We start from the raw sequence: 57,671 nt of genomic DNA on the forward strand, positions 1-57,671 counted from the left end.
GGAACATTAATCGTTATGATTCTTTCGTTTAACCAAAAAAAATAACCCTTCCAAGTTTAAAACTACGGATGGGTTACTTATACCTTTAAGTCAGTACCCCAAAAAGGGACCAACTATCGATTTATTGGACCATTTAATAGGCGAATATTAGATGGTCCTTTTCTTATTAGTATATGGTGGCTCAGGCTCTTTTTCAAGTTTTTAAGAGTAGTTTAAATGATTTTGTTCGTATGCGAAGTTGTTCTATCTATCTTGTATACCGATTCGCATAATGAGAGGCCACAAACGCATTTGGTTTTATTTTAGGCTCCACTCCTATGGATTCTATGCGTGCTACCATCTCTTGTACAAATTCCCTTGTTTTGTTTCGTTTGCCTGCTCCAATATCGATATGACCTTCCATAGTAAAGGAGGATCCTTCATAGATGTACGGAAGAACAATATCAATCAAATATTTTTTCTTTTCTTCAGTGAACATGGAGACAATTTCTTCTGTATAGGAAAGCTCCAAAGAAATCCGCTCATGTAGATGAAGCATTTTCCTAGGTATAATGATTTTTCGGATGCAGGCCCATACCCCATGACTCTCATTCAAAATCACGATTCCGGTGATAAATACGGTAGTTGTTTTATGAACTTGCGAATCGGTGCCTACAATAAGTCGGTAATTTCCTTTAGGATCTCCCCTCATGAAGTCAACAATATGATGGAATACGTCTTCAAATGACATATTTTTTTCTTGCAGATTTTGAAAAGGATTGTACTGAATTGGATTACCCATCTGTCACCGCTTCTTTCCTTATTGGAATAGAATTGCTTATGATATTATATTTAAATATATTTAACGCGTGCGGGAGAAATGACTCTGGTATTGTTTGCGATTTGTAAAGATATTTACATTTGAAGTAGTCCAGGCATAATTTTGCACTAGTTTCCTATGGGGAATTAAAAAAGATGCTGACCTCAGGAGATCAGCATCTGTATATTATTTTGATTTTGTTGCCATATACCGTTCATATCCGTTCGAACGCAGTTCACATGCAGGGCACTCACCGCAGCCATCACCTTTAATCCCGTTATAGCAAGTCAGAGTTTTGGTACGGACATATTCTAATCTGCCAAGTTCATCTGCTAGTTTCCAAGTGTCTGCTTTGTCTAACCACATCAAAGGCGTATGAATCACTAAATGTTCATCCATCGCTAAGTTCAATGTAACATTTAATGATTTCACAAAATCATCTCTGCAGTCTGGGTAGCCACTAAAGTCGGTTTCACATACACCTGTAATGATATGTTTCGCACCAATTTGATTGGCTAAAACGCCAGCAAACGAAATGAATAGTAAATTACGTCCGGGAACAAAAGTGGAAGGTAACTCTCCATCTTCACCAGCTTTTACTTCGATATCGTCACGAGTAAGAGCATTTGGCGCTAATTGATTCAATAAAGACATATCTAAAATATGATGTTTGACACCTAAATCATTGGCAATTTCTTTCGCACAATCAATTTCTGTTGCATGTCGTTGATTGTAGTTAAAGGTTACTGCCTCAACCTCTTTAAATGTTTTTAGAGCCCAAAATAAACAAGTGGTACTATCTTGACCACCACTAAATACAACAATCGCCTTTTCATCTTTCAACATAATATTTCACCCTTAATTTGCAAATTCTGTTTTCGTTAATTTCGTAAACTGAAGAACAAGTACTCCTAAGAATTGCATGATAATTTTAATAATAATTTGACCTAAAATCGCCATCCAAACTGCATCCCAAGGAACAAATCCAGCTCCAATTGGTGATAATCCTAAGATTACAAATACAGTAGAATCCAAAATACCACCCACAATCCCACTATAAAGAATACGCATGCTAATGGATGATTTTATGCGTGAATAAATTTCCGTATCCGTTGTCTCAGAAATAGCAAAACTTACGGCGCTAGCAAAAACAATCCATAGTGTATCACCAAGCAAGTAACTTGAAATCGCAGAAAGTAATAAGGCAAGGCCTATAAATAGATAGGTTGTTTTCTTTCCATATTTATTTTGAACCAAATCCCGCAAGATAAAAGTTGCCCCAATCAAAAATGACCCATAAGGAATAATAAACACACCTAGTTGTAAAGGTGCAAAGCTAGCTGTAATCACATTTGCCAGAACAATTGCACAAAGATAGAAAAATACTGTCATTAAAAAAACTCCTTTAAATAGTGATTTCTTTCATTTACTAAAAGAATCAAACAAGTTATGTAACAAACAGATCACTATTTAAAAATACATATGTACATCTCCTCTCTTATTTCTAAAAACAAGAAGGATTCTAGCAAAATAAAAAACTATATCGCTAAAAATATAGTTTATCCCTAGTTTTTTATAGAGGGTTGATCTAGAACCTCTCTTACCATTAGTAAAAGTTTATTCAATTCATTAGCAATAGTAACACACTTTTGGGCATTTGTTTAATTTATTTTTTATTAATATCTGCAAAACTTAATCCGAAACTGGTACTGTCATAATTCTAATTAAACTATTTTACTATTCATACTTTTTCAGCGGTTTAAGCAACACCCTACATCAATAAATCTACACAGATGTAAGTCAAAATTTGTCCAATTTATATACCGTTCTAAAAATAATTAAAAGGTCAATTGAATATAGTGGAATTGAATATCAAAACAATGGAGGGATACACAATTGGAAAAAATATTAAATTACATTAACGGTGTATGGTCTGAAGGCTCTACTGGTAAATTTATCCCTGTTGTAAATCCAGCAAATGGACAGGTTTTGGCTGAAGTTACTCAATCTACTATTGAAGATGTGGAAAAAGCAGTCAAAGCTGCGAAAAGTTCTCAAAAACTTTGGCGTTTAGTTCCTGCTCCTGAACGGGCAGAAATTTTATATAAAGTAGCTCATCTATTAAGAGAAAGAAAAGAAGTGATTGCTCAAATCCTAACAAGTGAGATGGGAAAAGTCATCGATGAAGGTCGTGGCGAAGTCCAAGAAGCAATCGATATGGCTTACTATATGGCGGGAGAAGGGCGTCGTCTATTTGGTGACACAATCCCATCTGAATTACGAAACAAATTTGCGATGAGTGTTCGTGTTCCAATTGGTGTTGTAGGGATTATTACACCATGGAATTTCCCAATTGCCATTGCTTCATGGAAGTCACTTCCTGCACTTGTTTCAGGTAATGCAGTTGTTTGGAAACCTGCAACAGAAACGCCAATGGTTGCACAAGAATTTGTCAAAATCTATGAAGAAGCAGGGCTACCCAAAGGACTGATTAATTTAGTGAATGGTTCAGGTAGCGTAGTTGGCAACGCAATGGTCGACCACCCAGAAATTGATCTCATTTCATTTACAGGCTCCAACGAAGTAGGAAAGCAAATTAACGGACGAGCTGGTGCATTATTAAAGAGAACTTCACTTGAAATGGGTGGCAAAAATGCGATTACGGTGTTGGCAGATGCTGACCTTGATTTAGCAGTAGAAGGCATCCTTTGGGGCGCATTTGGTACAGCAGGCCAGAGATGTACAGCTACAAGTCGAGTAATCGTTCAACAAGAAGTGAAAGAGCAACTGGAATACAAACTAATTAGTCGCATTCAAGAATTGAAAATGGGCGATGGCTTGGATGAGTCCGTAAAAGTAGGCCCAGTGATTAACCGTTCATCACTTGAGAAAATCGATGAATATGTGAAAATCGGCCAAGATGAAGGTGCAAAACTACTCATTGGCGGAAAAATTGTAACTGAAAATAATTTGAACAAAGGAAACTTCTATGCCCCAACAATCTTCACCAATGTAACACCTGATATGAGAATCGCAAAAGAGGAAATTTTTGGCCCAGTTGTTTCGGTAATTACTGTCAATAGTTTAGAAGAAGCAATTGAAGTGAATAACAGTGTGGAATTTGGACTCTCTAGTGCAATTTATACAAAAGACGTAAACAAGGCATTTGCAGCAATGAGAGATTTAGATACAGGTCTAGTCTATATTAATGCTGGTACAAGTGGAGCTGAAATTCATCTGCCATTTGGGGGCACAAAAGGGACAGGGAATGGCCACCGAGATTCAGGTGTAGCAGCACTTGATGTTTACACTGAATGGAAAGCAGTTTATGTAGATTTTAGCGGGAAATTACAAAGGGCTCAAATTGATAATAATTAAACTATCAAGTTAATAGAATATACTAATAAACCTGTAATTGTGAAAAAATGATTGCAGGTTATCTACATATGATAGGGGTGCAGGAATTGAAAAAACTTACCGTAGTAGGATCTGGTGTAATGGGACGGGGAATCGCCTATACAGCTGCAATTAGCGGTTTTCGAGTTGTGCTAAATGATATCAATCAAGAAAATTTGGACAAGGCAAAGGATTACATTGAATCAGAATTGAAAAAAAGTGCCGAACGTAACTTTATAACAAATACTCAGGTTACACAGGCTATCGAAAATTTAGCGTATACAACGGATTTAGAACATGCTGCAAAAGATGCGGCTATTGTGATTGAAGCCGTATTTGAGCTAATAGATCTAAAAATTGAAATCTTTAAGAAGTTGGACCAAATCTGTCCTGAAAATACAATTCTAGCAACCAACACTTCCACAATGAGTCCTACAGAAATTGGCGCGCAAACTTCAAGACCTGAGAAATGTATTGCAATGCATTTCTTTAATCCAGTTCACAAAATGAAGTTAATCGAAATTATTAGAGGGCTTGAGACATCCGATGAAACAGTCGCTATCACAAAAGAAATAGGAAAACAGCTAGGAAAAGAAACAGTAGAAGTAAACGAATTTCCGGGCTTTGTAACAAGCCGGATGAATTGTTTAATTGGTAATGAAGCGATGAATATGCTGATGGAAGGGGTAGCCTCAGCTAAAGATATCGATCAAGCCTTAAAACTTGGATTAAATCATCCAATGGGACCTTTAGAATTAGCGGATTTAGTTGGTTTAGATACAAGACTTCGTAATATGGAATATTTGTACCAAACATTAGGCGAAAAATATAGACCATGTCCATTATTAATCAAATATGTAAAAGCAGGAAGACTTGGTCGAAAGTCAGGTGCGGGGTTCTATCAATACGAGTAAAAACTTTGTAGCAATGGAGGTGTATTAATATGCACTGCGAAAAACAAATAACAGCAAAAGAAGCAGTCGATAAGATTCAAAAAGGTGATCGGCTATTAGTGGGTGGATTTGGTATTTGTGGCACGCCATTTACAATCATCGATACCATCACAGAATCAGACCATGCAAGAGATTTAACCATCATTAGCAACAACCTAGGAGAAGCGGGGAAAGGGCTCGGAAAGCTTTTAATCTCAAAACATATCAAAAAAGCAATTGGTTCCTATTTCACCACAAACAGAGATGCAGTAAAAGCTTGGAATAAAGGAGAGTTAGAAATTGAACTCGTTCCTCAAGGCACATTAGCTGAAGCGATTCGGGCAGGGGGTGCGGGGATTGCTGGTTTTTACACAAGGACAGGCGTTGGAACAGAGCTTGCAGTAGGAAAAGAAGAAAGAGATTTTGATGGGGAGAAATTTCTTTTCGTGAGAGGAATCCGAGCAAATGTGGCTTTAATCAAAGCCGATAAAGCTGATACGATGGGGAATCTTATCTATTCAAAAACTGCGCGTAATTTCAACCCAATGATGGCAACAGCAGCAGACATTGTCATTGCTGAAGTCGACGAAATTGTGAAAGCTGGCACATTGGATCCGGAGCAAATTGTCACGCCGCATGCCTATGTTGATTTCATCGTTTTAAATGATCGCTATGAAAAAGTAGGTGGTGAATATATTGAACGAAGTAGATAACAAGCAATCCTTACATCGAATTCGAATCGCAAAGCGCATTGCAAAAGAGCTGCACCCAGGTGCTGTAACGAATCTTGGTGTGGGAATTCCATCTTTAATCCAAAACTATTTAAAAAAAGATAACGCAGTATTCTTACAATCGGAAAACGGTTTACTTGGGATGGGACCAACCCCTCCTAAAGAAGACATTGATATGAATCTCATTAGTGCGAGCAAGCAACCCATTACATTAGAAGTCGGTGCTTCCATTTTCTCAAGTTCTGACTCCTTTGCAATGATTCGAGGTGGACATGTAGATATCGCTGTCATGGGTGCTCTTCAAATTAGCGAGAAAGGCGAGATCGCAAACTGGGCTGTACCAGGTAAGGACATTCTCGGCGTTGGAGGTGCAATGGATTTAGTAGCCAGTGCTAAAAAAATCATCATAGCCATGACCCATGTGTCAAAAAATGGAGCTTCCAAAATTATTCGAAAATTAACCTATCCACAAAGTGGTATTCGAACTGCGGATTTAATTGTTACGGAAAAAGCTGTCTTTAAAAATGAAAACGGAATATTGGTGCTAACCGAAATTGCAAAAGACACTACGTTAGAAGAAATTAAAGTGATAACGGATGCCAATTATATCATCTCAGGAGATCTACAAACGATGAAAGTTGAATAATTATTAATTTACAATTTGGAGGTCAATTATAGATGAATTTTTCAAATATTGTAGTTGAACAAGAAAATGGAATCGGCTTCATCAAAATCAATCGACCTGAACAACGGAATGCTTTAAATCGAGATACATTACTAGAAATTGAAAAAGCACTGGATGAGTGGAAATCCAATCAAGATATAAAAGTCATACTTTTCACTGGTACAGGCGAAAAATCTTTTGCTGCTGGAGCAGATATTCGCGAGTTAAATCAGCGAAAGATGTTGGATGCACTTCAGCCAAATATGACAACCACTTATCGTAAAATTGAAGATTATGACAAGCCAACCATTGCAGCCATCAATGGTTTTGCTTTGGGTGGAGGACTGGAGCTTGCTCTTGCTTGCGATATTCGAGTAGCATCACAAAATGCGAAAATGGGGCTTCCTGAAGTTGGGCTTGGCATTATTCCAGGTGCAGGAGGAACACAGCGATTAACTCGAACAATTGGTAAAGGGAAAGCGATGGAGCTTGTCCTAACAGGTGACATAATCACAGCAGAACAAGCTGTCAACATAGGACTAGTAAGTTGTGTTGTACCTCTAGAAGAACTTATAGAAAAAGCAATTGAATATGCCAATAAGATCAAGATTAAAGGACCACTTGCATTGCGATTAGCCAAAGCTGCAGTAAATCGTGGTGCGGATATTGAAATCGAAACAGCACTTTATCTAGAAAAACTTTCCCAAACCATTCTCATGGGGTCAGAGGACAAAAGGGAAGGGACGCAAGCATTTCTCGAAAAAAGAAAACCAAATTTCGAAGGAAAATAAGGGGGCTTACGTAAATTGGACTTTTCATTATCCGAAGATCTTCAGTTATTAAAAAAAGCAGTACATGATTTTGTACAAGAAGAAGTAGAAAAAGTAGCGATGGAAATAGAAGAGAAGGACGAAATTCCAGCGCATATTGTGGAGCAATCTAAGGCAATGGGTTTATTTGGCTTAAGTATTCCAGAAGAATATGGTGGTCTTGGACTTGATATGGTCGGCAAATGTGCGATTTATGAAGAATTAGGTAAAACACATAATGGCTATACAACACTAATCGGTGCACATACCGGAATCGGTACAGTTGGCATTGTCGAACTAGGAACGAAAAAGCAAAAAGAAAAGTACTTACCGAAAATGGCAAGCGGTGAATGGATTGGCGCGTTCGCATTAACAGAACCAGGTGCAGGTTCGAATGCAGCTAATTTAAAAACAAGAGCAGAAAAAGTTGGTGACAAATATATTATCAATGGCTCAAAACACTATATCACCAATGCAGTTTGTGGCAATATCTTCACCGTAATGGCAGTGACAGATCCTAGTAAAGGCGCTAAAGGAATCACATCATTTATCGTTGAAAAAAATTTTCCAGGTTTTATTGTAGGAAAAGTTGAGAAAAAAATGGGGCTTCGTGGTTCACATTCAGCAGAACTTTTCTTTGAAAACTTAGAAGTGCCAGCGGAAAATGTACTTGGTGAGGAAGGAAAAGGCTATGTCAATGCATTAAAAATCCTTGCAAACGGTCGTGCAGGACTAGCTGCTCGAAACCTTGGATCTTGTGAAAAATTACTAGAACATAGCATGGATTATGCAATGCAACGAGTTCAATTTAATAAGCCGATCTTCGAACAACAAGCCGTTTCGCATATGCTTGCAGATATGGCAATGGAAATTGAACTACTACGTTCCATCACATACCGTGTTGCCTGGATGGCAGATCAAGGAAAACGTGTTGTGAAAGAAGCAGCAATGGCTAAACTATACGGTTCAGAGGTGTACAACCGCATAGCTGATCTAGCTGTTCAAATTCATGCAGGAATTGGTTATATGAAAGACTATCCAATCGAGCGTTTTTACCGAGATGCAAGAATTACGAAAATCTATGAAGGTACAAGTCAAATTCAGAAAAACATCATTGCAGCGGAATTAAAACGAGAATTCTTATAGATAACTGATGGAATAAAATTCTGTTCATTTTTAACGGGGGTGTACAAATGACATATGCAGTAATCATTGATGGTGTTCGAACTGCGATCGGTCGTATGGGTGGAACATTGAAAGACGTTGAGGTTGATTTTCTATCTGAAAAAGTAATGCGTGAAGCAATCAAAAGAAGTAATATCGATCCTTCTGAAGTTGAAGAAGTGGTATGGGGCCATGCCAAGCAAAGCGCAGATGTGCCAAACTTAGCGAGGCTTGCTGCATTGAGAGCGGACCTACCAATCACCGTTGCAGGATATACAGTTCATCGCCAGTGCGGTTCTGGACTTCAAGCAATCAATAACGCGGCACAGCAAATAATGTGTGGCATTTCAGATGTAATTTTAGCTGGTGGGGCAGAGAGTATGAGTAACGCACCGTATTATTTACGAAAAGCGCGGTATGGCTACGGAGCAGGTAACGCAGAACTAGTCGACTCCAACACAGAAAGTCAACCACGTGCACAACCAATAGAAGTGTACGGGAATCTAACAATGGGCTTAACAGCTGAAAATCTAGCCTATAAATACAAGATTAGTCGTGAAGAACAAGATGAATTTTCTCTAGAGAGTCAACAAAAAGCAGCAGTTGCTATAGAACAAGGAAAATTCAAAAATGAAATCGTCCCGTATGAAATCAAAACAAGAAAAGAATTAACTTACTTTGATTGTGATGAACACCCTCGTTTAACAAGCATAGAAAAACTGTCATCATTAAAACCTGTATTTAAAACGAATGGTACTGTAACAGCTGGCAATTCAAGCGGCCGAAATGACGGCGCTGCAGCACTTGTTATAATGTCAGAAGAAATAGCATTGCAAAGAGGATTAGCACCTAGGCTTCGTATTGTTGCGCAAGCATCTGTCGGAGTAGCGCCAGAAATAATGGGAATTGGTCCTGTACCTGCAACTTTGAAGGCTTTAAAAATAGCAGGACTTACGCTTGATGATATGGATGTAATTGAGTTAAATGAAGCATTTGCGGCACAAACACTTGCCGTTGTGAAAGAGTTGAAGATTAACCCTAAAAAACTTAATGTAAATGGTGGTGCTATCGCATTAGGACACCCAATCGGCGGTACAGGTGCTATTTTAACTGTGAAAATTATGAATGAACTGGAAAGAATAGGTGGAAAATATGGGTTAATCACAGCATGTATTGGTGGCGGTCAAGGCATTGCAACAATTGTAGAAAATCTACGAGTTTAGTAAGTTTTAGGAGGATTCACGATGAGCAAACCAAGAGTTTTACAGATTCTCTCCATGTATCATCCAGCTGGGGAAGAGATTCTACAAAAGGGTGCAGAAGTTGTCCGAACAGACCAATATGATATTGATCATCTATGTCAACTCGCAAAAGACGTAGAAGGTATTGTTCTTAGAGCACCTGCTAAAATAACGAAAGAAATTATTAATGCGAACCCCAACTTAAAAGTAATCTCAGGTGCAGGAGTAGGATTAGATAATATCGATGTGTCGCATGCCACCAAAAAAGGAATCCCTGTATTACACGCTCCTGCGGTAAATAAAATATCGACTGCGGAGCATACTGTTATGCTTTTGATGGCGTTAGCAAAATCCGTCATTCCTTTCCATGAGCAAATGAAAAAGGGAAATTATAATTCGAGAATGGAAATTCCGTCCATTGAATTAAAAGGGAAAAAAGTAGGTCTTATTGGGTTTGGAAACATCGCAAAAGAAGTAGCTAAAACACTTAGTTTAGGCTTTGGTATGGAAGTGACAGCTTGGGTAAGAGAATATAAACCAGAAAAACATCAAGATGCAGATCAAATGGGTGTAAAAATTAATACGAACATGGAAGAAGTGTTTCGTCAAAGTGATTTTATATCCATCCATATTCCTTTAAATGAGCATACGAAGTATTCGATTAACCAAAGTTTATTCTCATTAATGAAACCAACTTCCTTTCTCATTAATACAGCAAGAGGCGCAATTGTTAACCAAGAGGACTTATATCACTATTTAAAAAATGGTAAAATTAGGGGAGCAGGGCTTGATGTTTTTGATCCGGAGCCTCTAAATGAGGATCATCCGCTTTTAGGCTTACCAAATGTCATTTTGACACCACATGTTGGTGGGACAACGATTGAAAGTAACTTGATCATGTCAACAACAGTAGCTGAAAATGTCATAAACAGATTAACAGGTAAACGCCCTCGATATATTGCAAACCCAGAAGTACTAAATTAAGTAAAAGGAATAGGGGAATGACGATGGATCAATATTCAATTGCTTTAATCCCTGGAGATGGGATAGGCGTAGATGTTGTAAGAGAAGGAAAAAAAGTGTTAGATACGGTTTGTAATCTTCATGGTGGAATTTCTTTATCATATAAAGAATTCGATTGGAGTTGCGAGTACTATGCAAAAAATGGTCGCATGATGCCTGAAGATGGTTTGGATCAATTAAAAGATCTTGATTCCATCTTCTTAGGAGCAGTAGGATATCCAGGTGTACCAGATCATGTATCACTATGGGGATTACTTTTACCAATCAGAAGACAATTCCAACAATATATTAATTTACGTCCAGTAAAACTTCTAAAAGGGATACAATCCCCACTCGCAGGGAAAACACAAGAAGATCTTGATTTTATCGTGATTCGTGAAAATAACGAAGGTGAGTATTCCAACATTGGCGGTCGTATTTATGAAGGAACTGATTTAGATATGGCTATTCAAAATGCCGTCTTTACTAAAAAAGGTACAGAAAGAGTTTTACGTTATGCATTTGAATTGGCTCGACAAAAAGGAAAAAGAAAACATGTTACGGCTGCGACAAAATCAAATGGAATCAATCATACAATGCCGTTTTGGGATGAATATGTACAAAAAATCAATCAAGAATATCCTGATATAACAAGCAATACTGTTCATATCGATGCACTTGCAGCCTTTTTCGTTAGTAAACCAGAAACGATGGATATCGTAGTTGCATCAAATCTATTTGGTGATATTTTAACAGATTTAGGTGCAGCAATAGTAGGGGGACTTGGAATCGCTCCATCTGCTAATATTAACCCTGAAAAGAACTATCCATCCATGTTCGAGCCAGTACACGGCTCTGCACCTGACATTGCAGGAAAAGGTATCGCTAATCCACTTGCTTCGATTTGGTGCACCAGTATGATGCTTGATCATCTTGGACATCCAGAATCTGCAAAAGCCATCATTGATGTGATGGAAGAAGTTTTACTAGAAAAAGTAGTCACTCCAGACCTTGGTGGCAATGCAACAACCGAACAAGTTGGCGATGCGATTTGTCAAAAATTAAAAACAAAACTTGGGTAAGAGATATGTATAAAAGCGGCGTAGAGTTATAAACTCTAGCCGCTTTTTTGATTGAATTAATAGATAAACAGAATGACTTATTTTACGTAAGAATCATCATGCCATTACATCATCATGCTTTTCTGTATCTTGTTGTACTTTTTGCTTATCTGGGAATAGAAGACTGAAAATGATTCCAAAGAGTGTTGCAAAAACAAATGTTGAAAATCGTGAACTTATAATTTCTTCTAGTGGCGTGGATATCCAGATTATAGTACTGATGAAGCCTGCAAAAATGGTCGCAATTACCCCGATGCCAGAATAGCGTTTCCATATAAAGGTTAGGATAATGGCTGGTGATAGGGTACAGCCAACCCCTGCCCATGCCCAGCTGACAACTAAGTACACGAGTGATTTTGATGTTAAAGCAATAAGCAAACCAACAAGTCCTGCGAAGATAATTGTAATTCTTGAAATCCTCACTAGTTGTTTTTCAGATAGCTTTTTACCCATTGCTTTTGCCACAATATCTTCACTTACAGAACTCGTCATCACAAGTAGTTGTGAATCGGCAGTTGAAATAATCGCAGCCAAAATCCCTGAAAGTAATAGTCCTGCAACCCATGGAGGTAGTAAATCAAGCGCCATATATGGTAGTATCGTTTCTACGTCTGCAAATTGATGATCTTGATACAGTGTAATTGCAGTGATGCCAATTAAAAATGCCCCTGCATATGCTAATATTGTCCATACAATGGCAACGATTGTACCTGTATTCGCTTCTTTTTTATTCTTTAAAGCCATAAAACGAGAACTTAACTGTGGTTGGCCACCAAGAAAACCAAAGAACCATGCAAAGTTATTAAATAATAGAAGACCTAATGCAAATCCAGTTACCCCACCTGTCCATGAATTAATATGGGAGCCAGAAGTACTTAAAGAATGGCTAATGGAAAGGTCGCCTGTGTAAATATTATATAGGGCAACGATTGGAAGAATGACGAGTGTAGCAAGCATCATTAAACTTTGAATCATATCCGTCCAAGCTACACTGACAAACCCACCTGCATAAGAGAGAAGTATAACAATCGTAATACTAATTAGCATCCCCACGGTTGTATGAATTCCGAAAACTGTAAAGAGTGTTTTACCAGCACCAGCAATTTGTGCACCAAAATAGAACATCATAAAACTAAAAATTAGTATAGTAGAAATCCATAAAATCACTTTACCATGGCTTGGAAACCTTTTGGCTAAGTAGCCTGGAAGTGTCATGACTTGGTATTTCTCTGCATCTTCCATAAATCGCTTTGCTAAAAATAACCATGAAAAACAAATACCTAACGCGATCCCAATAGCTACCCATATGCCAGATAAACCTGTAGAGTATACAAAACCAGTATATCCGAGTAATAACCATGCAGATTCACCGGTTGCTCGTTCAGAAAAGGCAAGTACCCATCCAGGGATTTGTTTACCGCCTAGTAGAAAATCAGAGTGACCCATATCCCTCCTACTAAAGTAATAGCCAATGACAAGCATAAATACGCAATACACTATAAATTCGACAAGCACGACAGTATTCAAATAATCATTCCCTTCTTTTGGAAAGTGAAATGTTTATAGATAAATATATTGTCCGATTTGCTTTTCTATTGCTTGTTCAAATATTCGATTTGCAACAATCAAATCAAAGAGCGCCATACCAGTAGATTTAAAAACAGTTGGGCGGTGCGCTGAAAACGAAGGCTTAACTTTTTGCGTAATTACTTTTGAAAATGGAATGATTTGTGATGTTTCTAACCATTGATGCAAAAGCGGATCAATGATATCGCCACTTTCTTTTATTGCATCAAGAGTATCGACGTATAAGACATCTAAATTTTCATAGATGGCTTCAGAAAATTCTCTCATTTGAGGCTGATAGGAGCCAATTCCAATTATACATTTTCCATTAAATGCATCTTTTGTATTATCTAAAACGGGATTATTCGATGTGGTTGATGTAATAATAATATCAGATTGTTCGATTAATTGAGACGGAGTATCTACAACGTAAATGGTGATGTCTTGTGAAATGTGCTTCGCTAAATTCCCTATAAATGAAGGAAGTTTCTCAGAAGTTCGATTCCACAAATAAACCTCTTTTATATTTTTCACTGCACATGCAGCAATTAATTGATAAAAACCTTGAAAACCTGTACCAATTAAACCAACAGATGTAGCATCCTCGTTCGCTAAATACTTGATTGCTACGCCTCCAATTGCTCCCGTTCTCATACCTGTTAAAACTGTCCCGTTGATGATGCCTTTTAATGCACCACTTTGACGATCATGTAACATCATAACGCCTTGGGTGACAGGATACTCTCGGTTATTCGGGTTCACATTGATGATTTTAATACCACTTGAATCTTTTGCAAAACAAGGCATAAGAAGCATTGAATTGTTATGATCTTGAATTTGATTCCGCATGGGCATGTTAAAATCATTTAGTTCACAAAGTTCATACGCTTCCTCTATTGCTTGGATGACTTCTTGCATGGAAATAGACTTAGAAATATCGGTATCATTTAAAATCAGCAAATTAGAACCCCCTAAAATTTTTAAATTGGTTAAACAATTGCATCCTCTAACACCAAATCATTTTCTGCAAAGCGTTCAAATCGAAGCGGGGTTAAATCGATATTTTCATATTTTCCTAAGTGAATCAATTCAGCTAATCCTTGTCCGACAGCGGGTGCTTGCTGCATGCCATGACCACTAAATCCTAACGCCATATAGTACCCTTGCATCAAAGGATGACGGCCTATAATCGCATTATGATCAGCGGTATTAAAGCTATATAGACCTGCCCATGACGAAGTGATTTTCGCTCTTTCAAAATTTCTTACCCGATGAGCTAAGACAGGCCACATTTCATCGTAGAATAGAGATTTTTGAACTGTAAAATCAATTCCAGGTGGCACACTTTCTGAGAATCCACTCAAAATTTTATTGCCTTCATGACGGAAGTAAACCCCAGTTGGATCGACAGTCAATGGTAAATCTTTAATTAATGGTACAGCAGTATCGAATTGGAAAATTTGACGTTTCAAAGGATGAATAGGAAGTGGAATCCCAATTTTTTCGCTTAAATATACACCCCATGCGCCAGCACAATTGATGACAATTTTTGAATAATATTCATCGCCATTTACTAATCGAACACCTGTTACACAATTTAGAGATGTTAGAATTGTATCAACTTCTTCTGAAATATACTCCACACCTAATTTTTGTGCATTTTTTTTAAATCCTTGCATGACAGAATAGGGGTCAAGATACCCATCCTCATGACAATATATCCCACCTTCAAGATCTTGTATATTTAATTCTGGGATAATGTGAAGTAAATCATTTGCTGAAAGCAATTCCGATGGGACGTCCAACTGATTTTGCAGTACTTTTTGTTTCTCAAAAGCAGGAAGCATTTCATCAGTCCCTAAGAAAAGATAGCCCCTTTGACGAAAATCAATTTCAAACGGCTCACCATCAATCGCCATTGTCTCCGGAAAGCTTTTGTAAAACTGTAAACTATAGCGACTAACTTGAATGTTAATAGCTGTAGTGTAGAGTTGGCGAATCCCTCCAGCGCTTCTCGAAGTGGAAGAATATTCGTAAATAGGATCTTTCTCAAAAACAATAATTCTACCTTCAAACCCAATTTTTCGAAGTGAATAGGCTGTACTTGAGCCCATTACACCACCACCAACAATGATGATCTCTGCATTTTTCATATAATCCCTCCGCTCGTCTTATTAGCTAGAAAATATGCAACTTCTATAAATATATGAGCTTAAACAAAAGTAAATTAATAAAACATAAAAAGAAATTGGCTACAAAGATTTCGCAATGAAAGATAAGAAAAATAGGAACGGCAAGGTAGTATGACTGAAACCGATGCAGAATATCAATTTTCGCAGATAAGGATTAAACAGGTTCAAATTTGATATTCAAAAAGTAAAGTGGAAAGCGCCTATCAAAAAAGCAACGACTGTTCCATAAAAACACCACTTGAAAAAGACATTTTTAGAGCTAAAACGTCATATACTATCTTTGGCATAAAAGATTCAAGAATCTGATACAAATACATACCGAACTAAAATAAAAAAGACGCCAATCCATTAATAGTAGGATTGACGTAACCATCCGTTTTGAATAATCATATAATTTATGCTATTGAGATTAATATTCTAAGTATTCTCAGAAATTATGAATGTATGTTATTGGATTGTTATATAGAGAAAAATTATTTTTTCTGTAGTTAATCTTCTAAGTCGTTTATTTTATTTTTAACTTCATCAAACACTTTCAAGCTGATGTCTTCAATGGCTTTTTGAATTTCGGAATTAAATGAGAGGATGGCCTCTTCGATAATAAAGTCTAATTCATCCTGAACTTTAATTATAGGCACTGGTTCTTGTTTAGCTTCTACTTTTTCTTGTATTTCAACTTCTTGATCATAAATGCTTGGATCTTTCGCTAAACTCATTAACATCTGAAAGATCGCGCCACCGTTCGTCACGCCATTAATTCGATCGGCTCTTTTTAGAATCTCCCATGTTTGTGCATCAAAGTTTTTATAAATAACGCCAGGCATTGTGCCTTTCGGATGTTTTACAATTTCCCTGATTAATTCGCGTTGAACAGCGGATAGTCCTCTAACATTGCCCATCATGTACTCCTCCTTTTAGTCTTGTATTACAATATATGCAAATGTTCCTTGGGATTTATCTAACAAAATAGAAATTTGTAAAATAGAAGATGAGTTTGTCTGAGATTCGAGATTCATTATAATAATATAGGTTTTATTTACGATATTAATTTGACATGATATGATCAATTAAAATTGGTGGACTTAATACCTGAGAATAGGGGTGTTTGAGATGTCAAAGTATGAACAAAAGTATTCTTATTTAGATACACCTAATGAGGCAGAAATACCAGAAGAATTACAGCAAGAGTTTGATACAGCACTTGAGGGACAAATGGAACAGCAAGGCTTCATCAATCATTTGTTTAAAATATTGCCATTAAATGCTAAGCAATTTAAAGGATTCTTAGAATTCAAGCAATCCTTATTTAATCCAGAAACTTGCTATTTAAGTAATATCGATAAAGAAATGATTGGGCTTGTCGTATCATCCACAAATAGCTGCAATTATTGCTTAACCACCCATAGCGATGCATTGCGCGGATTGACAAAAAATCCTGAATGGGTAGATAAGCTAACCTATAATTACCGCTCTGCTAAGCTTTCTGAGAAGCAACGAGCACTTTGCGATTACGCATACAGAGCGACGAAAAACGTAGCTGAACTTACTACAGAAGAAGTAGACCGTTTAAGAGCAGTTGGATTTAATGATCATGAAATTTTAGAAGCCGCTTTTGTAGCCGGATTCTTCAATTATACAAATCGTTGGGTAAGTACAATCGGAGCTATCCCAAATCCTCAGCATTATTCGAATAATAGATAAAAGCAGAGAAATTGGAGAAAAATTTATAAAGCAACGAAAAGAATAACTGTAAAATGGAATTAGTCATACCTATCTTTGATACATCAAAGTGAACCGTATCATAAGATAGGGAAGTTTAAAGTTAAATTAAACAAAGGCATATTCAATATGGAAAATTGAATATGCCTCTTTTTTAATTTAATAATTCAAACCAATCAATTTATTTTTAGGTTTATCCGCGTTGATAACTTTTAAATCCAAATAAATATTTGCCGAATGCCTCGATACCATCTTCGTAAAGGGACGTTATATGTGTACCAATCGTTATTAAGTCTCTCATCATCATTTCAATGGGATTTCCTCTTTTTAATGCAGATGCTCCAAGCGAAAGAGTTGCTTCAACAGAAATATCCACGCAATTTCGAATTATCTGAACCCTAAGAGCGTGGTAAATAGATGGATCGTATTGCCCTTCATCTTCATTTAACATGTTAATGTATTCATTCATCATCGCTTCAGAAGCCTTATGCATAAGTGTTAACTTTGCAAGAATACGTTGACTTCTGCTCGTTTTATGTTCTTCAATTCCAGAAGTACGAATTCTATTCGAAGTGCGAACTTTAAATTCATGAAGTACTCTTTGTGCAGCACCTATACACATAGAAGCAAACCCAAAATAGAAAGCAGCATAAAACGGTGCATTATAAAATAAATAATCTTCGTCTACTTCTAGATTAAAAGGCTTTCTATTTTGTACTATTTTCGAGAAGCGAATAACCATATCGTCTGGAACAAATACGTTTTCTATACTTACTGTATTACTACCTGATCCCCTTAAGCCCAATGAATTCCAATCTTTTGATATGTTAAGTTCCGATATTCTCATACATAAGCCTATCGATTCAGGTTCTTCTTCATTATCAAATTGATACCTAGCACCTACTGAAATCCATCCAGAATAATTGACACCACTTACGTAATTCCATGTACCAGATAATATAAATCCACCGTCACACTTTTCTACCTTGCCAACTGGAGCAAAAACATCGGCAATAAGTCCTCCGTCATAAATAATTTCATCCATTCGATGTTTTGGTAAAAAAGCTACCCATGCGTTATGCACTGAAAAGAAGTATGATAACCAAGCAGCAGATAAATTGTAATAGCCTATTGTTTTAACCATATCAGCGAACGTTTTAAAATCGATCTGAGGACCACCATATTCTTTCGGCAAAATTAATTTATTAATTCCTTCTTCTATTATTGCATTAATAACGTTAGGAGAAACAGTAGCATTTTCATCAGCTGTATAAGCTTCCTCTTCAGCAATTTGCCCAATTTTTTTTGCACTTTCCATTAACTGGTTGTAATTTTGCTTATTTTTCTTCGCAATTACCACTTATTATCCCTACTTCCAAATTCGTTATGGTTCCAACTAGTTTCATCCATCAACTCCTATTTGATTTCGAAACCTCCATTTTGTAAAGAGGTGAATTGGGTGATTACATCTTAAAACAAGTGAATGTAATTATTATTAATATTGAAGCCAATATAAGTGGAATTATGTAAATGTTATTATAGAATAAACTCAAATTCTAAGTAAAGATTATCGCGAGTTGGCATCAATCCTAAAATTCCGCATAAAGAAAATTGGATAATCTACTGGGAAAATAGCACTTACATTTTTAAGCAAATACATTTATTACTAATGGTTTTTCTTATTAAAGACTTGCTCATGATCAATATTGAAATATCTATAAACATCAATAGTTGATGCTTTTGCAGGGCTGCCCTTATATATTTTTCCTTCTTCAGTGTTCTTAATTACTAATGCTCCTGAAGAAATAAAACAATCCTTTCCAACAGTTATTTCATCATTAAATGTACTATTTATTCCAATAAAGCAATTTTCTCCAATTTCACAGTTTCCTGCAATAACTGCATGTGAAGAAATAAAACAATTATCTTTAATAATAGAGCGATGTCCAATATGGTTTCCACTCCACAAAATAACGTTATTCCCCACAGTAACATGATGCTGTAATACGTTGTTTTCAAAGATAAAACAATTTTCACCGATTGTTACGTTTTTCCAAACAAAAGCCTTAGAGCTAATATAAGATACTAACTCATATCCCTTATTTTTCGTTTCATAATAAAATCTCATCCTCAATCTATTAAAATTAGTATAAGGAATTGCAACAAAGGCTTTATATTTAGTTGCTGGATAAATTAGATGTACTTCGCCAAAAGGAACCACCGGTAAATCATAAAGCTTGTCCCTATTTATATATTCTTTATCAGCCGTAAAAGCTACTATTTCATATGGTGAATCGTAAGTAAAATATTCATATGCAATTTCTGCAAGCTCTCCTGCACCTACAATTATTAACTTTTCTCCACTCTTAATCGGTTTATCCATAGTATCCACTCACCTTATCTTTTAAATTTTTTATCCTCCAATTTTCCTAAATAAAGATATGAATAAAAATTCGTTAATATGTTAAAAAACTTATTCACACCTATTCATTTTATTGATTTCGTTTTTTTAGTTCCTAAAAATCCAAATTTAGACTACTACGGAGAAGCGTGTCATTAGTAAAAAAGTTATTTTATATAGAATCAAAAAGAATCAATTCTATATTTGTTGTGGAAATAAATAAAGCACCAATTAATATTGATATGCATTTCAAATTAAGTGATCTATGAGTATATATATTTTAAGCTTACAAATCTAACTTTTTTAGCAAATATTTAAGTAGATTTACGTCGTCTTGTTATTTAGTAAATAAATTGGAATAGATAGCTGCAGAACAAAAACTGCATCCTACAAGTTAGAATTACTTTTTATATTTAGGTATTTAATTTTTAGTTCAATGTTATAGAAAGAATCCCCCTTAGTCTTTTCAAATTTCCTGTATAAGGTACTATCATTTACAGCAAATTAGACCATATTCTAAAAATAATGATTTTAATTATAATTAATGATTTAGTATAAGTTTCGGCATAATTTCAATCCACATTAATTTATTGTTGATTAGTATTTTTTATATTCTAGCTCAGTATACTATTAAGAATTTCCATGTTTAATGAAGTTGAAATGATAAAGATTTTGAAAACTCTTGAATCCCAAATTTTAAGTTTAATAAATTCATTCATCTGAGAAATTGCATCAACATACCATCATTCATATAGAAAGAGAGTGTAGCAAATGTCGAGAATTAAAAAAAAGAAACATCAAAGACTTCAACAAATAGCACGGAAATTAATCGTTAGAACAAACCCAAAATCAGTAATTTCTGAACAATTTAGGACATTACGCACAAATATTAAATTTTCTATGCCAGTAAATGAATTAAAAACGATATTAGTTACTTCATCTTCTATGAGCGAAGGAAAGTCAACAATATCCGCAAACCTAGCATGTCTTTTTGCAGAAGAGGGAAATAGTGTCTTACTAATAGATGCAGATTTACGCAAACCAACAATGCAATATACTTTTAAGATTAATAATGCAGTTGGTTTATCAAATATCCTGACATTTCAAGCTATTTTGGAAGAAGCTATTAAACCATCTGAAATTCCTAATTTAGACCTTTTGCCATCTGGACCGATCCCTGTTAATCCAGCTGATCTATTAGGTTCTAAGGCGATGGACGATACAATTGAAAGATTAAGGCAAATATATGATTACATCATTTTTGATGCACCGCCTGTTTTAGCAGTGACTGATGCTCAGTTAATAGCAAATCAATGTGACGGTACAATCCTTGCATTAAATTCTGGCCTTACAAAAAAAGAGGCAGCACGAAAAACATTAGAATTATTGAAAGGCTCAAATACTAAAATTATAGGAGCAGTATTAAATAATCACAGATTAGAAAGAAATCATTATTACGCATACGAAAACGAATAAAAAATAAACGTATAATCGAAAAGACCTAATAAAAAAGTTCCAATGAAAAAAAGTTATTTTTCATTGGATTTTTTATGCTTTTTTTATGAATTTGCCTAAAATATTGAGTCAATATCAAGATTTACATTCTATAATTTGGCATTTTATATTTTTTTAGAAAAGTTCTAAGGATTTTGGAATGAGCATATTGTAGTGGTGTAAATAAAAATAATACATTGTTTAAAAATCAACTAGATATTTTTTACTAAATTAATTCAAGATATGAACGATGTTAGTGGAATTGAAGTGACAATTTCAATTAATATCGTAACTTCGCATGTAAAAAAATGAATAAAGAAAAATAATAGGAGAGAACAAATGACTTTAAAGAAAAGGATGTCAATGCTAGCAATTTTGGACTCGTGTATTGTTTTATTTTCAATCTATATTGGTTATTTCATGATTAATCTTTTTGAAAATCCCTTTCATAATATGTTGCTATTGATTAGCTCTCTGACTATTTTTGCTTCACATCATCTATCTGCAATGTATTATGGCTTATACCGAAAAGTATGGGAATATGCCTCGGTGGGTGAATTGCGTTCGATTTTTAAAGCAGTTACATTCTCAATTTTAGTTGTAGGACTAGCTCAATCTCTTTTTATGGGAGATGTGCTCTATCGCTCGCTTGTTATTACATGGATGATTCATATCCTATTAATAGGTGGCTCAAGAATATCATGGCGTGTCATTAGAGATCATTATTTAATAGGGAAAAAAGTTATAAACGACAAGAAAAGAACACTGATTATTGGAGCAGGTTCAGCGGGAACAATGATTACTCGTCAATTATTAAACAACCGTGAATCTCCTTTACAACCAATTGCATTCTTAGATGATGATTTTACAAAAAAGGGATTAGAACTATATGGGATACGAGTACAAGATACAACGAATCATTTAGATAAAGTAGTCAAACAATTTAACATTGAACACATTATTGTTGCGATTCCTTCCTTAGTAAAAGAAAAAAGAGTGCAACTTATGGAGGAATGTCTGGCGACAGGTATTAAAACACAAATTGTACCAATGATAGAAGATTTATTAACCGGTAAAATCTCAATTAATGAAATCCGAGATGTGAAAATTGAGGATTTATTGGGCAGGCAAGAGATTCAGTTGGATATGCAGGCTATATCTAAGAAACTAACAAACAAAACAATTCTTGTAACAGGGGCAGGGGGGTCCATTGGCTCAGAGATATGTAGACAAGTGATGAACTTTCAGCCAAAACGCTTAATACTCTTAGGACACGGAGAGAACTCCATTTATAACATAGATATGGAATTAAGAAAACTTGACCTTGTTCAAAGTGGCACAGTTGAAGTAGTACCAATTATTGCAGATATCAAAGATCAAAAACGTATTTTTGAAATTGTGGGTACTGAAAACCCAGATGTCATTTATCATGCTGCTGCTCATAAACATGTTCCTTTAATGGAAGCAAATCCTATGGAAGCAGTAAAAAATAATATTTATGGAACGAAAAATATAGCCGAAGCTGCGCATATATTTGGTGTAGGTCATTTTGTCATGATTTCAACAGATAAAGCGGTAAATCCACCAAACGTAATGGGTGCAACGAAACGATTTGCAGAAATGATTGTACAAAATATTGCAAAAGAAAGCCAAACAAAATTTGCAGCCGTTAGATTTGGAAATGTATTAGGTTCTCGCGGATCAGTTATACCTCTTTTTAAAAAACAAATCGCACAAGGAGGTCCTGTTACTGTTACAGATGAACGGATGACAAGATACTTTATGACCATCCCTGAAGCTTCAAGACTTGTAATCCAAGCAGGCACACTAGCTGAAAGTGGAGAAATCTTCGTTCTCGATATGGGGGAACCCGTGAAAATAGTAGACCTTGCTAGAAATTTAATCAATCTATCAGGATATTCAGAAAAAGAGATACCTATAGAATATACAGGCATTCGCCCAGGGGAGAAACTTTACGAAGAATTACTCAATGACACAGAAATCCAACAAGAAAAAGTGTATCCAAATATCTATATTGGAAAAGCAACACCTTTATCAAACGAATATCTAGAAAATATCTTAAAAAGTATTCCACATTTATCAGAGAGCGAATTATCCAAGTTGTTAATTGATATTGCTAATTCGAGGGAAGCGTTTGTTTCTTAATTTATGGGGGATGTTAGAGAATGGCTTATTTAAAGATAAAAAGATTAATAGATATCGTTCTTTCATCAGTAGGATTACTTATATTATCACCAATATTTTTAGCTTTAGTGATTGCTATTAAGATAGATTCAAAAGGTCCCATACTTTTTAAACAAAGCCGTATTGGCATTAATAAAAATCATTTTAAGATACTTAAGTTTCGAACGATGAGAATTGATACACCAAAAGATACACCGACTCATCTTCTCAAAAATCCCGAAAAATATATTACAAGAATGGGCAAATTCTTAAGAAAAACATCTCTGGATGAATTACCGCAAATATGGAATATTTTAATCGGACAAATGAGCATTATTGGGCCACGGCCAGCATTGTGGAATCAAGAAGATTTAGTAAAAGAAAGAGACAAATATGGAGCAAATGATGTGAAGCCAGGACTTACTGGTTGGGCTCAAATTAATGGGAGAGACGAACTTCCAATTGAAGTTAAGGCAAAATTAGATGGTGAGTATGTAAATAAAATAGGACTTCGGATGGATTTGAAATGTTTCTTTAAAACGATTGTTAACGTATCAAGAAGCAATGGTGTTGTTGAAGGTGGAACAGGAGCAATTAAAAAAAGAGCTACTGATCGAAATAAGGAGTCAGGATAAATGAAAAAGATACTTATTTTAGGAAAGAGTAGTTATATAGGAAAAAATCTAGAAAATTGGTTAAAGAATTATCCAAAGAAATATATTGTTCATTCAATTAGCTTGCGAAATAACGAATGGCAAATTATGGAATTTTCTGAATATGATGTTGTGATTTATATGATTGGAATTGCACATCTAAAGGAAACAAAACTAAATGCAAATTTGTATTTTAAGATAAACCGAGATTTAGCATACGAAACCGCTAAAAAAGCAAAGAGAGAACATGTGAAGCAATTTATTTATCTAAGTTCTATGAGTGTGTATGGAATCGAAAAGGGGATTATTGATAAAACTTCACAATTAAATCCAAAAAGCAATTACGGGAAATCTAAACTTCAAGCAGAAGAATTAATAAACTCTCTTAACCAATTAAATTTTAAAGTAGCCATTTTAAGGCCGCCAATGGTTTATGGAAAGGGCTGTAAAGGTAATTACCCAAAATTAGCAAGTTTCGCATTAAAGCTTCCTTTTTTTCCTGAAATAAAAAATAAACGAAGTATGATATTTATCGATAATTTGTGTCAGTTTATATCGTTGATAATAGACGATTATGAAAGTGGATTATTTTTTCCGCAAAACAAGGAGTATGTTTGCACTTCACATATGGTGAGAGTTATAGCAGAAATGAACAATAAAAAAATATGGATGACGACTTTATTTAACCCAATTATAAAAATTTCTAAAATCAATCCATTGATCAATAAAGTATTTGGCGATTTAGTATATGAAAAGAGCTTATCAAATTACAAAAATATTAAATTGGTTCCTTTTGAGGAATCCATTAGACATTCTGAAACTTATTAATGAAAAGAAGAGGTTAATATGAAGAAAAAGAAGGATGTATTATTCTTATGCCAATATTTTTATCCAGAATATGTATCATCTGCAACTCTTCCTCTTGATACAGCACTAGCTTGTGCGGAAAATAATTTGAAAGTGGGCGCTTTATGTGGATATCCAAAAGAATATCTTTTGGAAAAAAGAGTGCCATTAAAAGAAAACTTTCAAAGTATTGAGATAAATAGGCTGAAATATCTACAGTTGAAACGAAGTAACTTTTTTGGAAGAGTGATGAACTATTTTTCTTTTACATTCGCAGTTTGTTTGAGATTTTTTGACTTAAGGAATTACAGAGCAATTATTGTCTATTCAAATCCACCAATATTACCACTGATAGCAGCGATCGCCAATCAAATATTCGGAACAAAAGTAATATTTGTTAGTTATGATATTTATCCTGAAATTGCCCATGTAACTAACAGTTTATCTCCCACAAGTTTTATTAGCAAAATGATGCGATTTATAAATAGAAAGACAATGAAATGTGTAGATAAAGTGGTTGTATTATCAAACGAAATGAAAGCATTTATGAAAGCAAATAGGCCTGGTTTAACAAATCATCAGATTGAAGTTATACCCAATTGGTATGAAGATAAAGAAATGTCAAATTCAGTAGTAGCCTCCAAAAGCAAACTTTTTAATTTGATTAATAAGAAGAAAGAAGGTCATCTAATTGTTTCATACTTTGGTAATATGGGGGTTTGTCAAGATCTTATAACTATTGTCGAAGCAATCCGGGGAGTAAAGGATGATCAAAATATTCAATTTATCTTTGCAGGACATGGTAATAAGATGGAAACTTTAAAAACAATTGTGAAAAGTGAAGAGCTGAACAATGTCAAAATATTTGACTTTTTACATAATCAAGACTATCAAGATGCTCTTCAAATCAGTGATTGCTTTCTTGTTAGTTTAGCACGTGACGTAACGGGACTAGCAGTACCGAGTAAAACTTATGGATATATGATGGCTGGAAAACCTGTCATTTCAATAATGGGGAGAAATTCTGATATTGCAAAAGATTTAATAGAAAACAATGCGGGTTATGCAATAGAAGTAGGAGAAAACGATAAATTAGTTAATGCAATATATGAACTTAGAGATAATCGAAAAAAACGTGATTTGATGGGGAAAAATTGTAGAAATATTTTTCTTGAAAAATACACAAAGGAAATTTGCACCCAGCAATATGTCAAGATGATCCGAAAAGTATTGGAGGAAACATAAAATGTTTAAAAATAAAGTGATATTAATTACTGGTGGTACTGGTTCTTTTGGTAATGCCGTGATGAAAAGATTTTTAGACACTGAAATCAAAGAAATTCGAATCTTTTCCCGTGATGAAAAAAAGCAAGATGATATGAGAAAACTATATCATAATGACAATCTTAAGTTTTACCTTGGAGACGTGCGAGATATAGCAAGTTTAAAAAATGCAATGCATGGCGTGGACTATCTCTTTCATGCGGCTGCTTTAAAACAAGTTCCATCTTGTGAATTCTTTCCACTAGAAGCAGTCAAAACAAATATATTAGGTACTGATAATGTTCTAACAGCGGCAATTGATTATAAAGTTAAAAAAGTAATTTGTCTTTCAACCGACAAAGCTGCATATCCAATTAATGCAATGGGTATTTCCAAAGCAATGATGGAAAAAGTATTTGTGGCAAAATCCAAAGCTGTAAATCCAGACAATACGGTCATTTGTGGTACTAGATATGGAAATGTGATGGCTTCCCGCGGTTCGGTTATTCCTCTATTTATCGAGCAAATCAAAAGTGGACTGCCATTAACAATTACAGACCCGAATATGACGCGATTTCTAATGAGTTTGGAAGAAGCTGTTGAGTTGGTAGTATTTGCATTCCAAAATGCAAATGCAGGCGATATTATGGTTCAAAAATCTCCAGCAAGTACCATTGGTGACTTAGCATTAGCATTAAAAGAACTGTTTAACGCTAATAATGAAATTCAGATCATTGGAACTCGCCACGGAGAAAAGCAATATGAAACGCTTCTGACTAGAGAAGAATATATAGTAGCAGAAGACTTAGGTGATTTTTATAGGGTTCCTTCTGATAAAAGAGACCTAAACTATGATAAATATTTTGTAGAAGGGAGTCAAAAACTAGCATCAATAGAAGAATACAACTCGAATAACACTCATATATTAACTATTGAACAGATTAAAGAAAAATTACTAGATTTAGAATTTGTACAAAGAGAACTTTATGAATGGAATAAAAAATTTTCTTACTAAAGTTAAAGGTGGACTTCAATTATGAACATTCTAGTTACTGGGGCGAATGGGTTTATTGGCAAAAACTTAATTGCAGAGCTAAGGAATAGAGGATATACCAATATCTTTAAAATGACTAGAGAAACTGATGATCAATTACTAGAAAAGTATACAAAAGAGTGCGATTTTGTATTTCATTTAGCAGGAGTAAATAGACCCGAAAAAGAGGATGAATTTTTAGAAGGTAATTATGAATTGACTTCAAAATTAGTAGATTTGCTAAAGAAACATAACAATACAGCACCTATACTTTTTACATCTTCCATTCAGGCTGAAAAGGATAATCCATATGGAGTAAGTAAAAAAACTGCTGAGGAATTATTGTTATCTTACCACCTTGAAACTGATACGAAAGTTTATATTTATAGATTAACTAACGTTTTCGGAAAGTGGAGTAAGCCTAATTATAATTCCGTAGTAGCAACTTTTTGTCACCGAATATCAAGAAATCTAGAAATTCAAATTCATCAACCTGACGCTACGCTTAAACTTTGTTATATAGATGATGTTATTGAAGAATTTATCAAAACACTTAAAGAATATTCTACTAAAATAGCTGGCTATCGTATTGTATCGGAAATACATTCGATAAAACTTGGGGATTTAGCAGAACTAATTAAAAGTTTCAAAGACAGTAGAACTGAATTACTTATTCCGAATATGGAGAATCGATTAACGAAGAATCTTTATAGTACGTATTTAAGTTTTCTACCAGATAATGAGCTTTCTTATGATTTGAAAATGCATAAGGATCAAAGAGGTTCCTTTACTGAATTTATTCGCACAGCAGATCGAGGACAAGTCTCTATAAATGTTTCGAAACCAGGAATCGCAAAAGGAAATCATTGGCATCATACAAAAAACGAAAAATTTTTGGTGGTAAGTGGAAAAGGAATTATTCGACTGAGGAAGATTGATTCGCCTAGTATCATCGAATATCAGGTAAGTGGAGAAAAACTAGAAGTTATAGATATTCCAATCGGGTATACGCACTCCATCATCAATGTAGGTGATAGTGACATGGTAACTGTGATGTGGGTAAATGAATGCTTCGACAAAGAAAAACCGGACACATACTTTTTGGAGGTATAGCGGGTGAAAAAACTAAAAGTTATGACAGTCGTTGGAACGAGACCAGAGATTATTCGATTATCTGCTGTAATCAATAAATTAGAAGCATCAAATGCCATTGATCATATACTTGTGCACACAGGCCAAAACTATGATTACGAATTAAATGAAGTATTTTTTCATGATTTCAACTTAAAAAAACCGGATTATTTCTTAAATGCTGCAACAGGTACAGCAGTCGAAACTATCGGAAATATATTAGTAAAGATTGATCCCATATTGAAAAAAATAGAACCAGATGCATTTTTAGTTTTAGGCGATACGAACAGTTGCTTGTGTGCAATAGCCGCAAAAAGGAGACATATTCCTATATTCCATATGGAAGCAGGAAACAGATGCTTTGATCAAAGAGTACCTGAAGAAACTAATCGAAAAATCGTTGATCATATTGCAGATATCAACTTAACTTATTCTGAAATTGCAAGAGAATATTTACTGCGAGAAGGATTACCTGCGGATCGAATCATAAAAACTGGAAGTCCTATGTTGGAAGTATTAAATTCAAGAAAATTAGATATTGAAAATTCAACTATATTAGAAAAACTGGAACTTAAAGAAGGAAATTATTTTGTCGTATCAGCCCACAGAGAAGAAAATATCAACTCTGAAATGAACTTTAAAGATTTAGTAGAAAGTATTAATTCGGTTGCAAAAGAATACAACATCCCAATCATATTCAGCACACACCCCAGAACTCAAAAAATGATAAATAAAAAAGAAGTGAATTTTAGCCCATTAGTAAAAACATTAAAACCATTAGGCTTCAATGATTATATCAATCTCCAAATAAATGCAAAGGCCGTTCTAAGTGACAGTGGAACAATCAGTGAAGAATCATCCATCCTTGGATTTAAAGCACTCAATATCAGACAAGCACATGAAAGACCAGAAGCAATGGAAGAAGCGGCTGTGATGATGGTTGGTTTAAAAAAAGAACGAATCTTGCAAGGAATAGAAATATTAATAGGACAGAAACAAGAAACGATTCTTCAAGTTGATGATTATAGTTTGCCGAATGTATCGGATAAGGTGCTTCGGATTCTATTGTCATATACGGATTATGTGAATCGCGTTGTATGGGAGAATTAATACATGATGAAAGTATTGCAAATAAACTCTGTTTGTGGCATAGGAAGTACTGGGAGAATTGCAACTGATATTCATCATTTACTAAAGCAGCATGATCATGAGAGTTTTATAGGATACGGCAGAGGCTTACCGTTGAATTGTGAAAACACAATAAGAATTGGAACAAGAATGGAAAATTATTCACATGTTGCATTAACAAAAATTTATGATAAACACGGTTTCGGATCTATCAAGGCTACTAGGGAATTTATTAGAAAAATGGAAGAAATGAATCCAGATATAATTCACTTGCATAATATTCATGGATATTACATTAATGTCGAACTTCTGTTTGATTATTTAAAAAAAGCTAATAAACCCGTTATTTGGACGCTACATGATTGTTGGGTATTTACAGGGCATTGTTCACACTTCGATTACATAAAATGCGAAAAATGGAAAACATGTTGTAATAAATGTCCACAAAAAAATGAATATCCTTCTAGTATAATTTTTGATAATTCTAAAATAAATTATATAAAAAAAAGAGAAATATTCACTGGTATAAAGAATTTGACAATTGTGACTCCTTCTGAGTGGCTTGCTAATAAAGTAAAAGAATCTTTTTTACATGAATACCCTATTATAGTAATAAATAATGGAATAGATATGGAAACATTTAAGCCTATTAAAAGTAATATTAGAAGAAAATATAAGATTGAGGACAAGTTTATAATCTTGGGAGTAGCAAGTATATGGGGGGAAAGAAAAGGGTTAAAATATTTTCTAAAACTTTCAGAAAAAATTAAGTCTAATGAAATAATTATATTAGTTGGATTAAATAAAACGCAAAAGGAAAAATTGCCTAAAAATATAATAGGAATTACTAATACCACGGATAAAAAAGAATTAGCAGAAATTTATACTGCAGCAGACGTTTTTGTAAACCCCACATTAGAGGATAACTTTCCAACTACGAATTTAGAAGCATTGTCATGTGGTACACCTGTAATTACTTTCGCAACAGGGGGCAGTGTTGAATCTGTTGATGAAAACTGTGGATTTATTGTAGAAAAAGGGGACTTAGAAGATATGATTGAAAAAATATATCTTATCAAATCATCTACAAATTTAAATTATTCAAAAAATGCGTTAATAAGAGCGAGATCTTTATATCGTAGTGATGAAAGATATTTAGATTATTTACAAACATATGAGAAAGCATTAGTTAACGATGAATATGAATAGGAGTTTTTTTAAAGTACAGCCAATTACAGTGATAAAATTATCAATTTTTATAATTATATTAACTTATGTAAGTATGTTTCCAACTTTTTCATTTTCTAATAAGTTGAATGCATTCCTAGTTCTCGTTTTATCAATAATTTTAGTTATTAAAAGCAGAAAGAATATACCACTAACGATAATGTTTATCTTCATTCTATATGTAAATTATAGTGTTGTAATTTCCGAATATTTTGTTGGAGGCCAATTAAGTGTACCCTTCTCTGCTGTAAAAACAGAAGAAATTTATGGAGAAACTATAAAAATCTTATTACTCTTTATGAGTATATTAACTTTATTTTTTAATGGAAGAGGGTTTGAAGTATCAAAAGATACAATGGTTCCTAGAGATAATAGCATTATATTTTTTAGCATAATTATTACTCTTCTCTATTTATTAAATGTAGGAATTGAACGAGGCGACTATAGTTCCTATGGGGTGAAAATAAGTCCGATATTTGAATATGCTAAATTACTTTTTTTATTTGCTTTTTTTTATTCAGGAGAATCAAAATTTAAGAAATTTACCATTTTTCTATTGGTTTTAATTTATATTTTGCAAGATACTTATTATGGCGGTAGAATTACAACTCTTCAGTTAATCATTTTTTTTAGTGTTACAATCTTAGTCCGAAAATTATCTTTTATTAAGATTATTTTCTTTTCATTTATAGGTATCTTTTTAATGAGTAGTATTGCAGTCTATAGAGCAAATTACTCCTTTAATAATTTGAATATTTCTGAATTGGTGAAAAATTTATCAGAGAATTATTTCGCCTTTGACACTGCCACATATGCATATTATGCATCTGCAACGCACATAGCTGCTACAAATACTTCAGATCTAATTATTAGGCTAAATTCATTATATGAATTTTTAATTTCTATCTTCTTTGGTTCACAAGATATTTCAAGTGAAGTGACCAATCTTGTAGTTAAACTTGGTTATTTTAATCTCGGGGGGGGATTTATTCCTACTCATTTTTATTTTTGGCTAGGTTGGACGGGTGTAATAATTATAGGATTTACAATAGTTCTCCTAATTAACAATCTTAGATATGGTAGTCCATATCAAAATCTTTTACTGTTGGGAATAATTATAAACGTTCCAAGATGGTATTTATATTCCCCAAATCAACTGTTTAGAGGTGCATTGTTCTTTGTTTCAGTTCTATATGTGGTCTTTCAAATTTTAAGCGCACTAATGAATAAGAACGAAGTTATAAATAAAGATGAAAAAGTAAACAGTTGATTTAGTTATCAGATCAAGATCGATAAAGCATTAAAATACCATATATTTGAAAGGTTAATAGGGAAATTAAAATGGAAAATTTACTAAAGAATAGATTTACAAAAAATGTATTAATGCTTATTGGGGGGACAGCTTTTGCACAGGTAATTGGGATCGCTCTTTCACCTGTAATTACTCGAATTTATTTACCAGAAGAATTTGGTGTGTTGACAGTATTTATTTCAATTTTAGGGACAATTAGTATGCTAGGATCATTAAGTTATGAATCTGCTGTTCCCATAGCAGATGATGAAATTAGAGCTATAAATGTATTATCTTTATCTTTGATAATTTTATTTCTCATTTCGATTTTTCTTTCATTTACATTGTATTTGGTAGGCGATTATTCACTTCAAGTTCTCAATGCAACTGAACTAATTAATTATCAATATTTTATCGTTATTGGATTTTTTATGACGGGTTTATATGCAATTTTAGATAGCTGGTCATTAAGAATGAAGAATTATAAAGTAATCGCTAAGACAAAATATTCTCAAAGTATCACAGGAAACGGCACGAAAATTATACTCGGACTATTAAAATTTGATACTAGTGGGTTAATCTTTGGACAAATACTCGGTCAAAGTGCTGGTATATTCAATATGCTAATTCCAATATTAAAAAATCAAAAGGCACTGTTGAAGTCAATTCGTATAAAGACTATCTGTTGGTGTGCAAAGAGGTATATCCGATTTCCTAAATATTCAGCTCCAACCATATTTATCATTTCATTAACAAGTCAACTTCCTGTCTATTTCTTATCTGCTTTTTATAGTCCTCATACAGTTGGCCTTTACGGACTTGCTTTAACTATTACATTTTTACCGATGAATTTAATAGGAAAGTCCGTTCAAGATGTCTTTTATGGAGAAGCTGCAAGTTTAGGTAAATCAAAACCATCAGAGATAAAAAGTTTAGCTGACAGCCTTCATAAAAAGCTTTCGCTAATCGGTGCAGGTCCAATGATTTCGTTAAGTATTTTTGGACCTCAACTTTTTTCTATAGTTTTTGGAGGTAATTGGAATAATGCTGGCGTTTTTGCTAGTGCACTATCAATTTATGCCTATACTTATTTTATTTACCACCCAATAAGCACCGTTTTCTCAATTTTTGAAGAGCAGCATTTAGAACTATTTTTACATTTATCAAAAATTATTATCGTAATATTCATTTTTTTTCTAGCCAATCATTGGGGATTATCATCATTTTATTCCACTTTCATGTTTAGTATAGCTATGGGGGTGACTGAGTTTATAAAATATTTACTAGCTCAGTATGTGATTAATAAGCATATTCTTTTAAATTAATAAGATAGATTTTCTATGTTTTTGTATTTTAAATTTTTTTTTCGATAAAAACAAGAATTCTACCAAGTATTATTGGAGGGGAAATATTTGTCAAAGAAAAAATATGTTTTTATTAGTAATATCGCTGCTCCATACCAGGTTAAGTTTTGTTATGCATTACAAGAATATTTTGATGCAGAATTTTGGTTTTATGAACATCTAGATGAAACAAGACCAGATTGGTGGAAAATACCATTAGGAGATAAGTGCAAAATATTAAAGACATCAGGTAAATTACCGAAATTAGGTTACTATTCATTTGGTTTATTTTCTGAATTAATGCGTTTTAAACCAGATATAATAGTATTAGGTGGGTTTATGAAGTGGCATTGGTTAGTACTGAAAATCGCTAAACTTTTTGATAAGAAAGTTAAAGTTATTGTTATGACAGAGCCACTTAGATATGTAACACATGATGATGAACAATCTAACGAATTAATCACCAGGGAGAATTCTTCAAAGAAATTAACTTTGGCAAACCATATGTTTAAAAACATTGATCTTTATTTAGGTATGAGTGAAGTAGCAGAGAAACAATTAGTGAAAGAATTTAAATTTGCTAAAGATAAAGTAGATCTAGGGAGATACCCTCAAGATATTGAGGAGTATTTTAATCATCCTCTGCGTGAAAAAAGTAAAGGGGAAAAAATTAGTTTATTATTTGCTAATAGACTTGTAGATAGATATAACCCTTTATTTGCACTTGAAGTATATCAAAAACTAAAAAGCAAATATCCAAATATTGTATTAAATATGAATAGTGATGGAGCTCTAAAAGCTACATGTATGGAGTTTATAATGAGAAATAATCTGAAAGATGTAACATTTTTAGATAAAATTACATCCTGGAATAAAATGCATTTAGTTTATAAAAAATCTGATATTTTAATTTTACCTGCTATCTATTCAAATGGGAATCTAACAATTATGGAAGCAAAGGCATCAGGAATGGGATTAGTAATTAGTAATAGAATAAATGATGTTGAAAAAGATAATATTAATGAAGAAAGTTGTTATATTTGTGAATTGAACATAAATCACTTCGTAGAAAGTATTGAAAAATATATTTTAAATCCTGAGTTACTTATTTCACATGGAAAACTAAATAGAGAATTAGTTGAGGAAAGAAGAAATATAAATATAGCTAAATACTATTATGACCAATTACAAAGAAATAGTTTAGTCGAGTAATAACAAGAGTATAATAATCCTTAATTGTCTTATTACAATCCTGCAAATAGTAGTTAATCTTTATCGCTCTGTCAAAAGATTAATAATCTAGCAACGAATATGGTATTTTAGAAATTACAATAAATAAATGGATTAAACTTTATTCTCCTAACTAATAAAAAGAGTGACTTCAGTATATACAATATTTACTTTTTTATTCGGCGCAATTTCCATTTTGGAGTAATCCACATCTCAAGTAAGAGGTCAAGGTGAAAAGTTCCTTGGATCTGCTACTTGATATGTGGAGCGAATAATTCATGGAAGTTTCGCCCCAAAAACTTTGGTGTAGATTCATATGATTTGCTTAATGTTGATTTGCAAAATATCTAAATATTAGTATAACACCATTTACAGAAAAATATTACCTGTAATTTAAATATGAAAACTTTAGCTCTTGATATGTGGAAAAATTAATTTATAATTTAAAATTACCTTGAAATTTAGAATGAGGTGTATATGGAATGAAAGTAGCATTAATGCAACCTTATTTTTTCCCTTATTTAGGATATTTCCAGCTAATTAATTCAGTAGATGAATTTGTAATATTTGATAATGCACAATTTGTTCGAAGAAGCTGGATAACTAGAAATAGGATTTTAAACGCTCATAAGGAAAATGTATATATAAAGGTCCCTGTTCATAAATCTTCTAGGAAAACAAAAATAAAAGAAATAATCATAAATAATGATACGAATTGGAAAGAAAAGATTATACAACAGTTACTTTATTATAGAAATGCGCCAAATTTTCAAAGAGTATTAAAATTTGTTGAAGAATGTTTTGCTATTGAAGAAAATAATATAAGTATATTTAATACATTACTCTTGAAAAAGACTTGTAACCTTTTAAATATAAATACTGAAATATCTGTGTTATCAGAAAAAATGCCTGGAATTAATGAAGCTGATACGGCTGATGAATGGGGGATTAAAGTATCAAAAGCATTAAACGCTTCTACTTATATTAACGCTATTGGTGGTAAAGAGTTTTATAATCAGCAAAAATATAAAGAATATGGACTGGACATTCATTTTATAGACCCGATAATAAATCCATATGAACAATTTAATAATCAATTTATACCTGACCTATCTATTATTGACGTTATGATGTTTAATGATTTTAACAAAATTATAGGTTTGACAGAAATAATAAATTATCAAGGATATTCAAATTATGTATCTTGAATATCCCATGATATTTAACTTGAAATAAGAATATATTCATAAAAGCAAAGTTCTTATTAACATACCTATTACATATTATATTTAAGAATCTATCAAATCTTTCCAATATAGAATGTGAGGTAATACCTAAATGAATCCACCAATCCAAGTAACCCGCTCATCGCTCCCACCATTCGAAGAATATGTTGAAGAAATCAAAGAACTTTGGGGAACCCATTGGCTAACAAACATGGGATCAAAGCATCAACAATTAGAAAAAGAATTACTTAGCTATTTAAATACTTCAAATCTATCACTCTTTACAAATGGTCATCTTGCTTTAGAAACAGCGCTTTCTGTTTTTAATTTAAGCGGAGAAGTGATTACTACACCTTTCACCTTTGCCTCGACAACGCATGCCATTATTCGAAATGGATTAGAGCCTGTTTTTTGTGATATTGACCCTGATAACTATACTATTCAAGCTGAAAAAATCGAGAATTTGATAACTGAAAAAACATCTGCTATTGTTCCAGTACATGTTTACGGGAATATATGCAATGTGAGAGAGATTGAAAGAATTGCTCAAAAGTATAATCTAAAAGTGATCTATGATGCTGCACATGCCTTTGGTGTGACGGTTGATGGAGTAGGGGTTTCTAATTTTGGGGATGCATCTATGTATAGTTTTCATGCGACAAAAGTCTTTCATACGATTGAAGGAGGAGCTCTTACTTTTAGTGATGCTGGATTAAAACCTTTGATCGAGGCATCAAAGAATTTTGGTATTACGGGACAAGAGTCTGTTGAATTTGTAGGTGGCAATGCGAAGATGAATGAGTTTCAAGCAGCGATGGGAATTTGCAATCTCCGAAATATTGACACAGAGATTGCTAAAAGAAAAGCAATCTATGATAGATATGTTGATCAGTTGGCTGATATCAAGGGAATCAAGCTTGTTCTACCACAACTTGGAGTAAAAAGTAACTATGCTTATTTTCCAATTGTCTTTGAAAAACACAAGCATACTAGAGATGAAGTATATGAAATTCTAAAAGAACACAATATTTTTGTTAGAAAATATTTTTATCCACTAACAAATAGTTTTGATAGTTTTGATGGAAGATATAATCCAAATGATACACCAGTTGCCAACTATGTTGCAGAACGGGTTCTAACACTACCTCTATATGCAAGTTTGACTTTAGATGAAGTGAATCGGATATGCCTAATTATTAAAGAGGTGATGAAAAGATGAAAGGGATCATTTTAGCTGGAGGTTCAGGAACACGGCTATATCCACTTACAAAAGCAATTTCCAAACAAATACTTCCAGTGTATGATAAGCCAATGATCTATTATCCATTATCTGTATTAATGCTTGCAGGGATTAAAGAGATATTAATTATCTCAACTCCAAGAGATATTTATAGCTTTCAAGAGCTTTTAGGTGATGGTGAAAAGTTTGGCATCAAACTTGAATATGCGATTCAAGATGAACCAAATGGATTAGCGGAAGCCTTTATTGTCGGAGAAAAATTTATAGGGGATTCACACGTTGCTCTCGTGTTAGGGGATAATATTTTCTATGGATCTGACTTCGGTAATCGATTGCAAAAAGCGGCAATGCTTAAAAGTGGTTGTATTATTTTTGGTTGTTATGTAAAAGATCCGCGAGCTTATGGTGTAATAGAAGTAGATGAAAACCGTAATGCTATTTCAATAGAAGAAAAACCGGAAAATCCGAAATCTTCATTAGCAGTTCCTGGTTTATACTTTTTTGATAATGACGTAATTGAAATTGCAAAAGATATTCAACCTTCAACTAGGGGTGAAAAGGAAATAACCTCTGTAATCGATCACTATTTAAATAACAAAAAGTTGAAAGTTGAAGTAATGGGGAGAGGCTTAGCTTGGTTAGATACAGGTACTCATGATTCACTTTTGCAAGCTTCCAATTTCGTAGAAGCCATTCAAAAGAGGCAAGGGATGTACATTGCATGCGTTGAGGAAATTGCATTCAGAAGAGGATATATAACACAAGAGCAATTAGTAAGACTAGCACAACCACTGATCAAAACAGAGTACGGCCAATATTTAGAAGAAATAGCACTTCAACCACATGCGAAGATTAGTATTTAAGGGATAATTACGAGGTGAAATAGTATGAAGTTACTTGTTACTGGGGGAGCGGGTTTTATTGGGGGCAACTTTGTCCATTACATGCTGAAAAACTACCCTCAATATGATATTTATAATGTAGATTTACTGACCTATGCTGGAGACTTGATGAAACATCGAAGTATTGAAAAAAACACCAATTACCATTTTATTCAAGGCGATATAACTGATCGAAACTTTATCACTTCATTATTTGAAAATGAAAAGTTTGATTTTGTTATTCATTTTGCAGCGGAAAGCCATGTCGATCGCTCTATAATAGATCCAAGTATTTTTGTTCATACAAATGTTTTGGGAACGCAGGTATTGCTAGATGCTGCAAAACAAATTGGTGTCAAAAAATTCGTCCATGTATCAACAGATGAAGTATATGGTGAATTAGATTTTGATCCAGCTACCTTTTTTACAGAAGAATCATCATTGCAGCCAAATAGCCCCTATAGTGCAAGTAAAGCATCTTCTGATTTACTAGTACGTGCGTATCATGAAACTTTTGGACTACCTATGAATATTACTCGATGTTCCAATAATTATGGTCCCTATCAATTTCCGGAAAAACTTATCCCTTTAACAATATCACGCGTATTAAATAATGAATCTATTCCAATCTATGGAAATGGACAAAATGTACGGGATTGGTTGCATGTATTAGATCATTGCACAGCTATTGATCTTGTGCTTCATAAAGGAACAGTAGGAGAAGTATATAATATTGGTGGTCATAATGAGCGCTCAAATTTAGATGTTGTTAAAACAATCATTCAAACACTTGGAAAATCGGATAATCTAATCATGTTTGTAAAGGATCGATTAGGGCATGACAAACGATATGCCATTGATCCAACAAAAATAGAACAACTTGGTTGGAAGCCGATTTTTACATTTGAAAGTGGAATGGCTCAAACGATTGAGTGGTATTTGGAACAAAAGGAATGGGCGGAACAAATAATAAATGGTACGTACCAAAACTATTGCAATAAGTAAGCGAATCCAATCATTAAGGGTTTGCTTTTTTTGTTTAAAAAGGGAATTATCAAATTCATATCAAATTTATTCATTTATGGTTGAAAATAGTGTATTGTTATAAGAGCATTCGTATAAGGTAAAATAAAGGAGAATAGTAAGCATGACAGGAAAAACTCACATCTTAGGCGGCATTGCAGCAGGTCTTGCTTATGCACATTTTGAACACGTTCCAGATTCGGACGCCATTATATTAGTAGGAGCAAGTGTAGTAGGGGCATTACTCCCTGATATTTGCCATAGTGGCAGTATAATCGGACGAAAATTTCATATCTTATCCAAAATCATCAATACACTATTTGGACATCGAACATTCACACATAGTTTATTGTTTTTACTACTGATGGCGATGATTATGAATACATATGTTTCAAACGTATCGATCACTTCAGGAATATTAATCGGTATGGTAAGCCATTATTTACTTGATATGTCCACTAAAAATGGCATTAAATTATTTTTCCCATTGGATATTACAGTTCGATTGCCTATTACAACAAGAACAGGTAGTCAAGTTGAACATGTAGTTGCCATCGCACTAACGGTTATATCTGTATATTTAGGCTTTGAAACTATCCGAGATTTATTATGAGGAGTGGCGTAAATGCAATTCTTTACAACAAAATCATTTATATTAGCTTCCGCATCACCGAGAAGGAAAGAGATTTTCGCTAGATTAAATATTCCATTTGATATTGTCACATCCAATGTAGTAGAAACGAGTGTACAAGAAAAAAACGTTGAACATTATGTAAAAGCCGTTGCCTTATTAAAAGCACGTGATGTGGCGAAAAAAACATCTGGTAAAGTTGTTATTGGTGCTGATACAATCGTTGCAAAAGACAACAAATTACTGCATAAACCTACAAATTATGATGAAGCACTCTCACATCTCAGAACATTACGAGGAACATTTCACGAGGTACTAACTGCTGTAGCGATTATTGAAGAAGATGGGAAAGAAACGGCATTCGTAGAAAAAACGAGAGTTGTTTTCAAAAATGTTTCAGATGAATTGTTAGATGCTTATATTAAAACAGGCGATCCATTTGATAAAGCTGGTGGTTATGGCATTCAAACTGATGGAGTATTTTTAGTAGATCGAATTGAAGGAGACTATTTAAACGTAGTTGGTTTACCATTAGCATCGTTATTTGAACAGCTAATTAATTTAAAATTAATAACACTTAGCCCTTCAAAATAATTTATAGCATTTAGAAAACTGTCCGAAAAAAGGACAGTTTTTTCATGTCTAGTGAAAGCAATGAAGAGTATAAGAATAGAATTATTTCTCGGGAAATCTTATTATTCAAAAAATTCAATACAATGATGTAATTTGTCGAATGGGGTCAACTCAATTAATGATACAAGGGGGATATTTTGCGTTTATTCTATATCCTTTTTTCTGTTTCCCTTTATATACCAAAACTTTTTGGGACGCTCTAATGGTGTGATATTGATTATAAAGTAGCTAATAATGAGGAGTAAGATAATCAAAGCATATAGCAACATGCTTTTCGCATCTTTATGGTCAATGATGACAAGCCGAATCATGGCAGTAATGCCGATATAGATGAAATAACGGAGAGGGAAGTGATAATCTTCTTTGAAATACTTCACAATCATCGTGATAAATTCGAAGTAGAGGAAGAAGATTAAAATATTTGCTAAAAATACCTCATGTTCATGAGCTTCTTTGTTATGTGGATTAAACAAAACATTGAAAAATACGAACAGCTCTTTAACCATAAGAAAGGCTAAAAATACCGCGAGAAGGATTAAGCAAATGTTAAGAAACCATTGTAGTATTTTTGGAACCACATATTGCACTTCAACAAATAATTGTTTCGATCGATTCATTAGCATCCCCCTATTCAATTTTTCTTAAAATTCATTATATCATTTTGTAACTAAGGTAATACAGAAATTATATAAATTTAACAAAAAATTCAGATAATATAAAAATACAATAACTCATTCATAATGAAGCATGAATGAGTTATTGTAGCAAACATTTTAAAGCGATTATTTTACTTGACGATCCCAGAAGCGTCCTTTTGCAATAGCATCAATGAATGATTGGATTGGATTATTTCCTAAATCGTAAACACCAGGAGCATCTAATTTAACTATTGGCGAATCAACGAAATGATTATAAGATAGTCCAACAGCTATTGGTTTGAAATGTTTGTATGTGTTCTCAATGAATTCTATTATAGGTGCTGGAAGCGTTGTTTCATTACTGATTAATAATACGGCGTCATAAAAAGTAGAATCTGCAGTAGCATATGTTTGCATTACTTTTTCTCCGCCACTCAAGTCGTGAATATTTTTATCCACGATTTCATAATCAACCTTATTATCTAATAAAGCCATAATCCAGTCTTTTAATTGAGTTTGATTATTAGGTTCACCGTTTAATAAAATGGCTACTTTTTTCGTATCAGGTTTGAAAATAGTATTTTCCATACTAAGGGCCGGTGATTTTTTAGTGGATGCTACTTCATAATTTTCCTTTGGAACAGCTACACCAATATTCTCTGCGACTTCTTCTGTAAGCTTACGGTCAATATGGTTTAAAAGTGCAATCACATTTTCTCTAACCATTTCTGATTTACATTTACCCAGTTCAAAGCTAAATGCATTTATTATATGTTCTTTTTCTGTTTCAGATTGAGAATTGTAAAATAGTTTTGCTTGTGAGTAAAAATCAAGGAAGCTTTCACTTCGACCTCTAATTTTTCGACCTTCAATTTTCTCTTGGTAATGTTCAAAACCGCCATTTTCAACTGGTACAGGGGATGGTTGGTTCGCGTTTAATGCATTTTTATGGTAACTTGTTTTACCTTTATGGATAACCATTTGATGCATACCATCACGCTGATTATTTGTAAAAGGACAAACAGGTTGATTGATAGGAATTTGGTGGAAATTAGGTCCCCCTAAACGTAAAAGTTGTGTATCCGTATAGGAGAATAAACGTCCTTGTAAAAGTGGATCATTTGAAAAATCAATCCCAGGAACAATATGACCTGGATGGAATGCAACTTGCTCCGTTTCTGCAAAGAAGTTGTCAACATTGCGGTTTAAAGTCATTTTACCAACAATTTTTACTGGCACATCTTCTTCTGGCCAAAGTTTGGTTGGATCTAATATGTCAAAATCAAACTTGAACTCATCTTCTTCTGGGATAATTTGCAGTCCTAACTCCCATTCTGGGAAATTCCCCTTATTAATCGCATCATATAAATCTTGACGATTAAAGTCTGGATTCTTCCCGGAAAGCTTTTGAGTTTCATCCCAAACCATAGAATGCATTCCTAGTAACGGTTTCCAATGAAATTTAACGAAATGAGCTTTTCCTTCTGCATTAATTAATCGGAAGGTATGTACACCAAATCCCTCCATCATACGTAAACTACGAGGTATTGCACGGTCACTCATCAACCACATCACCATATGAGCAGATTCAGGATTTTGGCCTATAAAGTCCCAAAAGGTATCATGAGCACTTGCCCCTTGTGGAATTTCAGTATCTGGTTCAGGCTTTACTGCATGTACAAAATCCGGGAATTTGATGGCATCTTGGATAAAGAAAACCGGCATGTTATTACCAACTAAATCAAAGTTTCCTTCATCTGTATAAAACTTAGTCGCAAATCCACGGACATCGCGAACAAGATCGCTGGAACCTCTAGAACCTTGTACAGTTGAAATACGGACGAATACGGGCGTTTTTTTAGATGTGTCATTTAGAAAGTCTGCCTTTGTATATTCTGCTAATGATTCATATAGTTGAAATTCTCCGTGAGCCCCAACACCGCGTGCATGGACAATTCGCTCAGGAATACGTTCATGGTCAAAATGCGTCATTTTTTCACGGAAGTGGAAATCCTCCATCAAAGTAGGTCCTCTTAAACCGGCTTTTAAAGAAAACTCATCCTCTGACATTTTCAATCCTTGGTTTGTGGTTAAACCTGCTTGTTCTTCGTTATTAATCGTATGCTTTTTTAATTGTTCGTCTTTTTTATTCATAACAGAAACCTCCAAATATTATGGGATATAATATCTCTTACCTTTTTACATAGAAATGAAACATTAAAATTTGAATACACATTATTACCCTTGCACGAATATGATGCCAGGGAAAAGTATTGTCTCTTTTTGTAATTCATAAGAGGTAGGGGTTAGATGTTGTGAAAAAATGGATAGTTACTTTGATATTGCTGTGTTCAATTGAATTAATGGGTTGTACAGATTTAGCAAATGAGCAGCGAGCTATTAAAACTACGAAAGAAACAATTAAAGAGAATGAAAATGAAGTTAAAGCGGAAGTGAAGCCAGAAGTTATTCAAATTATTGACCCAAATACGTCTGAAATCATTCAAACGATTTCTCCAAAAGAGCTTGGTTTTGAGGAAAATCAAGAAGAGTATGTTGGAAAATTAAAAGAACTTGCAAAATTGTTAGCGCGAGGGGATGGGAATAATATAGGTTACGATCAAAGAATGAAGCTAGATCATATAGATGAAAATGGTCAGATTATAAAAGGTAAACCTATGATTATTTTAAAAGAAACCGAATTAGTGGATAGAATTTTAAAAACATCTAAGACTGGTGGGAGAGTAGAATTACCGTTATATGAGACCAAAAGTGAGTACGATGTCAGTAAGATTCCTCAATTCAGCGAAGTGACAGTTGCGAAATATACCACAAAGTTTAATCGGACAGATACGAATCGAAATAAAAATATCGAAATTTCCGCTAATGCATTAAATGGTGTGATTGTCGGAGTAGGGGATTATTTTTCCTTCAATACAATTGTGGGTCCAAGAAATCGGGAAAATGGTTATCAACAAGCACCGGAAATCGTGAATAAAAAACTAGTTATGGGAATTGGAGGCGGTGTTTGTCAAACTTCCTCAACTCTTTTTAATGCGATTGATCAATTACCTATAAAATATATTGAAAGAAATCATCACTCACTCCATGTTGGCTACGTACCGGAGGGCAGAGATGCTACGGTATCATTTGGCACGTTAGATTTCAGATTCCAAAATACAAGTGGTGTGCCATTGTTGATCAATACCATTTACGGTGTTGAAACATTAACGGTGGAAATCAAAACGTCAAAAGAAAATGCGTTGAAATTGAATTAAGAGATTCTAAAAAAGCCCATTAACATGTTAATGGGCTTAAAATGTTATTAATCATTAAGGGCTATACAGTTTTATTAAGTGCCCGATCCAAATAGTCAATAATGTCTTGTTTACCGCCAATTGACTTTTCACGTGCTTCATCTTTTTTTAACTTTTCGAGTGCCTTTTGTGCAACTTCTTGTTCTTGACCTTGTGAAATGACCACAACACCATCCGCATCACCTATAATGTAATCGCCAGGTTGGACACTAATCCCTCCAACTGCAATAGGTACTTGAATAGCTCCGCCACCAAACTTATTGCCAGCAGCAACCGTTGTCCCTTTACAGAAAACAGGGAAATCTAACTCACGAATTGCTTGTATATCTCGTATAACTCCATCTACAACTAGCCCCTGTATATCCATCCCCTTCATTAAGGAAACGACGAAGTCTCCAGCCACTGCTCGGTTTGTATCACCTTTTGCATCAACGACTAAAATATCGCGAGGTCTTGCAACGCGGATAGCCTCAAGTAACGCTCCGTTTTCTCCAACTGGTAATCGTACAGTCACTGCACGACCAGCAATATAATCGTCATCATTTAATGGCTTGATTGCTGCATTTAGATTGGTAGTACCCATAAGAGCATCGGAAACAGCTGTAGTCGGTAAAGTATGTAGTAAATTTTCATAATCGCCCATGTAAAGCCCTCCTATTGTTCAATTTGTTTACTATATTAAGGAATAAAAGGTATATATGACAATAGACTTTGATAAAAAGTGGATTAGGAGTATGAAACGCCTTTTATGATGGACAAGTTTTAAAAAATTCTATGCCCTAAAAAAATGTGTGCGTGTCCTGAAACAAATCGAATTGTAACCACTTATTTTTTTTCCCATATGTATATATGGAGGAGGGATAAAAATGGTTTCAACTGAGACATTAATAATTCATGGGCATTCGTTTACAGCTGTATCTGTTTTTTTACCGAAGACAACATTGCTAACAATCTCAAATGACAAAGGGTATATTATGTGTGGAGCACTTGATGTAGGATTATTAAATAGCAAATTAGCGGACAGAAAAATTGTTGCAGGTCGAGCAGTTGGTGTGAGAACTATTGAAGATTTATTATACGCTCCACTTGAATCCGTCACATATGAAGCAGAAAAAATAGGCATTAAAAAGGGTATGCTTGGTGAAGATGCGTTGTTAAAGATGATCTAATTTCAAGTCGCAAATTAATGCCTTCAATACTTAAGTAAGAAAAGGAAAAAGTACATTCCACTTCGAATGTGCTTTTTCCTTTTTAAGATAAATTTTCTGCTAAATGAATATAAGTGAGAAATTTTTTAATCAGACCATAATGAGGATTTTTCTCCGATACAATTGTCCCAAATAACAGTCGCTGCATTGTCTATAGCGATTTTCAGCAGCATTCTTGCCGTACGAACTCGAATCCATCTTACAGAATTGAATTGTAGTAATGCAAATAATACTATAAAACAAACAACTTTTTTATATGCAACAAATGATACGTTTTTGATTGCGTTGATTATTCTGATTTTTACGATTCCACTTTCACTGATGATGAGAAAGCGTAAAAAACAAATTACTTTACAACCGCTAAAGCAGAAGACCAATCCTTAAGAGTTCGTTTTGATGAGGCTTCTAAGTGTACCAAACGCGCTTTTTTATAAAACTAATTTAATATTAATTTTTGATAATTTGAAGTGGAATTAGCTACACTTTCCTACGGGAGTTGCAGCTCAATTCCACTTCAGTTATGTTTGAGTGTTGAATTTTAATTTTTAGATACTTCTATTAAAAGAACTTAGAGCTCCTCAACGCTTTTTACAGTTTTTAATCTTTCGTTTAATAATTTGGCTTGTGTTACAGTCTGATTATCTTGCGTAATATCTCCTGGTCTATGGCCTTCACCAATAATATAAGCAGGAAATTTCATATTTAAGAAATCAAAAGTGTACTTGAATGTCTGTATAAGTGGGAGGGCTTTAATATTCGGATCGTCACCACCGACTGTTACAACGATTGCACTTTTTGTTTTTAATTGTTCTCTGAAAGTTGGATAGCGATCGTCTCTCATTGTTTGGCTAATTCTGTCAATCATGTTTTTCATTAAGCCAGACATTGTATACCAATAGACCGGTGTAGAAAAAATCAAGAGATCACTTTCGATTAGTGCATGAACGATTTGATCGTAATCATCGTCAACAGGTTGGAATCCATTTACATCATGTCGTAAATCGTGAATAGGTTGTATGTTCAACTCTTTTAAATAAATTTTATCGTGACGTATACCCTTCATCACGATGTCAGTTAAAAGTTCTGCATTCCCGTTCACTCTCGTGCTACCTATAAACGCTGTAATTTTCATTAAATTCCTCTCCTCCTATTTATTGTATAGTAAAAGTGTAACCTAATAATTGAAGACGATAAAGCTAAGAATGAAAAAATGCCATCAATCTTATAAATTATGCAATAAGAAAACATCAATATACATATTAGTTGAGGGAAGCGGTTAGTTTGATGGCACACTACAGATAAATTTCCTTTATTCGGATTAAAACTTTTCGATTTTGTTCATTCTGATAAAAAGGAGTGTGTAAAATTGAAAAAATATTTACTTATTTTAGCTGTTGTCTGTTTAACTGCAGGTTGCTCATTCAATAAAAAAGAAACGATGCAACCAGTAAATGGGGAAAAGTCGCCGACAACTGTGACTGAGAATGCTGATGCATCTGTTACAGATACTGAAGAAGATGGTACTTCAACTGAAGCTGCTACTGATCATTCACATGATGGTACAATGGATAATAGTACAACAACAGGTAGTTCATCAGATAATGCAACTACCACTACAGCTGGCACAGCAACTGAAAATGCGAATGATAGTTCGACAAAGAGTACGCAAGAAGCTACAGCCACTGCTACTGCTAAATTTATTAATTCTGAAGGTGCGGACGTTGGAACTGCTAATCTAACGGAAACGAATGAGGGTGTGAAAATTGATTTACAATTAAAAAATTTAACACCTGGTGAACACGGAATCCATATTCACGAAAAGGGAATTTGTGAAAAACCAAAATTTGAAAGTGCAGGTGCCCATTTCAATCCAACGCAGAAACAACATGGGTATGAAAATCCTAAAGGCTATCATTTAGGAGACTTACCTAATGTTCTAGTGGAGAATGATGGAACTGCTAACGTAGAGTTTACATCCAAAGATTTTACCCTAAAAACAGGAATGGATAATTCACTCTTTGATTCTGACGGAAGTGCCTTTATCATCCACGCTAATGCTGACGATTATAAAACAGATCCAAGTGGTAATTCTGGTGAAAGAGTTGCATGTGGAGTAATTGAAAAATAAGAAAAAAGGTGTAATGCAATTCGCATTACACCTTTTTTATGCGCAAATTTTGCTTTGTTCCAGTAAAATAAATACAATAAAATAGAGAAAATGAAAAAAATGGAGGATTTGAAAATGGAAACATTAAAATTTGAAATAAAACAAACGATCAAAGCAACAAAAGAACAAGTTTGGACCATTTTAACCAATAATGATGAAGTGAAAAAATGGTTTCCTGAAATGAGTTATCACGAAGAGGGTGAATTAGGATATTACCGTTGGTTTGATGGGAATATGGAATTAAAATTAAGCGTCCTTCAAAAGAAAGAGAAGCAACTTATGTCATTTGAATGGGCTAAAAATGAAGTGCTTTTTGAATTAATTGCAAAGCAAGATGAAACAGAATTACGATTCTATGAAATTTTAAACGAAATTATTGATCACACTTTTATGGATTTAGCAGGTTGGTATGTTTGCATAGAAAAGATTCGTCGAATTGCAGAAAAGAATGAAGAAGCAGTATCTGAAGACCTTTGGAAAATAAAGTATGAAGAATATAAGAAGTTATTTGAAGTTAAATAGACTGTCTGTCAATTCATTCCTCAATTAAATGGCGGGCACTCCTTTAAAATCTAGACTTTAACATCAGGAGAAGATTGTCTTGGCGCCCGCCAGATAATAAAAATTTGCAACGAAGAAGTACACCATTCCTTACTAGAAAAAGCCATTCCTTATACGATAACAAGATAAAACTATCCCTATATGAAGCTCACTTTTTTCATCATCTTATTTAGCAGTTAATGTTTGAAAAGCATAGTAACTGTCAAAAATTCTTCAAATTTTTTCGCCTTTTTATGTATTAAGGATAACCTTGTGAACTAGTTAATCTAAATTAAAATTAATCAGAAATTTTTGAATAAAATGAATAGTTTTAATTTCAAAATGTTCAGAAAATGTGATAATATGTTTTTGGTAAGAAATTTACAAGTTTTGCAATTTAATTGTCGATTAAGTATGTAAAGTGCTAGATAATTTTGCTCTGATGTTTGACTCGAATTAGAAAGTACATCAAATGAGATGAGGCGATGCAAAAGTGAGGAATTTTGATCTTACTATCATTGGTGCTGGACCTGGTGGATATGTTGCAGCTATTCATGCAGCTAAATTAGGTCTATCTGTTGCACTAATTGAGAGAAAAAAAGTAGGGGGCACATGTTTAAATGTTGGTTGTATTCCATCAAAAGTCATGTTAAAACATAGCCATCTTGCAATGGATATTCAAAAGGCGAATTCATGGGGTATTGATGCAAAAATTAGCTCCGTAAACTTTGAAAAATTAAAAAAGAGAAAAGACCAAGTTGTTAACAGCCTTGTACAAGGTGTAGAAGGATTAATTAAAAAGAATGCCATCACACTTTTTTCGGGAGAAGCAACGGTTGATAGAAGAAATACAGTGTATATTGAGGGGAAAAGCTTTCATTCGAAAGACATTATTCTCGCAACTGGTAGTAGACCATTTGTTCCACCCATTAAGGGTTTAGAAACCATAGATTATGAAACTACAGATACATTTTTTGATTTAGAAGAATTACCAAAAAAATTAGTCATTATTGGAGGTGGCGTAATTGCTGTAGAATTAGCATTTAGCCTGGCTCCATTAGGAACGGATGTCACAATTCTCGAAGTGGCGAAAGATATTTTACTTACGGAAGATGAAGATGCAAGAAATATCATTAAATTAAAAATGGATAAAATCGGAATTAAATATAAAACAAATACGGAAATCAAATCCGTCCATAATAACGAAGTTGTACTTAACGACGAAACCATCAATTTCACAAATTTACTTGTCGCAACAGGTAGACAACCAAATGTTGAAATTGCAGAAGTTTTGAATTTAAAAATGGATGGTAAATTCGTCAAAGTTAATCAACACTATGAAACATCTCAAAATCATATCTTCGCAATTGGCGATCTTATCGGAGGATACCAATTAGCACATGCAGCATCGGCAGAAGGAATTCATGCTGTTGAATATATTCATAGTGGACAAGCTCCTGCCTTAAATGCTCAAAGTATTCCGAGATGCGTTTATACCATTCCGGAAATTGCGTCTTTTGGCTATTCAGAAGAACAAGCGAACAGTGCCGGATACAAGCATGTTAAAGTAAAAAAACTTCCTTTAGCTACAAATGGAAAAGCAATGGCAGAAGGGAATACAGAAGGCTTCATTAAAATAATTGCAGATCAAGAATTCGGAGAAATACTCGGGACAGTAGTTGTGGGAGAAGGCGCTACGGAAATGATGAACTCAATCTTAGCTTTATATGTGGCTGAGGGCACAATACATGAGTTGTCAAATGTCATTTTCCCGCACCCAAGTATTTCTGAACAAATTGGTGAAACCGCAGATGCTTTACTAGGCACAGCGATTCATGCATAGATTGAAACAATAAAAGGAGGAATTCAGGATGACAACAAACAAAGCATTACAAGAAGTACAGTTAACAGAAGAAAAGGCTTTATGGGCGTATGAAACAATGCACAACATAAGAAACTTTGAAAATACTTTGCATAAGCTTTTCTCAGCTGGACAAATCCCTGGTTTCGTACATTTATATGCAGGTGAAGAAGCAGTAGCAACTGGTGTTTGTGCTAATTTAACAGATGCTGATTATATCACTTCTACTCACCGAGGTCATGGCCACTGTATCGCAAAAGGGTGCGATATCAATGGTATGATGGCAGAAATCTATGGTCGTGAAGATGGCCTTTGTAAAGGTAAGGGCGGTTCAATGCATATCGCAGATGTAGACAAAGGTATGCTTGGGGCAAATGGAATCGTTGGTGGGGGCTTCCCAATTGCAGTAGGTGCTGCACTTACAAGCAAGACCCTCAATAATCAAAGTGTTGCAGTTTGCTTCTTTGGTGATGGTGCATCAAACGAAGGTACTTTCCACGAAGGAATCAATATGGCAGCTTCTATGAATCTTCCGGTTGTTTTCGTTTGTGAAAATAACGGTTTTGCTGAAGCTACTCCGATTCGTTATTCAAGCGCTTCCAAAACAATCGCTGACCGCGCACAAGCCTATAATATACCTGGAATTCGGATAGATGGCAATGATTTAACTGCTGTCTATGCAGCATCAAAAGAAGCAATTGACCGCGCACGTAATGGTGGAGGTCCATCAATTGTTGAATGTGTAACGTATCGTAATTATGGTCATTTTGAAGGCGATGAACAAAAATATAAAACGCAGGATGAAAAGAAATTACATCCAGTAGATCGTGATCCACTTAAATTATTTAAAGAATTTGCTATTGGAAATAATTTATTCTCTAAAAAACAAGCAGCTGAAATTGAAAAGAAATCGGTTAAGACAATTGAAGATGCAGTAGAATTTGCACAAAATAGTCCAATTCCAAAACCTGAATCTTTACTTACAGACGTATTCGCAGACTAATAATAAAAGGGAGTGTACAAATCATGACAAGAAAAATCACAATGATGCAAGCGATTAATGAAGCAATGGCAACAGCAATGACAAATGACGAAAAAGTTATTTTAATGGGTGAAGACATCGCTGGTGGAGCAAAAGTTGATGGTTTTGAAACTGAGGATGCATGGGGTGGCGTATTTGGTGTTACCAAAGGTCTTGTCCAACAATTTGGTCGTGAGCGAGTAATTGATACACCAATTTCAGAAAACGGATACATTGGTGCTGCAGTAGGTGCCGCAGCTACAGGCTTGCGTCCAGTTGCTGAATTGATGTTCAATGACTTTATTGGTTTCTGTTTAGATATGATTTTGTGTCAAGGATCTAAAATGCGCTATATGTTTGGTGGAAAAGCTGAAATTCCACTAACAATCAGAACAACGCATGGTGCAGGTGCAAGTGCTGCTGCTCAACACTCTCAATCATTGTATGGTATGTTCGGTGCGATTCCAGGTGTTAAAGTGGTTGTACCATCCAATCCTTATAATGCGAAAGGCTTATTATTATCTGCAATAGAAGAAAATAATATCGTGATTTATTCAGAAGATAAAACACTATATGGTATAAAAGGTGAAGTGCCTGAAGACTATTACAAAGTAGAAATTGGAAAAGCACATATCGAACGCGAAGGTACAGATTTAACAATTGTGACGATTGGTAAAATGCTCTATGTCGGATTGGAAGTAGCAGAAAAGTTAGCTGATGAAGGTGTAGAAGTTGAAGTAATTGACCTTTTAACAGTTGCTCCATGGGATCAAGAAACTGTGCTTGAATCTGTAAAGAAAACAGGCCGCTTAATCGTCATCGACGAAGCAAACCCTCATAACAATACGGCAACAGATATTGCATCAATAATTGGAGACCTGGCATTTGATTATCTTGATGGTCCTATCAAAACAGTTTGTGCACCAAACTGCCCAGTGCCGTTTGCTACAAACTTAGAACAATTGTATTTACCAAATGCTGAAAAAGTGCTTAAAGTTGCAGAAGAATTAATCTTTGATTTAAAAAAAGTAAAATAGGAGGGGACCATCATGGCAACAGAAGTTTTAATGCCTAAATTAGGCCTAACAATGACAGAGGGTACAGTACAAGAATGGTATAAAAAAGAAGGCGATCCTGTGAAAAAAGGCGAAGCCATCTGCCTAATTGCTTCTGAAAAGCTAACGATGGAAGTTGAAGCGGAAGCGGATGGTTACCTAAGTAAAATTATCGCTGAGGTTGACCAAGATATACCTGTAAAAGGTGTAATTGGATTAATTGGTGAAACAGCTGATGAATCAGTTAAAAGCGCTGCTAATCAAGAAATTTCTACAGTAGCTTCAATTGAAAAGTCTAAAAATGACCTAGTAAAACATGTAGAGTCTGCTCGGATTAGCACTAATAGGGTTGAAGGTGAACGTATATTTGCATCTCCTTTGGCAAAAAGACTAGCAAAAGAGTATGACATAGATTTAAAATTTGTACGTGGTACAGGTGGAAATGGTCGCATTACAAAACGGGATATCGACCGTGTATTAGATCAAGGTTTAGATGATACAATCGAAATAGAAGTGGCTTCTACTCCTGAAGTAAAACCAGTAGAAAAATTTGAGTCTGCAAGTTTTAACACTGGTGAAGGATTAGACGGCATGCGGAAAATTATTGCTGCCCGAATGCATAAAAGTATTGTATCAACAGCTCAATTAACATTACATCGAAAAGCATCTCTAGGTGAATTGATTAAATTACGTAAACAATTAAAAGAAAAATTAGAGCAAGCCAATTACAAATTTCCACTTACGTATACAGTTTTTGTTGCACGTGCCGTTGCTTTAGCGTTGAAGAAAAATCCTCAAATGAATTCAACTTATGCTAATGGTTCTTATAGCGAACACGAGGAAGTTCATTTAGGAATTGCTACTTCTATTCGAAACGGCTTAGTGGTACCTGTTATTCAAAACGTTGAAAAATTATCATTATCTGCGATAGCTGAAGAAATGACTACAGTTACTGATAAAGCTCGAAATGGGGAACTTGGTTCATACTTAGCAGGTTCAACATTCACGATTACAAATCTTGGTACAAGTGGGGTAGAGTATTTTACTCCTATCTTGAATACACCGGAAACAGGAATTTTGGGGTTAGGTTCTTTAGTAAAAGAATTAAATCTAGACGAGGATGGCAAACCATATTTCGAACAAAAAATACCATTAAGCTTAACATTTGATCATCAAATTATTGATGGTAGTGAAGCAGCAGAATTCTTAGCAGATGTTGTATACTATTTAGAAAATCCAATGTTATTAGTAATCTAAAACGTGAAAAATACGATCACATATGTGATCGTATTTTTTATATCAAATTTAAAATCCCTTCCATGCTGTTTATAATGGAAGGGATTCGCATATTTAAAAGATGAAAAGTAGTTATTTAAATAGGAAGAAACTCAAATTCATTTGCCATTTTTAAAGTGATTCAATTGATTGAATACTGTTTACCAAAGTATTTAACACTTTTTCAATATCCTCTTGAGCAATATTTAATGGTGGTGAAAGTGTTAATACATTATTAAATCCAGCAACTGTTGCGCCATTTTTGCCAATTAGCACACCATTCTTTTTGCAATCTGCAATTATTGCATTCACTTTTTCGATAGCCAGTGGTTGTTTTGTTACTTTGTCAGCTACAAGTTCAATACCGATTAATAATCCTTTTCCACGAATACTACCCACATTTGGATGTTGATCAAGTTTTTCTTGAAGTGTTGTGAGGATTTCTGTACCTTTCTCTGCAGAACGATCAAATAATCCTTCACGTTCGAAAATTTCAATATTCTTTAAAGCAACTGCGCAGGCAACCGGTGATCCTCCGAATGTATTAACATGACGGAAATAATCATACGTATCTGTTCCTGTAAAGGCTTCAAAAATTTCACGCTTTACAGCAGTTGCTGATAATGGAAGATATGCGCTTGTAATACCTTTTGCCATTGTTACAATATCAGGTTGCACGCCATAGTTCATAAATCCAAATGGTTTACCAGTTCGACCAAATCCACAAATTACTTCATCTACAATCATTAGGGCCCCATGCTTTTTACATACTTCTTGAATTCCTTTTAAATAGTTTTCTGGTGGCATAATTACACCACCGCCAGTAATAATTGGTTCTAATATCATCGCTGCAATTGTGTCGCTGAATTCCCATGTCATAGTTTGATCTACAGCCTGAACACTTGCTATTTGTTCAGGTGGAAGTGATGCATCTTCAGGGTTACGATACGAATCTGGTGGTGCAACATGAATAAAGCCAGGAGCAAGTGGTTCATATTTATATTTACGTTCTGCTTGACCAGTTGCAGCTAATGCGCCAAAAGAGTTCCCATGATATGCACGATATCGAGAAACGATTTTGTATCTAGAAGATTCGCCTTTTTGTTGATGATATTGACGTGCAATTTTAAATGCTGTTTCATTTGCTTCAGAACCACTGTTAGAGAAGAAGACGACATAGCCACCTCCAAGCATGTCATTAATTTTCTCAGCTAGTTCAACTGCAGGTAAATGACCTTGGGATAGTGGAGAGTATGGATTTCGTAACATTTGATCATACGCAGCTTTTGCTAGTTCTTCACGACCATATCCAACATTCACACACCAAAGTCCGGCCATTGCATCAATGTATTGGTTGCCATCTGTATCTACAACTGTAGCACCGAATGAATCCTTTACAACATATGTTCCTTGAGGATTGTATGGTTTCATTGAATGCCATACGTATTTTTCATCTTTTTCAAGGATTTCATTGTTTGTGTTTGTTTTAACCATTTTTCTTCACTCCTTTAATTAATCTCAATTGGTTTATCAAGAGTTCTATTTTAGAAGAAGTGGAATTAGCTACGCTTTCGCTCGAAAGTCGAAGCTCAATCCCACTACAATGTTTAAATTCTATTCATTTTTAGAATATTTATGTCTTTTATTCCAGCAACTTACACCAATCTGTTAGGAGGCTAATTCGGCTTTACTTCATCATTACTTGGAAAAGCAAATGATGTTGTAGTATCTTCAGTATCTTCAGGCCATCTTTCTGAAATGGTTTTTGCTTTGGTGAAGAATCGAGCTTGGTCTGGTCCGAACATGTGACCTTCGCCAAATTTTGAACGCTTCCAGCCACCAAAGTTATGATAACCAACTGGAATAGGAATAGGAACATTCACACCAACCATACCGACTTCTATTTCATCTTCAAATTTGCGGGCAGCAGAACCGCTATTTGTGAAAATTGTTACACCATTTCCAAGTTCATGGTTATTAATTAAATCGATTGCTTGTTGTAATGTATCTGCACCAACAACAATTCGAGCTGGACCAAATACTTCTTCTTTGAAAATCGTCATATCTTCCGTAACATTAGAGAGTAAAGTAGGTCCTAAATAGAAGCCATTCGATGTTTCACAAATAGATGGATTACGACCATCAATTTCTACTTTTGCTCCTTCTTCAAGAGCTAAATCGATATGTTTGATAATATTCTCTTTTGATTGTTTTGTAATAACTGGTCCAAAATCCACTTCAGGATCTGTATATGGTCCGACTTTTAAGTTCGCAATTTTTTCTTTTAAGATGGTGATGAATTTTTCTTCTGTTTCTTTACCAACGGCGATTGCGCCTGAAATCGCCATACAACGTTGTGATGCTGCACCATATGCTGCTCCAAGAAAAGCATTAGCAGTTTGTTCAAGATTTGCATCTGGCATTACGATCATAAAGTTTTTACCGCCACCAAATGCAGCAACACGCTTATTGTGTTTTGTACCCGTTTGATAGATATATTCAGCAACTGGTGTAGAACCAACAAATGAAATAGCTTGAATCGTTTCATTTTCTAATAGCTCATTTACTGCGTCTTTATCGCCATTAATTGCAGACCAAATGCCATCTGGAAGACCTGCTTCTTTCCAAAGTTGGCTCATAAAAAGTGCAGACATTGGTACACGTTCAGATGGTTTTAAAATGACCGCATTACCCACTGCAACAGCCATACTTGTAATTGCAAGTGGTACCATGATTGGGAAGTTAAATGGAGCGATACATGCAACAACGCCAAGCGGTGATTTTGCAGAGAATGCGTTAATGCTACCACCAACATTTACTGAATATTCACCTTTTAACATTTGTGGAGCAGCAATTGCCATATCAACGGACTCAATCCCGCGGACGATTTCACCTTTAGCATCTTCTCTTGTTTTGCCGCTTTCTTCACAAATGATGTCAATTAACTCTTCTTGACGTTCAACTAATAATTGACGGAAACGATGAACGATTTCTGCACGTTTTCCTATTGAAGCTTTTTTCCAATCAGGAAAAGCTTTTTTCGCAATTTCAATCGTATCTTGTACTTCTTCTTTTGATGCAAGTGGCACCTTAGCAATTACATCACCTGTTGATGGATTAAAAACATCTGCATAACGACCACTTTTTCCATCTACCAATTCACCATTAATAAAATGAGCCAATGATTTTACTTTTTGTTCTACTGTCATAAATAATGCACCTCATCCTTTTAATTTGATTTAGTCATATCAAGCTTTTCATTTTCAAAAATCGGATTATTTTCTTCCGATACAACATTGCCTTTCCGTTGTGTCAATAAATACGCGATAAATACAGCGAATACTATGACACAAGTAAACAGGATTTGTGATCGCATTGAATTGATGAAAAACATGGCGATTAAAAGACCTGTTGTTGCTAAAATCGTAAAATAAGTTAAATAGGGGAATAGCCACATCTTTACAGTTAATAATTCAGGATTTTCCCTCTCAATTTTGCGGCGCATCCGTAGTTGTGAGACTGAAATGATTAAATATAAAATCAATGTAATAGCACTACATGAATTAACTAGAAACAAAAATACTTTATCAGGTGAAACATAATTCATAATAACGGCAATGTAAGAGAAAAATGTAGCCGCTAAAATGGCAATAACAGGGGCACCTTGTTTGTTTAGTTTCAAAAATGATTTTGGCGCTTCTCCTTTTTGTGCCAAAGAGAACACCATTCGAGAAGTTGCATAAAGTGCCGAATTTAAACAAGATAATACGGCCGTTAACACAACAAAGTTCATAATTTGTGCTGCTGCAGGAATTCCAATATAATCGAGAACTGCAACATAAGGACTTGTTAAGATGCTAGATGAATGCCATGGAAGAAGTGTAACAACCACTGCAATTGAACCAACATAGAAAAGTAAAATTCGCCATGTGATCGAGTTTGTCGCCTGCCTAACTGCTGCGTGAGGCTGTTCTGATTCACCTGCAGCTATAGCCACGATTTCTGTCCCCATGAATGAGAAGATGACAATGACAATTCCCATTAAAACTGCACCAAATCCATTAGGCATAAATCCGCCTTGGCCAACTAAGTTTGTTAATCCAACTGATTCAAAATTAGGTACAATGCCGAGAATCATTGCTGCACCAAGTCCTAAAAAAACAATAATACTTACCACTTTAATGAGTGAAAACCAATATTCAAATTCGCCAAAAGCTTTGACGGATAGAATATTAGTAGCTGTTAAAGCAACTGTTAATATCAGGGATAGTAACCACAGCGGGACGCCATCATACCAATATTGAATAATGGCTGCTGCAGCAGTTGCTTCAAGTGCAATCGCAATAACCCAGAAAAACCAGTACAACCAACCAATCATAAATCCTGCCCACGGAC

General features: G+C 34.4%; 53 protein-coding genes and 1 riboswitch (1 of these 54 cut by a window edge). Of the genes, 37 read left to right on the forward strand and 16 right to left on the reverse strand.

Annotation, left to right across the window (positions count from 1 at the left end):
• Positions 1-247 precede the first annotated feature (247 nt).
• From ACWV26_RS08380 to ACWV26_RS08390, 3 genes are all read right to left on the reverse strand, one after another.
• Entirely contained in the window at positions 248-781 is a 534-nt protein-coding gene (locus ACWV26_RS08380) for a ribonuclease H-like YkuK family protein (protein ID WP_455897889.1), read from the reverse strand.
• A 204-nt stretch (positions 782-985) separates the two neighbouring features.
• Positions 986-1,642, reverse strand: coding sequence for a 7-cyano-7-deazaguanine synthase QueC (gene queC / locus ACWV26_RS08385; RefSeq protein WP_455898208.1), 657 nt, complete (start codon positions 1,640-1,642; stop codon positions 986-988).
• A gap of 15 nt (positions 1,643-1,657) precedes the next feature.
• Positions 1,658-2,191: a VUT family protein gene (locus tag ACWV26_RS08390; RefSeq protein WP_455897890.1), complete on the reverse strand. Its 534-nt coding sequence runs from the start codon at positions 2,189-2,191 to the stop codon at positions 1,658-1,660.
• Positions 2,192-2,358: 167 nt separating this feature from the next.
• Positions 2,359-2,403: riboswitch (PreQ1 riboswitch) on the reverse strand.
• Between the two features lie 292 nt (positions 2,404-2,695).
• Here ACWV26_RS08390 and ACWV26_RS08395 point away from each other — a divergent pair.
• The 9 genes from ACWV26_RS08395 to ACWV26_RS08435 all read left to right on the forward strand — a co-directional run bounded on the left by ACWV26_RS08395 (position 2,696) and on the right by ACWV26_RS08435 (position 11,820).
• Positions 2,696-4,177 carry an aldehyde dehydrogenase family protein gene (locus ACWV26_RS08395; RefSeq protein ID WP_455897891.1) on the forward strand — a complete coding sequence of 494 codons (1,482 nt, stop codon included), beginning with the start codon at positions 2,696-2,698 and terminating at the stop codon, positions 4,175-4,177.
• Positions 4,178-4,263: 86 nt separating this feature from the next.
• Entirely contained in the window at positions 4,264-5,109 is an 846-nt protein-coding gene (locus ACWV26_RS08400; protein WP_455897892.1) for a 3-hydroxyacyl-CoA dehydrogenase, read from the forward strand.
• 29 nt (positions 5,110-5,138) lie between these two features.
• Positions 5,139-5,840, forward strand: a complete 702-nt coding sequence (locus tag ACWV26_RS08405; RefSeq protein ID WP_455897893.1) for a CoA transferase subunit A — start codon at positions 5,139-5,141, stop codon at positions 5,838-5,840.
• Positions 5,824-6,504 (forward strand): 3-oxoacid CoA-transferase subunit B, encoded by a 681-nt coding sequence (locus ACWV26_RS08410; RefSeq protein WP_455897894.1) that lies wholly within the window; start codon positions 5,824-5,826, stop codon positions 6,502-6,504. The genes ACWV26_RS08405 and ACWV26_RS08410 overlap by 17 nt, the downstream gene beginning before the upstream one ends.
• 32 nt (positions 6,505-6,536) lie before the next feature.
• A complete protein-coding gene (locus ACWV26_RS08415) occupies positions 6,537-7,313 on the forward strand; it encodes an enoyl-CoA hydratase/isomerase family protein (RefSeq protein ID WP_455897895.1) in 777 nt (258 codons plus the stop codon).
• A 15-nt stretch (positions 7,314-7,328) separates the two neighbouring features.
• Entirely contained in the window at positions 7,329-8,477 is a 1,149-nt protein-coding gene (locus ACWV26_RS08420; RefSeq protein ID WP_455897896.1) for an acyl-CoA dehydrogenase family protein, read from the forward strand.
• A 47-nt stretch (positions 8,478-8,524) separates the two neighbouring features.
• Complete coding sequence (locus tag ACWV26_RS08425; protein ID WP_455897897.1) at positions 8,525-9,718, forward strand: thiolase family protein; 1,194 nt, start codon at positions 8,525-8,527, stop codon at positions 9,716-9,718.
• A gap of 21 nt (positions 9,719-9,739) precedes the next feature.
• Positions 9,740-10,720, forward strand: a complete 981-nt coding sequence (locus tag ACWV26_RS08430; protein ID WP_455897898.1) for a hydroxyacid dehydrogenase — start codon at positions 9,740-9,742, stop codon at positions 10,718-10,720.
• 23 nt (positions 10,721-10,743) lie between these two features.
• Entirely contained in the window at positions 10,744-11,820 is a 1,077-nt protein-coding gene (locus ACWV26_RS08435) for a tartrate dehydrogenase (RefSeq protein WP_455897899.1), read from the forward strand.
• A gap of 96 nt (positions 11,821-11,916) precedes the next feature.
• On the opposite strand, the gene ACWV26_RS08440 is transcribed toward ACWV26_RS08435, so the two are convergent.
• The 4 genes from ACWV26_RS08440 to ACWV26_RS08455 all read right to left on the reverse strand — a co-directional run bounded on the left by ACWV26_RS08440 (position 11,917) and on the right by ACWV26_RS08455 (position 16,516).
• Complete coding sequence (locus ACWV26_RS08440; RefSeq protein WP_455897900.1) at positions 11,917-13,386, reverse strand: sodium/proline symporter; 1,470 nt, start codon at positions 13,384-13,386, stop codon at positions 11,917-11,919.
• Between the two features lie 33 nt (positions 13,387-13,419).
• Complete coding sequence (locus ACWV26_RS08445) at positions 13,420-14,385, reverse strand: ornithine cyclodeaminase family protein (protein ID WP_455897901.1); 966 nt, start codon at positions 14,383-14,385, stop codon at positions 13,420-13,422.
• 29 nt (positions 14,386-14,414) lie between these two features.
• Entirely contained in the window at positions 14,415-15,578 is a 1,164-nt protein-coding gene (locus ACWV26_RS08450) for an NAD(P)/FAD-dependent oxidoreductase (protein ID WP_455897902.1), read from the reverse strand.
• 527 nt (positions 15,579-16,105) lie between these two features.
• Positions 16,106-16,516 carry a hypothetical protein gene (locus ACWV26_RS08455; RefSeq protein WP_455897903.1) on the reverse strand — a complete coding sequence of 137 codons (411 nt, stop codon included), beginning with the start codon at positions 16,514-16,516 and terminating at the stop codon, positions 16,106-16,108.
• 211 nt (positions 16,517-16,727) lie between these two features.
• Here ACWV26_RS08455 and ACWV26_RS08460 point away from each other — a divergent pair, with 211 nt between their 5' ends.
• Complete coding sequence (locus ACWV26_RS08460) at positions 16,728-17,318, forward strand: peroxidase-related enzyme (protein ID WP_455897904.1); 591 nt, start codon at positions 16,728-16,730, stop codon at positions 17,316-17,318.
• A 211-nt stretch (positions 17,319-17,529) separates the two neighbouring features.
• On the opposite strand, the gene ACWV26_RS08465 is transcribed toward ACWV26_RS08460, so the two are convergent.
• Positions 17,530-18,696: an acyl-CoA dehydrogenase family protein gene (locus ACWV26_RS08465; RefSeq protein WP_455897905.1), complete on the reverse strand. Its 1,167-nt coding sequence runs from the start codon at positions 18,694-18,696 to the stop codon at positions 17,530-17,532.
• A 306-nt stretch (positions 18,697-19,002) separates the two neighbouring features.
• Positions 19,003-19,719 carry an acetyltransferase gene (locus ACWV26_RS08470; protein WP_455897906.1) on the reverse strand — a complete coding sequence of 239 codons (717 nt, stop codon included), beginning with the start codon at positions 19,717-19,719 and terminating at the stop codon, positions 19,003-19,005.
• 789 nt (positions 19,720-20,508) lie between these two features.
• Between ACWV26_RS08470 and ACWV26_RS08475 the strand changes: the two genes are divergently transcribed.
• The 18 genes from ACWV26_RS08475 to ACWV26_RS08560 all read left to right on the forward strand — a co-directional run bounded on the left by ACWV26_RS08475 (position 20,509) and on the right by ACWV26_RS08560 (position 40,155).
• Complete coding sequence (locus ACWV26_RS08475; protein ID WP_455897907.1) at positions 20,509-21,213, forward strand: CpsD/CapB family tyrosine-protein kinase; 705 nt, start codon at positions 20,509-20,511, stop codon at positions 21,211-21,213.
• A gap of 357 nt (positions 21,214-21,570) precedes the next feature.
• A complete protein-coding gene (locus tag ACWV26_RS08480) occupies positions 21,571-23,397 on the forward strand; it encodes a polysaccharide biosynthesis protein (protein WP_455897908.1) in 1,827 nt (608 codons plus the stop codon).
• Positions 23,398-23,417: 20 nt separating this feature from the next.
• Positions 23,418-24,050, forward strand: coding sequence for a sugar transferase (locus ACWV26_RS08485; protein ID WP_455897909.1), 633 nt, complete (start codon positions 23,418-23,420; stop codon positions 24,048-24,050).
• On the forward strand, positions 24,051-24,896 hold the full coding sequence (locus ACWV26_RS08490) for an NAD-dependent epimerase/dehydratase family protein (protein ID WP_455897910.1): 846 nt from the start codon (positions 24,051-24,053) through the stop codon (positions 24,894-24,896). It abuts the gene before it with no gap.
• Positions 24,897-24,914: 18 nt separating this feature from the next.
• Positions 24,915-26,159 (forward strand): glycosyltransferase family 4 protein, encoded by a 1,245-nt coding sequence (locus ACWV26_RS08495; RefSeq protein WP_455897911.1) that lies wholly within the window; start codon positions 24,915-24,917, stop codon positions 26,157-26,159.
• 1 nt (position 26,160) lies between these two features.
• Positions 26,161-27,192, forward strand: coding sequence for a polysaccharide biosynthesis protein (locus ACWV26_RS08500; RefSeq protein WP_455897912.1), 1,032 nt, complete (start codon positions 26,161-26,163; stop codon positions 27,190-27,192).
• Positions 27,193-27,213: 21 nt separating this feature from the next.
• Positions 27,214-28,323 (forward strand): polysaccharide biosynthesis C-terminal domain-containing protein, encoded by a 1,110-nt coding sequence (locus tag ACWV26_RS08505; protein ID WP_455897913.1) that lies wholly within the window; start codon positions 27,214-27,216, stop codon positions 28,321-28,323.
• A gap of 3 nt (positions 28,324-28,326) precedes the next feature.
• Positions 28,327-29,451, forward strand: a complete 1,125-nt coding sequence (gene wecB, locus ACWV26_RS08510) for a non-hydrolyzing UDP-N-acetylglucosamine 2-epimerase (RefSeq protein ID WP_455897914.1) — start codon at positions 28,327-28,329, stop codon at positions 29,449-29,451.
• A gap of 3 nt (positions 29,452-29,454) precedes the next feature.
• Positions 29,455-30,678 (forward strand): glycosyltransferase, encoded by a 1,224-nt coding sequence (locus ACWV26_RS08515; protein ID WP_455897915.1) that lies wholly within the window; start codon positions 29,455-29,457, stop codon positions 30,676-30,678.
• A 73-nt stretch (positions 30,679-30,751) separates the two neighbouring features.
• A complete protein-coding gene (locus ACWV26_RS08520; RefSeq protein ID WP_455897916.1) occupies positions 30,752-31,966 on the forward strand; it encodes a hypothetical protein in 1,215 nt (404 codons plus the stop codon).
• 71 nt (positions 31,967-32,037) lie between these two features.
• Positions 32,038-33,312, forward strand: a complete 1,275-nt coding sequence (locus ACWV26_RS08525) for a lipopolysaccharide biosynthesis protein (protein WP_455897917.1) — start codon at positions 32,038-32,040, stop codon at positions 33,310-33,312.
• An 87-nt stretch (positions 33,313-33,399) separates the two neighbouring features.
• Positions 33,400-34,542 (forward strand): glycosyltransferase family 4 protein, encoded by a 1,143-nt coding sequence (locus ACWV26_RS08530; protein ID WP_455897918.1) that lies wholly within the window; start codon positions 33,400-33,402, stop codon positions 34,540-34,542.
• 500 nt (positions 34,543-35,042) lie between these two features.
• Positions 35,043-35,768, forward strand: a complete 726-nt coding sequence (locus ACWV26_RS08535; protein ID WP_455897919.1) for a WbqC family protein — start codon at positions 35,043-35,045, stop codon at positions 35,766-35,768.
• Between the two features lie 130 nt (positions 35,769-35,898).
• A complete protein-coding gene (locus tag ACWV26_RS08540) occupies positions 35,899-37,005 on the forward strand; it encodes a DegT/DnrJ/EryC1/StrS family aminotransferase (RefSeq protein WP_455897920.1) in 1,107 nt (368 codons plus the stop codon).
• Complete coding sequence (rfbA, locus tag ACWV26_RS08545) at positions 37,002-37,889, forward strand: glucose-1-phosphate thymidylyltransferase RfbA (RefSeq protein ID WP_455897921.1); 888 nt, start codon at positions 37,002-37,004, stop codon at positions 37,887-37,889. The genes ACWV26_RS08540 and rfbA overlap by 4 nt, the downstream gene beginning before the upstream one ends.
• A gap of 24 nt (positions 37,890-37,913) precedes the next feature.
• Positions 37,914-38,912, forward strand: coding sequence for a dTDP-glucose 4,6-dehydratase (rfbB, locus tag ACWV26_RS08550; RefSeq protein WP_455897922.1), 999 nt, complete (start codon positions 37,914-37,916; stop codon positions 38,910-38,912).
• Positions 38,913-39,054: 142 nt separating this feature from the next.
• Entirely contained in the window at positions 39,055-39,543 is a 489-nt protein-coding gene (locus tag ACWV26_RS08555; RefSeq protein ID WP_455897923.1) for a metal-dependent hydrolase, read from the forward strand.
• A gap of 12 nt (positions 39,544-39,555) precedes the next feature.
• Positions 39,556-40,155 (forward strand): Maf family protein, encoded by a 600-nt coding sequence (locus ACWV26_RS08560; RefSeq protein ID WP_455897924.1) that lies wholly within the window; start codon positions 39,556-39,558, stop codon positions 40,153-40,155.
• A 182-nt stretch (positions 40,156-40,337) separates the two neighbouring features.
• Here ACWV26_RS08560 and ACWV26_RS08565 read toward each other — a convergent pair whose 3' ends face one another.
• Complete coding sequence (locus ACWV26_RS08565; RefSeq protein WP_455897925.1) at positions 40,338-40,811, reverse strand: phosphate-starvation-inducible protein PsiE; 474 nt, start codon at positions 40,809-40,811, stop codon at positions 40,338-40,340.
• 165 nt (positions 40,812-40,976) lie between these two features.
• Positions 40,977-42,986, reverse strand: a complete 2,010-nt coding sequence (locus tag ACWV26_RS08570) for a catalase (RefSeq protein WP_455897926.1) — start codon at positions 42,984-42,986, stop codon at positions 40,977-40,979.
• A gap of 161 nt (positions 42,987-43,147) precedes the next feature.
• On the opposite strand from ACWV26_RS08570, the gene ACWV26_RS08575 reads away from it, so the two are divergent.
• Positions 43,148-44,110, forward strand: a complete 963-nt coding sequence (locus ACWV26_RS08575) for a VanW family protein (RefSeq protein ID WP_455897927.1) — start codon at positions 43,148-43,150, stop codon at positions 44,108-44,110.
• A 61-nt stretch (positions 44,111-44,171) separates the two neighbouring features.
• Here the strand turns inward: ACWV26_RS08575 and ACWV26_RS08580 are convergent, their stop codons facing one another.
• Positions 44,172-44,792: an RraA family protein gene (locus ACWV26_RS08580; protein ID WP_455897928.1), complete on the reverse strand. Its 621-nt coding sequence runs from the start codon at positions 44,790-44,792 to the stop codon at positions 44,172-44,174.
• A 223-nt stretch (positions 44,793-45,015) separates the two neighbouring features.
• Here ACWV26_RS08580 and ACWV26_RS08585 point away from each other — a divergent pair, with 223 nt between their 5' ends.
• Complete coding sequence (locus ACWV26_RS08585) at positions 45,016-45,318, forward strand: YunC family protein (RefSeq protein ID WP_455897929.1); 303 nt, start codon at positions 45,016-45,018, stop codon at positions 45,316-45,318.
• A gap of 162 nt (positions 45,319-45,480) precedes the next feature.
• Positions 45,481-45,741: a hypothetical protein gene (locus tag ACWV26_RS08590; RefSeq protein WP_455897930.1), complete on the forward strand. Its 261-nt coding sequence runs from the start codon at positions 45,481-45,483 to the stop codon at positions 45,739-45,741.
• A 184-nt stretch (positions 45,742-45,925) separates the two neighbouring features.
• Here ACWV26_RS08590 and ACWV26_RS08595 read toward each other — a convergent pair whose 3' ends face one another.
• Entirely contained in the window at positions 45,926-46,489 is a 564-nt protein-coding gene (locus ACWV26_RS08595; protein WP_455897931.1) for a flavodoxin family protein, read from the reverse strand.
• Positions 46,490-46,723: 234 nt separating this feature from the next.
• On the opposite strand from ACWV26_RS08595, the gene ACWV26_RS08600 reads away from it, so the two are divergent.
• The 6 genes from ACWV26_RS08600 to ACWV26_RS08625 all read left to right on the forward strand — a co-directional run bounded on the left by ACWV26_RS08600 (position 46,724) and on the right by ACWV26_RS08625 (position 53,258).
• Positions 46,724-47,485 carry a superoxide dismutase family protein gene (locus tag ACWV26_RS08600; protein WP_455897932.1) on the forward strand — a complete coding sequence of 254 codons (762 nt, stop codon included), beginning with the start codon at positions 46,724-46,726 and terminating at the stop codon, positions 47,483-47,485.
• Between the two features lie 114 nt (positions 47,486-47,599).
• Entirely contained in the window at positions 47,600-48,046 is a 447-nt protein-coding gene (locus ACWV26_RS08605; protein ID WP_455897933.1) for an SRPBCC domain-containing protein, read from the forward strand.
• A gap of 511 nt (positions 48,047-48,557) precedes the next feature.
• A complete protein-coding gene (lpdA, locus tag ACWV26_RS08610) occupies positions 48,558-49,907 on the forward strand; it encodes a dihydrolipoyl dehydrogenase (protein ID WP_455897934.1) in 1,350 nt (449 codons plus the stop codon).
• Between the two features lie 28 nt (positions 49,908-49,935).
• On the forward strand, positions 49,936-50,928 hold the full coding sequence (locus ACWV26_RS08615; protein WP_455897935.1) for a thiamine pyrophosphate-dependent dehydrogenase E1 component subunit alpha: 993 nt from the start codon (positions 49,936-49,938) through the stop codon (positions 50,926-50,928).
• 23 nt (positions 50,929-50,951) lie between these two features.
• Positions 50,952-51,983, forward strand: coding sequence for an alpha-ketoacid dehydrogenase subunit beta (locus ACWV26_RS08620; protein WP_455897936.1), 1,032 nt, complete (start codon positions 50,952-50,954; stop codon positions 51,981-51,983).
• Positions 51,984-51,995: 12 nt separating this feature from the next.
• Positions 51,996-53,258 carry a dihydrolipoamide acetyltransferase family protein gene (locus ACWV26_RS08625; RefSeq protein WP_455897937.1) on the forward strand — a complete coding sequence of 421 codons (1,263 nt, stop codon included), beginning with the start codon at positions 51,996-51,998 and terminating at the stop codon, positions 53,256-53,258.
• Between the two features lie 150 nt (positions 53,259-53,408).
• On the opposite strand, the gene ACWV26_RS08630 is transcribed toward ACWV26_RS08625, so the two are convergent.
• The 3 genes from ACWV26_RS08630 to ACWV26_RS08640 form a co-directional block, all read right to left on the reverse strand.
• Positions 53,409-54,770: an aminotransferase gene (locus ACWV26_RS08630; protein ID WP_455897938.1), complete on the reverse strand. Its 1,362-nt coding sequence runs from the start codon at positions 54,768-54,770 to the stop codon at positions 53,409-53,411.
• Positions 54,771-54,952: 182 nt separating this feature from the next.
• On the reverse strand, positions 54,953-56,485 hold the full coding sequence (locus ACWV26_RS08635; RefSeq protein ID WP_455897939.1) for a CoA-acylating methylmalonate-semialdehyde dehydrogenase: 1,533 nt from the start codon (positions 56,483-56,485) through the stop codon (positions 54,953-54,955).
• A 20-nt stretch (positions 56,486-56,505) separates the two neighbouring features.
• Positions 56,506-57,671, reverse strand: the 3' portion of a protein-coding gene (locus tag ACWV26_RS08640; RefSeq protein WP_455897940.1) for an amino acid permease. 250 nt of this gene lie beyond the right edge of the window; only the last 1,166 of its 1,416 coding nucleotides appear in the window; its start codon lies beyond the right edge, outside the window; the stop codon is at positions 56,506-56,508.

The sequence above is a fragment of the Rummeliibacillus sp. JY-2-4R genome (genome assembly GCF_053847205.1).

What these genes read in the sequence shown, in the direction of transcription:
- ACWV26_RS08380 (WP_455897889.1), bottom strand. Translation starts at nt 781, where the DNA reads ATGGGTAATCCAATTCAGTACAATCCTTTTCAAAATCTGCAAGAAAAA.
- ACWV26_RS08390 (WP_455897890.1), bottom strand. Translation starts at nt 2,191, where the DNA reads ATGACAGTATTTTTCTATCTTTGTGCAATTGTTCTGGCAAATGTGATT.
- ACWV26_RS08405 (WP_455897893.1), top strand. Translation starts at nt 5,139, where the DNA reads ATGCACTGCGAAAAACAAATAACAGCAAAAGAAGCAGTCGATAAGATT.
- ACWV26_RS08415 (WP_455897895.1), top strand. Translation starts at nt 6,537, where the DNA reads ATGAATTTTTCAAATATTGTAGTTGAACAAGAAAATGGAATCGGCTTC.
- ACWV26_RS08425 (WP_455897897.1), top strand. Translation starts at nt 8,525, where the DNA reads ATGACATATGCAGTAATCATTGATGGTGTTCGAACTGCGATCGGTCGT.
- ACWV26_RS08430 (WP_455897898.1), top strand. Translation starts at nt 9,740, where the DNA reads ATGAGCAAACCAAGAGTTTTACAGATTCTCTCCATGTATCATCCAGCT.
- ACWV26_RS08435 (WP_455897899.1), top strand. Translation starts at nt 10,744, where the DNA reads ATGGATCAATATTCAATTGCTTTAATCCCTGGAGATGGGATAGGCGTA.
- ACWV26_RS08450 (WP_455897902.1), bottom strand. Translation starts at nt 15,578, where the DNA reads ATGAAAAATGCAGAGATCATCATTGTTGGTGGTGGTGTAATGGGCTCA.
- ACWV26_RS08455 (WP_455897903.1), bottom strand. Translation starts at nt 16,516, where the DNA reads ATGGGCAATGTTAGAGGACTATCCGCTGTTCAACGCGAATTAATCAGG.
- ACWV26_RS08460 (WP_455897904.1), top strand. Translation starts at nt 16,728, where the DNA reads ATGTCAAAGTATGAACAAAAGTATTCTTATTTAGATACACCTAATGAG.
- ACWV26_RS08470 (WP_455897906.1), bottom strand. Translation starts at nt 19,719, where the DNA reads ATGGATAAACCGATTAAGAGTGGAGAAAAGTTAATAATTGTAGGTGCA.
- ACWV26_RS08475 (WP_455897907.1), top strand. Translation starts at nt 20,509, where the DNA reads ATGTCGAGAATTAAAAAAAAGAAACATCAAAGACTTCAACAAATAGCA.
- ACWV26_RS08480 (WP_455897908.1), top strand. Translation starts at nt 21,571, where the DNA reads ATGACTTTAAAGAAAAGGATGTCAATGCTAGCAATTTTGGACTCGTGT.
- ACWV26_RS08485 (WP_455897909.1), top strand. Translation starts at nt 23,418, where the DNA reads ATGGCTTATTTAAAGATAAAAAGATTAATAGATATCGTTCTTTCATCA.
- ACWV26_RS08490 (WP_455897910.1), top strand. Translation starts at nt 24,051, where the DNA reads ATGAAAAAGATACTTATTTTAGGAAAGAGTAGTTATATAGGAAAAAAT.
- ACWV26_RS08495 (WP_455897911.1), top strand. Translation starts at nt 24,915, where the DNA reads ATGAAGAAAAAGAAGGATGTATTATTCTTATGCCAATATTTTTATCCA.
- ACWV26_RS08500 (WP_455897912.1), top strand. Translation starts at nt 26,161, where the DNA reads ATGTTTAAAAATAAAGTGATATTAATTACTGGTGGTACTGGTTCTTTT.
- ACWV26_RS08505 (WP_455897913.1), top strand. Translation starts at nt 27,214, where the DNA reads ATGAACATTCTAGTTACTGGGGCGAATGGGTTTATTGGCAAAAACTTA.
- ACWV26_RS08515 (WP_455897915.1), top strand. Translation starts at nt 29,455, where the DNA reads ATGATGAAAGTATTGCAAATAAACTCTGTTTGTGGCATAGGAAGTACT.
- ACWV26_RS08520 (WP_455897916.1), top strand. Translation starts at nt 30,752, where the DNA reads ATGTTTCCAACTTTTTCATTTTCTAATAAGTTGAATGCATTCCTAGTT.
- ACWV26_RS08525 (WP_455897917.1), top strand. Translation starts at nt 32,038, where the DNA reads ATGGAAAATTTACTAAAGAATAGATTTACAAAAAATGTATTAATGCTT.
- ACWV26_RS08535 (WP_455897919.1), top strand. Translation starts at nt 35,043, where the DNA reads ATGAAAGTAGCATTAATGCAACCTTATTTTTTCCCTTATTTAGGATAT.
- ACWV26_RS08540 (WP_455897920.1), top strand. Translation starts at nt 35,899, where the DNA reads ATGAATCCACCAATCCAAGTAACCCGCTCATCGCTCCCACCATTCGAA.
- rfbA (WP_455897921.1), top strand. Translation starts at nt 37,002, where the DNA reads ATGAAAGGGATCATTTTAGCTGGAGGTTCAGGAACACGGCTATATCCA.
- rfbB (WP_455897922.1), top strand. Translation starts at nt 37,914, where the DNA reads ATGAAGTTACTTGTTACTGGGGGAGCGGGTTTTATTGGGGGCAACTTT.
- ACWV26_RS08555 (WP_455897923.1), top strand. Translation starts at nt 39,055, where the DNA reads ATGACAGGAAAAACTCACATCTTAGGCGGCATTGCAGCAGGTCTTGCT.
- ACWV26_RS08560 (WP_455897924.1), top strand. Translation starts at nt 39,556, where the DNA reads ATGCAATTCTTTACAACAAAATCATTTATATTAGCTTCCGCATCACCG.
- ACWV26_RS08565 (WP_455897925.1), bottom strand. Translation starts at nt 40,811, where the DNA reads ATGAATCGATCGAAACAATTATTTGTTGAAGTGCAATATGTGGTTCCA.
- ACWV26_RS08570 (WP_455897926.1), bottom strand. Translation starts at nt 42,986, where the DNA reads ATGAATAAAAAAGACGAACAATTAAAAAAGCATACGATTAATAACGAA.
- ACWV26_RS08580 (WP_455897928.1), bottom strand. Translation starts at nt 44,792, where the DNA reads ATGGGCGATTATGAAAATTTACTACATACTTTACCGACTACAGCTGTT.
- ACWV26_RS08585 (WP_455897929.1), top strand. Translation starts at nt 45,016, where the DNA reads ATGGTTTCAACTGAGACATTAATAATTCATGGGCATTCGTTTACAGCT.
- ACWV26_RS08595 (WP_455897931.1), bottom strand. Translation starts at nt 46,489, where the DNA reads ATGAAAATTACAGCGTTTATAGGTAGCACGAGAGTGAACGGGAATGCA.
- ACWV26_RS08605 (WP_455897933.1), top strand. Translation starts at nt 47,600, where the DNA reads ATGGAAACATTAAAATTTGAAATAAAACAAACGATCAAAGCAACAAAA.
- ACWV26_RS08615 (WP_455897935.1), top strand. Translation starts at nt 49,936, where the DNA reads ATGACAACAAACAAAGCATTACAAGAAGTACAGTTAACAGAAGAAAAG.
- ACWV26_RS08620 (WP_455897936.1), top strand. Translation starts at nt 50,952, where the DNA reads ATGACAAGAAAAATCACAATGATGCAAGCGATTAATGAAGCAATGGCA.
- ACWV26_RS08625 (WP_455897937.1), top strand. Translation starts at nt 51,996, where the DNA reads ATGGCAACAGAAGTTTTAATGCCTAAATTAGGCCTAACAATGACAGAG.
- ACWV26_RS08630 (WP_455897938.1), bottom strand. Translation starts at nt 54,770, where the DNA reads ATGGTTAAAACAAACACAAACAATGAAATCCTTGAAAAAGATGAAAAA.
- ACWV26_RS08635 (WP_455897939.1), bottom strand. Translation starts at nt 56,485, where the DNA reads ATGACAGTAGAACAAAAAGTAAAATCATTGGCTCATTTTATTAATGGT.